42 protein-coding genes and 2 tRNA genes are annotated in these 57,671 nt (G+C 46.9%); 19 read left to right on the top strand and 25 right to left on the bottom strand.

The annotated features are described in order from the left end of the window. Positions 1 to 81: 81 nt before the first annotated feature. The 17 genes from M2133_RS13420 to M2133_RS13500 form a co-directional block, all read right to left on the bottom strand. Positions 82 to 152: transfer RNA gene (locus M2133_RS13420), tRNA-Cys, on the bottom strand. A 230-nt stretch (positions 153 to 382) separates the two neighbouring features. Then, positions 383 to 1,624 (bottom strand): hypothetical protein, encoded by a 1,242-nt coding sequence (locus M2133_RS13425; RefSeq protein WP_277466693.1) that lies wholly within the window; start codon positions 1,622 to 1,624, stop codon positions 383 to 385. 907 nt (positions 1,625 to 2,531) lie between these two features. Further along, a complete protein-coding gene (locus M2133_RS13430; RefSeq protein ID WP_277466694.1) occupies positions 2,532 to 3,233 on the bottom strand; it encodes a helix-turn-helix domain-containing protein in 702 nt (233 codons plus the stop codon). Positions 3,234 to 3,560: 327 nt separating this feature from the next. Continuing rightward, on the bottom strand, positions 3,561 to 6,764 hold the full coding sequence (locus tag M2133_RS13435; protein ID WP_277466695.1) for a GLUG motif-containing protein: 3,204 nt from the start codon (positions 6,762 to 6,764) through the stop codon (positions 3,561 to 3,563). 926 nt (positions 6,765 to 7,690) lie between these two features. Continuing rightward, positions 7,691 to 8,881, bottom strand: a complete 1,191-nt coding sequence (locus M2133_RS13440; protein ID WP_277466696.1) for an AraC family transcriptional regulator — start codon at positions 8,879 to 8,881, stop codon at positions 7,691 to 7,693. After that, positions 8,875 to 9,918 carry a helix-turn-helix transcriptional regulator gene (locus tag M2133_RS13445; RefSeq protein ID WP_277466697.1) on the bottom strand — a complete coding sequence of 348 codons (1,044 nt, stop codon included), beginning with the start codon at positions 9,916 to 9,918 and terminating at the stop codon, positions 8,875 to 8,877. The genes M2133_RS13440 and M2133_RS13445 overlap by 7 nt, the downstream gene beginning before the upstream one ends. Continuing rightward, complete coding sequence (locus tag M2133_RS13450) at positions 9,915 to 10,691, bottom strand: hypothetical protein (protein ID WP_277466698.1); 777 nt, start codon at positions 10,689 to 10,691, stop codon at positions 9,915 to 9,917. The genes M2133_RS13445 and M2133_RS13450 overlap by 4 nt, the downstream gene beginning before the upstream one ends. A 193-nt stretch (positions 10,692 to 10,884) precedes the next feature. Next, positions 10,885 to 12,561 carry a sodium:solute symporter gene (locus M2133_RS13455; protein ID WP_277466699.1) on the bottom strand — a complete coding sequence of 559 codons (1,677 nt, stop codon included), beginning with the start codon at positions 12,559 to 12,561 and terminating at the stop codon, positions 10,885 to 10,887. 35 nt (positions 12,562 to 12,596) lie between these two features. Beyond that, entirely contained in the window at positions 12,597 to 13,031 is a 435-nt protein-coding gene (gene rpiB / locus M2133_RS13460; RefSeq protein WP_277466700.1) for a ribose 5-phosphate isomerase B, read from the bottom strand. After that, positions 13,028 to 15,058, bottom strand: coding sequence for a transketolase (locus M2133_RS13465; protein ID WP_277466701.1), 2,031 nt, complete (start codon positions 15,056 to 15,058; stop codon positions 13,028 to 13,030). Before M2133_RS13465 ends, rpiB begins: the two co-directional genes overlap by 4 nt. A 51-nt stretch (positions 15,059 to 15,109) precedes the next feature. Further along, a complete protein-coding gene (locus M2133_RS13470) occupies positions 15,110 to 16,786 on the bottom strand; it encodes a ribulokinase (protein WP_277466702.1) in 1,677 nt (558 codons plus the stop codon). A 2-nt stretch (positions 16,787 to 16,788) separates the two neighbouring features. Continuing rightward, positions 16,789 to 18,297: an L-arabinose isomerase gene (gene araA, locus M2133_RS13475; protein WP_277466703.1), complete on the bottom strand. Its 1,509-nt coding sequence runs from the start codon at positions 18,295 to 18,297 to the stop codon at positions 16,789 to 16,791. Positions 18,298 to 18,536: 239 nt separating this feature from the next. Continuing rightward, positions 18,537 to 19,220 (bottom strand): L-ribulose-5-phosphate 4-epimerase, encoded by a 684-nt coding sequence (araD, locus tag M2133_RS13480; protein WP_277466704.1) that lies wholly within the window; start codon positions 19,218 to 19,220, stop codon positions 18,537 to 18,539. Between the two features lie 514 nt (positions 19,221 to 19,734). Then, positions 19,735 to 20,427, bottom strand: a complete 693-nt coding sequence (locus M2133_RS13485) for an NUDIX domain-containing protein (RefSeq protein WP_277466705.1) — start codon at positions 20,425 to 20,427, stop codon at positions 19,735 to 19,737. 276 nt (positions 20,428 to 20,703) lie between these two features. Continuing rightward, the gene (galK, locus tag M2133_RS13490) at positions 20,704 to 21,834 is read right to left on the bottom strand and encodes a galactokinase (protein WP_277466706.1); all 1,131 of its coding nucleotides are present in this window, start codon (positions 21,832 to 21,834) and stop codon (positions 20,704 to 20,706) included. 176 nt (positions 21,835 to 22,010) lie between these two features. After that, the gene (locus M2133_RS13495) at positions 22,011 to 23,324 is read right to left on the bottom strand and encodes an MFS transporter (RefSeq protein ID WP_277466707.1); all 1,314 of its coding nucleotides are present in this window, start codon (positions 23,322 to 23,324) and stop codon (positions 22,011 to 22,013) included. Between the two features lie 46 nt (positions 23,325 to 23,370). Further along, positions 23,371 to 24,459 (bottom strand): aldose epimerase family protein, encoded by a 1,089-nt coding sequence (locus M2133_RS13500; RefSeq protein WP_277466708.1) that lies wholly within the window; start codon positions 24,457 to 24,459, stop codon positions 23,371 to 23,373. A 195-nt stretch (positions 24,460 to 24,654) separates the two neighbouring features. Between M2133_RS13500 and M2133_RS13505 the strand changes: the two genes are divergently transcribed. From M2133_RS13505 to M2133_RS13530, 6 genes are all read left to right on the top strand, one after another. Then, complete coding sequence (locus tag M2133_RS13505; RefSeq protein WP_277466709.1) at positions 24,655 to 26,634, top strand: alpha-L-arabinofuranosidase C-terminal domain-containing protein; 1,980 nt, start codon at positions 24,655 to 24,657, stop codon at positions 26,632 to 26,634. Positions 26,635 to 26,786: 152 nt separating this feature from the next. Next, complete coding sequence (locus M2133_RS13510; RefSeq protein WP_277466710.1) at positions 26,787 to 28,568, top strand: helix-turn-helix domain-containing protein; 1,782 nt, start codon at positions 26,787 to 26,789, stop codon at positions 28,566 to 28,568. A gap of 136 nt (positions 28,569 to 28,704) precedes the next feature. Next, positions 28,705 to 29,001, top strand: a complete 297-nt coding sequence (locus M2133_RS13515; RefSeq protein ID WP_277466711.1) for a hypothetical protein — start codon at positions 28,705 to 28,707, stop codon at positions 28,999 to 29,001. Positions 29,002 to 29,150: 149 nt separating this feature from the next. Beyond that, the gene (recR, locus tag M2133_RS13520) at positions 29,151 to 29,774 is read left to right on the top strand and encodes a recombination mediator RecR (RefSeq protein ID WP_277466712.1); all 624 of its coding nucleotides are present in this window, start codon (positions 29,151 to 29,153) and stop codon (positions 29,772 to 29,774) included. A gap of 12 nt (positions 29,775 to 29,786) precedes the next feature. Next, complete coding sequence (locus M2133_RS13525; protein WP_277466713.1) at positions 29,787 to 30,971, top strand: glycosyltransferase family 2 protein; 1,185 nt, start codon at positions 29,787 to 29,789, stop codon at positions 30,969 to 30,971. A 3-nt stretch (positions 30,972 to 30,974) separates the two neighbouring features. Next, complete coding sequence (locus tag M2133_RS13530; protein ID WP_277466714.1) at positions 30,975 to 31,523, top strand: GNAT family protein; 549 nt, start codon at positions 30,975 to 30,977, stop codon at positions 31,521 to 31,523. Here M2133_RS13530 and M2133_RS13535 read toward each other — a convergent pair. Together M2133_RS13535 and M2133_RS13540 are read right to left on the bottom strand one after the other, a co-directional pair. Further along, the gene (locus tag M2133_RS13535) at positions 31,492 to 32,088 is read right to left on the bottom strand and encodes a YqgE/AlgH family protein (protein ID WP_277466715.1); all 597 of its coding nucleotides are present in this window, start codon (positions 32,086 to 32,088) and stop codon (positions 31,492 to 31,494) included. The two genes, M2133_RS13530 and M2133_RS13535, sit on opposite strands and share 32 nt — an antisense overlap. A 208-nt stretch (positions 32,089 to 32,296) precedes the next feature. Beyond that, positions 32,297 to 33,610 (bottom strand): pyridoxal phosphate-dependent aminotransferase, encoded by a 1,314-nt coding sequence (locus M2133_RS13540; protein ID WP_277466716.1) that lies wholly within the window; start codon positions 33,608 to 33,610, stop codon positions 32,297 to 32,299. 136 nt (positions 33,611 to 33,746) lie between these two features. On the opposite strand from M2133_RS13540, the gene M2133_RS13545 reads away from it, so the two are divergent. The 10 genes from M2133_RS13545 to M2133_RS13590 all read left to right on the top strand — a co-directional run bounded on the left by M2133_RS13545 (position 33,747) and on the right by M2133_RS13590 (position 48,832). Further along, positions 33,747 to 33,820 (top strand) — tRNA-Asp (locus tag M2133_RS13545). Positions 33,821 to 34,018: 198 nt separating this feature from the next. After that, positions 34,019 to 34,510 (top strand): HigA family addiction module antitoxin, encoded by a 492-nt coding sequence (locus M2133_RS13550; protein ID WP_277466717.1) that lies wholly within the window; start codon positions 34,019 to 34,021, stop codon positions 34,508 to 34,510. 2 nt (positions 34,511 to 34,512) lie between these two features. Then, positions 34,513 to 35,172, top strand: coding sequence for a nucleotidyl transferase AbiEii/AbiGii toxin family protein (locus tag M2133_RS13555; RefSeq protein ID WP_277466718.1), 660 nt, complete (start codon positions 34,513 to 34,515; stop codon positions 35,170 to 35,172). A gap of 1,059 nt (positions 35,173 to 36,231) precedes the next feature. Then, complete coding sequence (locus tag M2133_RS13560) at positions 36,232 to 36,792, top strand: sigma-70 family RNA polymerase sigma factor (RefSeq protein ID WP_277466719.1); 561 nt, start codon at positions 36,232 to 36,234, stop codon at positions 36,790 to 36,792. An 87-nt stretch (positions 36,793 to 36,879) separates the two neighbouring features. After that, positions 36,880 to 37,857 carry a FecR domain-containing protein gene (locus tag M2133_RS13565; RefSeq protein WP_277466720.1) on the top strand — a complete coding sequence of 326 codons (978 nt, stop codon included), beginning with the start codon at positions 36,880 to 36,882 and terminating at the stop codon, positions 37,855 to 37,857. 227 nt (positions 37,858 to 38,084) lie between these two features. Next, on the top strand, positions 38,085 to 41,336 hold the full coding sequence (locus M2133_RS13570; RefSeq protein WP_277466721.1) for a TonB-dependent receptor: 3,252 nt from the start codon (positions 38,085 to 38,087) through the stop codon (positions 41,334 to 41,336). Positions 41,337 to 41,357: 21 nt separating this feature from the next. Then, positions 41,358 to 43,160: a RagB/SusD family nutrient uptake outer membrane protein gene (locus tag M2133_RS13575; protein WP_277466722.1), complete on the top strand. Its 1,803-nt coding sequence runs from the start codon at positions 41,358 to 41,360 to the stop codon at positions 43,158 to 43,160. A 104-nt stretch (positions 43,161 to 43,264) separates the two neighbouring features. Continuing rightward, the gene (gene dcuC, locus M2133_RS13580) at positions 43,265 to 44,644 is read left to right on the top strand and encodes a C4-dicarboxylate transporter DcuC (protein ID WP_277466723.1); all 1,380 of its coding nucleotides are present in this window, start codon (positions 43,265 to 43,267) and stop codon (positions 44,642 to 44,644) included. 13 nt (positions 44,645 to 44,657) lie between these two features. Beyond that, complete coding sequence (gene iadA, locus M2133_RS13585) at positions 44,658 to 45,806, top strand: beta-aspartyl-peptidase (RefSeq protein WP_277466724.1); 1,149 nt, start codon at positions 44,658 to 44,660, stop codon at positions 45,804 to 45,806. Beyond that, a complete protein-coding gene (locus M2133_RS13590; protein WP_277466725.1) occupies positions 45,803 to 48,832 on the top strand; it encodes a M14 family zinc carboxypeptidase in 3,030 nt (1,009 codons plus the stop codon). The genes iadA and M2133_RS13590 overlap by 4 nt, the downstream gene beginning before the upstream one ends. Here M2133_RS13590 and panB read toward each other — a convergent pair. From panB to M2133_RS13615, 5 genes are all read right to left on the bottom strand, one after another. Further along, a complete protein-coding gene (gene panB, locus M2133_RS13595; RefSeq protein WP_277466726.1) occupies positions 48,829 to 49,647 on the bottom strand; it encodes a 3-methyl-2-oxobutanoate hydroxymethyltransferase in 819 nt (272 codons plus the stop codon). The genes M2133_RS13590 and panB overlap by 4 nt on opposite strands. A 147-nt stretch (positions 49,648 to 49,794) precedes the next feature. Continuing rightward, a complete protein-coding gene (locus M2133_RS13600) occupies positions 49,795 to 50,538 on the bottom strand; it encodes a NigD-like protein (RefSeq protein ID WP_277466727.1) in 744 nt (247 codons plus the stop codon). A gap of 79 nt (positions 50,539 to 50,617) precedes the next feature. Beyond that, on the bottom strand, positions 50,618 to 50,932 hold the full coding sequence (gene rhaM / locus M2133_RS13605; protein WP_277466728.1) for an L-rhamnose mutarotase: 315 nt from the start codon (positions 50,930 to 50,932) through the stop codon (positions 50,618 to 50,620). Positions 50,933 to 50,953: 21 nt separating this feature from the next. Further along, complete coding sequence (locus M2133_RS13610; RefSeq protein WP_277466729.1) at positions 50,954 to 51,712, bottom strand: LytTR family DNA-binding domain-containing protein; 759 nt, start codon at positions 51,710 to 51,712, stop codon at positions 50,954 to 50,956. Between the two features lie 18 nt (positions 51,713 to 51,730). Further along, positions 51,731 to 52,750, bottom strand: a complete 1,020-nt coding sequence (locus tag M2133_RS13615; protein ID WP_277466730.1) for a histidine kinase — start codon at positions 52,748 to 52,750, stop codon at positions 51,731 to 51,733. Positions 52,751 to 52,947: 197 nt separating this feature from the next. Here M2133_RS13615 and M2133_RS13620 point away from each other — a divergent pair, with 197 nt between their 5' ends. Beyond that, on the top strand, positions 52,948 to 53,904 hold the full coding sequence (locus M2133_RS13620; RefSeq protein ID WP_277466731.1) for a helix-turn-helix domain-containing protein: 957 nt from the start codon (positions 52,948 to 52,950) through the stop codon (positions 53,902 to 53,904). A 43-nt stretch (positions 53,905 to 53,947) separates the two neighbouring features. Here the strand turns inward: M2133_RS13620 and M2133_RS13625 are convergent, their stop codons facing one another. After that, complete coding sequence (locus M2133_RS13625; protein WP_277466732.1) at positions 53,948 to 54,415, bottom strand: methylated-DNA--[protein]-cysteine S-methyltransferase; 468 nt, start codon at positions 54,413 to 54,415, stop codon at positions 53,948 to 53,950. Positions 54,416 to 54,594: 179 nt separating this feature from the next. On the opposite strand from M2133_RS13625, the gene M2133_RS13630 reads away from it, so the two are divergent. Both M2133_RS13630 and M2133_RS13635 read left to right on the top strand, forming a co-directional pair. Continuing rightward, a complete protein-coding gene (locus tag M2133_RS13630) occupies positions 54,595 to 55,389 on the top strand; it encodes a hypothetical protein (protein WP_277466733.1) in 795 nt (264 codons plus the stop codon). A gap of 2 nt (positions 55,390 to 55,391) precedes the next feature. After that, a complete protein-coding gene (locus M2133_RS13635) occupies positions 55,392 to 56,498 on the top strand; it encodes a helix-turn-helix transcriptional regulator (protein WP_277466734.1) in 1,107 nt (368 codons plus the stop codon). The last annotated feature ends 1,173 nt before the right edge of the window (positions 56,499 to 57,671 follow it).

The raw sequence follows: 57,671 nt of genomic DNA on the forward strand, positions 1-57,671 counted from the left end.
TTTTTATCCCTTTTTTTATCCCTAAAACGAAAAATCCCCCGAAGAAGCCTTATAAATAGAGGCTTTCGAGAGATTTTTTTGAGGTTCCTGGCGGATTCGAACCGCCGTAGACGGTTTTGCAGACCGGTGCCTAGCCACTCGGCCAAGGAACCATTTGCGTTTTGCGAGTGCAAAGTAAGGGAATTTATTTCGATTGCGCAAGTCTTTGCGGGTTTTTTATATTTATAAAGAAAAAAGGGAATAAGCGAAAAAGAGGAGTAAACATAGGGTTTACTCCTCTTCTTCGTTAGCTAAGAAATCTTCTGACTTCTATCTTCTGACTTCTGATTTCTATCTTCTGTCTTCTGATTTCTATCTTCTGTCTTCGGCTTTTGCCAAAGGCTTAGCGCACGACGATCTTCTGTACTTCGCGGCCTACCCGGACGATATAAACGCCAGGAGTCAGGGCGATGGATTCAGTGCCGTTTACGGTGCGGGCGAAAGCTTGCTTACCGGTCAGGTTGTAGACCTGCACGGCCTGCATTTGGGTTGTTTCAACAACCAAGGTGCCGCTCAGGCTGTAAACGCGGCAGGTTGTGATCGGTTGGATACCGACAGTTCCCGTTTCTACACGTACCACGATCGGGCCGGTTACCTCATCGATCGTCACGGTATAAGTAGTCGAACGCAGCGGATCCGGTTCAACCAACTGATCATTCACATAAACATTGATCGTTTCCGAATCGATCGTATCGTCCAGTATCATTTTGAAGGTATACGGTTGGCCGTATTCAGCCGTTCCTTCGCCTTCGAACATAATGCCATCAACGGTCGGGAAGCTTACGCTATAGGCTTTGAGATACAATTCTACACTATAATCTTTCTCAATCGGGTTGAGGATATAAGTAGAATAGCCGGTTTCATTCTTTGTATATTCCGTCTCTACGCCATCAATCAACAGTAGTACTTCGCCCTCTTCAGTTTCCGGAAGGAATTGCAGGAAGAGGTGACCATCTTCTTCGATTTGCAGGTTACCGCTGGTATAGTCAAGCAGTTCAATGCCTGCACCAACTTTCAATGCTACTGTATAGGTCGTAGTAACGGTATATACTTTATCCTTTAGATCGGCCAGTTTATCACCATCCAGATTCGTACCTTCGCTACTAAAATCGGTGATCTGACCGTCTGCGACACCTTCGGTGGAGATATTTGCTAAGCTTCCAGTACCACTAATATCCAAGCTGGTAAGGGAAGAACAACCGTCCAGATAAAGATCTTCAAGGGATGTATTACCTGAAACATTCACCTTCTCAAGGGAGGTGAGGCCGGCAACATTCAATCCGGTCAACGCTGTATTATCCGAATAGTCGAGTTCTTTTAAGGTTGTGTTGCCACTAAGATCGGCCTGTGACGTAAAGTTATTATTCGACAAGTTTAAGACTTCTAATGCTTCTAATACTTTAGTTTCACCTTCACCTACTGTTCCATTCAACTGCGGAATATGAGCATCATCTAATCCATTATTAGACAGATTAAGTACTTTCAGTTTTGCATTTTCACTCAAATCCAATACTCTACTCGACTGTCCCAAAAGGTTATTCGAATAATCCAGATACAACAACTCCGTATTCGTTTTTAGATCCATAGGTTCGTTAATCTCATTATCAGACAAATCTAATTTTGTCACATTGGGCATACCGGCTAAATAGATTGAAGTTATACCCTGTCCGGAGCAATCCAGTTCCAATATGCTATATTCACCAGAAACACGAATAACAATCGTAGCGGTAGCTTCCACTGCATTCTCATAAGTATGTTGTAATTTAATTATACTGCCCTTATAAGTTCCACCCTCACTTTCGTCAGCCCAATTCACCGTAATTTCAGCATCGGCTGAACTAGTCACCAAAGAGATTTCTTTCACATCACCAGCATTAACATTCCAATTAAGAGCAATCAGATCCGCCGCCAAAACCTTCATCCCACTTCCTGCCACAAGCATAAGCAGGATCAATCCTAAACTTTGTAAATTTTTCTTCATAAACAATACACTTTAATAAATTAATAATAAAAAGTTAATATAGAATAAGTAATTCCATCCATAAACGTAAAATTTCTACACACCTTATAATTCAACACGCGAAAGTAAACGATTGTTTTGAAGACAGGGTGTTTTTTTGTAAAAAACTTTGAATAACTTTTCAATCCGGGAAAGAACCAACAATCCTAAGCACTTGATAAAAACAATATAAAGTCAATTAGAACAATAAGATAGATGATTTTTTAAAAAAAATATGACTTAGCTTCATTGTCCTATAAGTCGTTAATTTGCAATAGATAAAAAAATATTCAATTCGTTCACGATTAGGTCGTTTTTCAAAGAAAGGCAGTACTTCATAACCTATCATTTAGTGAGGTAGCATCAAAGTTCAGAAATCAGGAGATTTGTAGATGAGCGGAAACCCCCCAAAATAGCCTCCGAACAGGGTTTTTCAAAGGGCTGCCGGGCTTGAGTAGTCAAGGTAGCAAAGTAGTCAAGGTAGCCAAGGTAGTCAAAGGATACTTTTCTGATACTGTCGGAAGGTGGTGCCGGTGTATTGCTTGAAGGTGCGGCTGAAGGCGGAGGGGTGGGTGAAGCCGGTTTGGGCGGCGAGTTCTTCCTGGTTTAGTTCCGGGTGTTGATGCATCAGCTCTTGGGCGTGTTCGATGCGTAGGCGATTGATAAATTCCGAGAAGCCGCATTGGTATTCTTCGCGTACCAATGCGCTGATATAGGTTCGGTTCGTTTGCAAGCGTTTGGCTATTTCTTCCCGGTTGAGGTTTTTTTTGAGATAGATCTTTTCTTGGTATATCAGTCGGTCGAATTCCATCGGCAGGGTGGTTTCCGTCGGTTTGTTTTCTTCTTTCCGTCGGATCATTTGTTCGTAGGGGAGGAGGTGCGCCGCTTCGTATGCTTGCCGGGCATCGGCCAGTGGCCATTCCAGGGTGCAGCTCAGGTAGCCTGATAGGTAAAAGATAATGGTCAACGGCAGTGAAAACCATAGGATTTGCCCCATTTTCCATTCTTTTATCGGGTTCGTTTCGCCGCTTTCGGTGATCAGGCAAAGCCCGGTAAGAAGCAGTATGCCCAGTAGCGCCAGCAGAACGGCCGAGATATGCTGCATCCACAGATTTCTTTTCCACCGGCACGCCAGGGTGACCGACCAGAGCAGGGCGGTGCAAGAAGGGAGGAATAGGGCGATTTCTTTAATCACGGGACTGATTGTTAATTATGAATTGCTTTACGCTTTATTAAGCGATCTTCGATTGTTAATTGTGGACTATCTTGGCTCCCCTTCTTAGCTCCCACCACCCCGTCACGCCTTTGGCGTGCCACCCCTCCTCGGGCAGGAGGGGAATTGAGGGGGACCGCTGCTTGCAGCGGTGGGGCAGTTTGAATGCTTAACTAATGATAAATACCTATTTCATTTTAATTTAGGATCAAACTACCCCACCATCGCCTCCGGCTCTGGTCCACCCCCTTCTTTTCTAAGAAGGGGAGCCAGGAATGTTCACTGTGTATTCTAATTAATCATTAATAATTAACCCTTAATCATTACTTTCCACGTCTGCGTTCCGGCTTTTACCAGATAGATACCCGGTTTCAACGTAATGGTCTTTGATCCACAAACTCCACGAAGTGACACCACGTTCTGGCCAGTGATTGAGTAAACCGCCACATCCACGGCAGAGCCGGAATTGATAATTGATAATTGATCATTGATAATGGAAAGCGTGATGTCGCCTTCAGCGATATGCGCATTGCCCGTTGTTCCGCCGGTTCCTTCGATCACCACCACAATCGAGGTAATCACCTTATCGATCGTATAGGAAAGTACCGTTGCACGCAGGGCTTCCGGTTCCACTTCAATCCCATTAGCAAAGACATGCACATCCGCCGGGTCGATCGCATCGTCGAGCGTCAGGGTGAACGTAAACTTCTCGCCATAGGGAACGGTATGTACACCGGCGCCCACATTGATTTCAACGCCTTCCACTTCGGGCAGGGTCACGGTATATGCCTTCATGGCGATCAGGATCGTATGGTCTCCACTGACCGGATTGAGGATATACGAGAAGTATTTGTCTGTGCCAAAGTCCGTAAATTCCGTTTCCACGCCATCCACCAAAAAGAGGATATCAGCGGCTGTTGCCGTTGTGGCTTCGGGCAGGAACTGCAGGTGCAGGTGTCCGCCCTCTTCAATCTGATGCGTTCCGGCGGTGATGCCGTACAGGTCGATACCCGCGGCTACTTCCAGGGTGATGGTGTGGTAAGTGGCATCGGATGCTTTTAATGGGTTGGGAACATTCGGTTGAACGATACCTTCCAACAGGTCCTCAAGCTTCGGCATGAAAGCGTCGGTGGCGTCGATATTCCAGACTTCGGCAGACCAATCATACTCACTATTATCGCCACTGCTGACTAATGGTTTGCTGTCCATTAAACCATCCCATAATAAACCATTTTTTTGATTCGGATCGTTATCTGAACCGCTATCATACAGATCAGCATTCATGCCTTTAACCCAGGAATAAACCTCAGTTATTCTACTCTCTTCAAATAGAGTTCCACATACAAAACCGATTTCCCCTTCACCTCCTGTCAGCTTTTCGGATAAAGACAAAGAAAATCCAATACCTGCATTGTCTAAAAATCCTACAATACCTCCGGTAGAGCTGTTCGCTGACGTTCCTCCGGTGATATCCGCGTAAGAATAACAAAATGCAATCATCATATTTGTAGTATATCCTGCTATTCCGCCTGTATATACTTTTGTATCAGCCTCTACTACAATATTTCCCACATTATAACTATTGATGATATTGCTGTTTGAGCCAGCAGCCCCAACCAATCCTCCAACATTTTGAATCTCAGTTGCTCCTTTTGTAGTGATTTCCCCCTGATTGAAGCAACGGTCTACTGCTCCTTTTGCTGAGACCCCAATCAAACCGCCAACATAAGAAGATTTACTCATTTCATCAGATATAACCTTTGCGTTATTGCTGCATAAGCTTATATTATTCTCTACATTATTATTGAGATAGCCTATAAGTCCTCCTGTATTGACTTCTGAATCATCAACTGTTAGAACAGATGCATATATAGTTCCACTAATTACATGACAATTTTCTATCGTTGAGTTATACATAAAAGCAACTAATGCTCCGGTTGCTATTCTCTTATTATCATCAGGAACTACCACAGGGTCGTTATTCTTTTCGATTAAAACATCTTTCAATATCAAGTCTTTTATGGTTGCTCCATCTAGTTCTCCGAATAATCCTCTAAAATAGTACGGATTATCTTCCGAGATCTTTAAGTTTGAAATCGTATGCCCATTCCCGTTAAAAGTCCCGTTGAAAGCGACATTATTGATACCTATCGGTGTCCAATCCGTCACGTCTTTAAGGTCGATATCAGCCACTAATTCGACTGTCTTTCCGTCATAATTGTCATTATTATTAACTGCTTCCCTGAATGCTTCCAGTTGGGCAGGGGTAGAAATCAAAAGGTTTTTTAATATCCCTTGTTCTTCCCCAAATCCTATGAGTGCGGGCATTGAGGCGTCTTTCGAATCAAAGTGCCAGACTTCAGTATCCCAGTTGCCATCAGAGAAAGGCTGGTCGAAAGTCGAACCTGACCATAATTCCCCATTGAGATCGTTACCGTAATTATCTGTTATTTCACCTTTGATCCAGGCGTAGTTATTTCTTAAGGTACTACCTGTCTTTAGTTTACCAGCAATAAAATGAGTGTTATTCTCGTTTCCGGTCAGGTTGTTAGAAAAGCAGAGACTGTTTGAAATAGAACCTCCATTAACATCCCCAACCAAGCCTCCGGTAGAATAACTATCTTCTGATATACCTCCAATGATATCCGCGTAGGAATAGCAGTTTGTAATTGTACTACTACCCGAAATGGTTCCGGCTATGCCACCTGTATTCATTTTCTTTGAAGTTTCACTAACAGTGACCTGGCCGATATTATAGCTATTGGTGATCTCAGCGGAATTACTGGCTTCCCCAACCAACCCTCCAATATTTTGAGTACGCTTTGCTCCTTCTCCGGTTACTATCCCCTGGTTAAAACAACGGTCTACCGTTCCTCCGGTTAGGTATCCAATCAAACCGCCAATAAGAGATTTTTCTGGAGCTATCCCCTCTTTTATGACCTTTGCATTATTGCTGCATAAAAGTATTTTTCCCCCCGAGAAATACCCCATGAGGCCTCCTGTACAGGCTTGGCGGTCTGTTGGATCAGACTCATATATAGTGCCACTTAGTACATGACAATTCTCTATCGTTGAGTTTTTCTCCGACGAACCAACTAATGCTCCGGTCCATGGAGTACCTTGTGCGGAGGCCTTTTTGGCAATAGAAACATCTTCCAATATTACTCCATTTATGGTTGCCCCCTCTATCCATCCGAATAACCCTCTGTAAAAGCTCGTATTAGCTGCAAGGATCGTTAAGTTTGAGATCGTTTTATTATTTCCGTTAAAAGTACCTTTGAAAGGATGGCTTAAATTACCTATTGGTGTCCAATCATCCACGGTTTCCAGGCTGATATTGCCTTTTAATTCAACGACAATGTCTTGTCCATCATAAGTACCGCTATTCAATGCATCCCTAAACTCTGTCAATCCATCGGGGGTTGAGATATTGATAGTCGTTTTCTCCGCCGATAGGCTTGTCCCTAATGCCATATACACTATGGCCATAAGATAAAGTAATGTTCTTCTCATGTTTTTTTGTTGTTTTTAATGTGTTTATGAAATCTATATATTAATGTATCGTAAAAACGGCTCTCAACGGTTGGTGCAAAGGTAGGGTGTGTCGTGCGCGCCTTGATTAACAGTCGGGGAATAATTACTTAACAAATCCGCAGAAACACTTAACAAATCGGCAAAATCACTTAACAAATCGGCAAAATAGTCCTTTTTTCGCCCCAAAGAAGGTTATTTTAACTCTTTCAATCTGTCCACCGGCGAGCTTTTGATTTTCGGGAGGTTTTCTTCGGTAGTTGGTAGTTAGTAGTTAGTAGTTGGTAGGCGCGGAGCGGTAAATGGAAGAGAATTTGAAGATCAATTGTCTGAATCAGGATTATCAGGATTGAATAAATGGGCAGGATTAAAGCCTGTGACACTCGCTTCGCTCGCCTCTAATCTTGTAAATATATTCAATCCTGATAATCCTGATTCAGACAATGGAATCTTCACATTTCACAAGATTTGAAACCTCCCACACCCCCCCTTTTTCAAACTACCGGTACTTTGCGCGCAAACTACTAATATTTTGTCGTCAAACTACCGGTAGTTTGCGCATCAACTACCGGTAGTTTTTTTGGGGAAGCCTACACATAAAAGTTTTACACCCCCCTTTCACCTTTCACCCGGTTGTCAGATCCCTGTATTGATCAGCGTTTTGGGTGAAGGATGGAGGCTTCCCGAAAAAGGCCGCCGGAGTTTTATAAAAGGCCGGCAGGGTTTTATAAAAGGCCGCCGGCCTTTTATAAAACTCCGGCGGCTTTTTTGGGGAAGGTCTGTCGTTTTTTTAAGTATGCCTTTACCCTTCACCCAAAACGCTGATCAATACAGGGATCTCGATGAAGGGTGAAAGGTGAAGACCTGACTAAAAACTTTTATGTGGTAAACTACCGGTAGTTATTTTGCTAAACCCTGTTTTTTTGTTTTTGCATCCATTCTTTAAAGGGCATGCCTTCGTATTGGCGGAAGGTGCGGCAGAAGGCGGAGGTCTGGGAGAAGCCGCATTGGTCGGACAATTCGTCGACGGTGAGTGTCGGGTTGTTTAAGGCTTGCTTTTTGGCGTAGGCGATGCGGTGGCGGTTGATAAACTCCCAGAAGCTGCAGTGGTATTCTTCTTTGAGGATGCGGGAGATATATTTGCGGTTGGTGCCCACGCGCCCGGCCAATTCGTCGAGGTGGAGCTGCTTTTGCAGGAAGAGCCGGTCTTCCTCTATCACTTTTTGCAGGAGGGGGATAAACTTCCGGTAGCTGTTCGTTTTGTTTTCCGGCTCACCGTCGAAGTCGTACGCCGGCTGCGCATTGCGTGTCAGTTCGCGGTCGAAGCTCTCGGCGGTGTAGTGCGAGAGGGAGATATGGTAACAGATATAAAAAAGAATGATACCGATGGAGGCGGTAATGACAGCGATCCGGTTGTCGTAGGTCACATATTGCAGGTAGCCCGTTATCGCGGTGATGAAAGTCAGTAACAACAAGGCCAGGAGCCCCCATACGGCCGCCTGATGGTGTTCGATATCTTTGTCGTCGGTATCGGAGAAGAAATCGTTCAACCGGTGGCGGAAACCCAAGACCCCGCGGAAAGCGTAAACCAATACCCATACCCCTTGTATCCCGATAAAGAGCGAGTACAGGTATTCGTTGGCGACAAAGAGGATCCGGTCGTAGACTGAGCCATTCAGCCAGAGACTGTCCGGGTTTTCCGCTACCCGGCGGGCATAGGCGGTTGCCTGTTCTTCGCCCATAATGAGGTAAACGACCAGTGACAGACCGCCCAGGAGGATAGGGGGGAGAAACAGGAGTATGTTTTTCAGGTTGGTCCATCGCCTGCGATCGCCGGTCACTTCCCTGAAATAGCGGAAGATAAAAGGCATAAAAGAGAGGGTAGCCAGGTTGTCCAATATATCCAGTTTGTAGTAGAGGCTGTAGTTCCCGTTGTGGTTCCAGAAGAACGCCATCACGCCCATCGACACGGCGATGCATACCAATGCGAGGGTCCAGATATTCTGGGTATGGGAATTGCGTTTCCGGTTCAACAGAAACAACGCCAGCCAGAAAACCGACACCAGGCTGGGGAGCAGTATGGTAATGTGTTTCAGCATTTCACCTCCTTAACCCATTCTTTAAAAGTCATACCGATATATTGCTTAAACGCGCGGCTGAAGGCGGAGGCGTGGCTGAAGCCGCATTGGGTGGCGAGCTGTTCCTGGGTGAGGTCGGGATGGGTGCGCATCAGTTCCCGGGCGTGTTCGATGCGCCGGCGGTTGATGTATTCGGAAAGGCCGCAGCCGTATTCTTCTTTCAGTAGGCGGTAGATATAGTTGCGGTTGCTGCCCGTCAGGCGCACGAGCTCTTCCATATGCAGGTTGGGCTGTAGGAAGAGCTGTTCTTCGTCCATCAGCCGTTGGAATTCGGGCAGGATCCTGGCCGAGGGGCTGAGGGGATCCGGCGTATCGGCCGGCAGTCCGATCAGTGAGAACCGGTAGCTCAGGAAGAAAAGGGCGCAAGCCCAACCGATCCAGGCAACCATCGCTACCCCGTAGATATACTGCACTAACACTTCCCAGGCCAGGATCAATAGGGCAAAGAGTAGGGCACAGGCGAGGAAGGGGCGCAATAGGCTATTCCAGGCGTAGATCAAGGTGATATTTGCCATCCCGATCAACACCATACGATAGATATAGATATATACGATATAATAGGTGAGGTAGAGGGGACCGGCACTGATCTTGTCCCACATCAACGGTTGCAACCATTCCCGTGGATAAATGCCCATCGCCTCTTGGCCGATCAGGAGATAGAGGGCGGACAAACCGCAAGCGATCACCCCACCGGGCAGAAACACCCACAACGCTTTCCTTTTCGGCAGGGGTTTACCCACCAGGGTATCGGCCAACGGAAACAGACAGGCATAGAACGTCAGGAAACAGAAGACTTCCAGGATCTCTGCGGCATAGTACGTGTTTCCGGCAGCGAACGTGGTCAATAGGAATGCCCGGATCAGTGAACCCCCTCCCGCGAAGAACAAGACCACCGTCGCTACCTTAGCCGGCAAGGTCAACCGTCGCCAGCGACACAGGAAAATGACGATCCAGAAGAAGCAACAGAGTGCGGGAAAGAATATGAAGAGTTGTGTCATATCGGTCGGGCGTTAGGGGTTGGCTTCTCTAAGAAATACACATGATAGCCCAGAAAGAAAAACAAGATACCTTGCAAGGCGAACAATACCGGGAAAGGAATATAGTTCTCTATACTGTAAAGGAAATCTCCCATCAGAAAGCATAACATGCCAACCAATAAGATGGATAGGCCAAATAGTATCGCCCAGCTCTGTCGCCGGGATGAGTTGGGTGCCGGGGGGAAGAAGTCTTTGCGTTTATCCCGGTAAGCGACCACCCGCACAAGGATAAGGATCAATAAGAGATTGATGAGTAACAGACCGGTCAGGATACCGATCAGGCTGCCCAGGTAATAATGAACCGTCAATAGGAAAGACATATCCTCGGGGGGCATCCAGTTGTTTGCGGTCAATGCATTCATAAAAGCCTCCAGCTCTTCCTTGCCGATGATAAAGATCAGGGCATTGTTGACGGTCCCGTGCGCTACAGCCGGGGCAAGTATCAGGTAGTGTTTCCAGTTGAACGGCCGGTGGTCGATCAGTGAAAAATAGAAGAGATACAATACGCAATAGAAGCCCAGGTTGGTAAACGAGATCACCATGCCCGTATAGGAATGCACTTCAAGCCCAGGTGTATATAATCTCATCCAGTAAAAAGCATTGATTGCCGCCAGGAATGAGGCCACAGCCCAGATGTTCTGTGTCCGCAGGTTTTTCTTCCAGCGGATAGAGAGAGTGATTGCCCAAAAGAAACAAACGAGGCAGGGGAACGATAGAGCCAATTTTTGCAACATGAAATGTTTACCTTAATACTTCTGTGAACGGAATAACAAAGGTACGTAAAACATCAGGAATGTGCAAAGCGAAAAAGAGGTGAAGGTTTCTGAACTCTGATTCTACTGATTAAATGATTTACTATGAAGCTGAATATATCTCACTTACAAACTCATAGACTATCATTTAATCAGTATAATCCAAGTTCAGACTTTACCAGAAATAATAATAGAACGCGCCGGTAATGCCCAGGATGATGCAGGTATGGACGATATCCCATTTGTTCCAGCTGGCACGGGTCTCCGCTTTCTGCTCTGCCGTGGCGGTGCCGAATACCAATCCCTGGATCTTATCTGCCGTGGGGGCAGGGGTGAAGAGGCTGACAGCCACTACCACTACAAGGCAGAACAGGAACATCCATCCGCAGAAGAACAGCCAGTTGGTATCGTAGAAGATATTCTTGAATAAGGAGTCGCCACCGCCGAAATTGCTGTAGTACACATTGGCGCCCAAGCGGGTCAGACCGATCACCAAGCCGGAGATCAAACCCCACATACCCCCCTGGGCGGATGTCCGTTTCCAGGTGATACCCAAAAGGAAGGCGGCGGCAATACCCGGAGCCAGGACGGATTGAACGTCTTGCAGGTAAGCATACAACACATCACCCACCGTACGCATAATCGGGATCCACAGGATACCCAGGATCACGATCACCACCGTAGCTGCCTGGCCGATAGCCACCAGTTTCTTCTCCGGTGTTTCCGGTTTGAAACGTTTATAGAAGTCGATCGTGAACAACATCGCCGAAGAGTTGAACAGCGAAGCCAATGAACTCATCAACGCGGCCAGGATACCACAGACCACCAGCCCCTTTACACCCGCCGGAAGCAATTTGGCTACCAGGGTCGGGAAGGCGGCATCGGCGTTATGCATGCCATTCTCCATCAACGGCAGGAAAGCGCCGGTCTTCTGGTGGATCGCAAAAGCAATCATACCCGGGATCAGGAACAGGAATACGGGAAGCAGCTTCAGGTAAGCACCGAAGATCGTACCCCGGCGTGCTTCTTTCTGGTTCTTTCCCGACAATACACGTTGCACGATAAACTGGTCGGTACACCAATACCAGAACCCGATAATCGACGAACCGATCAGCGCTCCCAGCCAGGGGAAGTTCGGGTCGCGGTTGTCGCGGATCAGGTTGATCATCGAGTCGCCATAGTCATTCACGGAGGTAGCCCCGGCAATGCGCACGACTTCTTCCCAGCCACCCACTTCTTTCAAACCGAGCACCAGGATAATCAATGAACCCAGCAACAGGATCGGGGTTTGCAGTACCGAGGTGTAAAGCACGGATTTCATACCTCCGAAGATGGTGTAGGCTGCTGTGATCAATACCAGACCAATGGCGGCGATCCAGAAGAAATCAATGCCCCAGAGTTCTTTGATACCGAATACCTGTTGGAACACCAAACCGCCGGCATAGACCGTAACGGCGACCTTGGTCAGTACATAACTGATCAGCGAGATCACCGAAAGGATCGTACGGGATTGCGGATTATAACGGCGTTCGAGGAACTCCGGCATGGTATAGGCCATACTGCGCGAATAGAAAGGAACGAATACCCAGCCGAGGATCAGGATCATCCAGCCCTGGATCTCCCAGTGGGCCATAGCCATACCGCTTGAAGCGCCGGCGCCGGCCAGCCCAATCAGGTGTTCCGAACCGATATTGGAAGCAAAGATAGACGCTCCGATCGCAATCCATCCCGCGTCGCGACCACCCAGGAAGTAGTCACCCGAGTTTTCTTGTTTTTGTTTGAGAACATATACAATGATCCCGATGAGAGCTATAGCGAATAGCCCTATGACGATAAAATCTAATGTTGCCATATTCGTGTTTTTTCATGAACTCTGCCGCCTTGTGTTTACGGCAGAGGGATTTTTTCAATTCTTTTCTGATGTCGACCTCCTTCAAAGGATGTTTGAAGGAAAACGTCGACTGCCTTTGTAGTTTCTTCTTCACTGATGAAGCGACCGGGGAGGACCAAGACGTTTGCGTCGTTGTGTTGACGCGATAACTTGGCTATATCCGCATTCCAACAGAGTGCGGCACGAACTCCCTGGTGCTTGTTTAAGGTCATGCTGATGCCGACGCCCGATCCGCAGACGGCAATTCCCGGATAGACTTCGCCCCGTTCGACGGCATACGCCAAAGGGTGGGCTACATCGGGGTAATCGCATGGCTCGGGTGAGTAGGTGCCGAAATCTTTATACGGCAATCCTCTCTCTTCCAATAAATGTCTGACGAATTCTTTGATCTCGAATCCGGCGTGGTCGCTGCATAAACCTATAGTGTTCATTTCCCTAAGTATTGTTTCACCTGTGTGTACACATTCTCTCCTGTAAAGCCCAGTTTCTCGTCGAGCACCTTGTAGGGCGCGGAGAAACCGAAAGACTCCAATCCCCAGACTTTGCCATGGTCGCCAGCCAATCCCTGCAAGGTAACAGGCAAACCGGCTGTCAAGCCAAAGATCTTACTGCCGGAAGGGATAACCGCTTCCTGGTAAGCTTTGGACTGTGAACGGAACAGCCCTTCGGAAGGAACGGAGACGATCCGTACGCGGATACCGTCTTTGCGAAGCAATGCGGCACCTTCGACCAATGTAGCCACTTCAGAACCTGAAGCAAGCAAGGTGATATCGGCGTTCGCGTCTTCTTCGACAATGTAGGCGCCTTTCTCTGCCTGTAACGCTTCCTGGTAACGGCTTTCTTGGGCCGGCAGGTCGGTGATATTCTGGCGGGAAAGGATCAGTCCGGTAGGCGTAGTGGTGTTCTCCATCGCCATCTTCCAGGCAACAGAGGTTTCCATCACGTCGGCAGGACGAAGCACCAACATGGAGTTGTGTCCTTTATGGTTTTTCAGTTTTTCCATCAGGCGAATCTGTACTTCCTGCTCCACGGGCTCGTGGGTCGGTCCGTCTTCTCCGACACGGAAGGCATCGTGCGACCAGATGAACTTCAATGGTTGCTCCATCAACGCGGCCATTCGTACGACCGGTTTCATATAATCGGAGAACACAAAGAACGTTCCGCAGGCGGCAATCACCCCTCCGTGCAGACACATACCCAGACAGATCGAAGCCATCGTCAGCTCGGATACACCGGCCTGGAAGAAGGCACCGCTGAAATCACCTTTGGTGAGGGCGTGTGTCTTTTTCAGGAAACCGTCGGTCTTGTCCGAATTGGACAGGTCGGCAGAGGCACAGATCATATTTTCTACTTGAGAGGCTAATACGCCCAATACGGTGGCAGAGGCGGCACGGGTAGCCTGGTTCGGCTTTTGTTCGATAGCGGCCCAGTCGATAGCGGGTGCCTCGCCTGAGAACCATTTCGTCATCTTCGCCGCCATCTCCGGATGAGCTTTCGCCCATTCGGCTTTCGCCGCGTAACGTTCGGCTACGATCGCTTCGAGCTCTTTCGCCCGGTTGGCATACATCTCGGCTACATCGGGGAAGATCGTGAATGGATTCTCCGGATCACCGCCCAGGTTGGCGATCGTGGCTTTCATGCAGGCGCCGGCAGCCGTCAGGGGTTGTCCGTGAGTGGATACCTTATTCTCGTACGAGCTTTGATCTTCCGCCATCGCACCTTTACCCATGATCGTGTTTCCGATGATCAGGGTCGGGCGTGCCGTTTCCGCTTTCGCTTCGTTGAGCGCCCGGCGTATTTCGTTTGCATCGTTTCCGTTGATGGTAATCACTTTCCAGCCCCAGGCTTCATATTTCATGGCTACATCTTCGCACGTCACCTCTTCTACGGTGGTAGAAAGCTGGACGTTGTTTGCATCATAAAACATGATCAGGTTGTCTAATCCCAACGTACCGGCAATGCGTCCGGCCCCTTGTGAGATCTCTTCCTGGATTCCTCCGTCGGAGATATAAGCGTAGATGGTTTGATTCATCTGCTCTCCCAGGCGGGCTTTGAGGAACTTGGCAGCGATGGCAGCTCCGACAGCCATGGTGTGGCCTTGACCTAACGGGCCGGAGGTGTTTTCAATACCTCGCATCACGTCCAGTTCGGGATGGCCCGGAGTAGGGCTTCCCCATTGGCGGAATTGTGCCAGTTCATCCATCGTGAACTTACCACAGAACGACAGTACGGCATAGAGCATCGTAGACATATGCCCCGGATCCAGAAAGAAACGGTCGCGTCCTTCCCATTTGGGGTTCTTCGGATCGAAGATAAGGAACTCTGAGTACAGCACATTCACAAAGTCAGCACCGCCCATTGCGCCTCCCGGGTGTCCGGATTTAGCTTTTTCTACCATTGATGCAGCCAGGATACGGATGTTATCCGCGGCTCTGTTCATAAGTCTAATGTCGTTCATAGCCATGATGTATTGAAATTTTGCGCAAAGATAGCGCTTTTATTCCATTCTTCATATTCTTAATTTCTCTTCGGTAAACTTACCCAGGATCTGGTATTGCTTGTAAAGCTCTTTATACACCAGATGGTTTGTCTCGTTAGGGAAATACTCATGGGCAAAGCCTTGTCCCATAGCTTTCTGCGCGTCTTCTACTTTTTCGTATACACCGGCAGCCACCGCCGCGAACATCGAGGCACCGAAGGCACAGGCTTGTTCGGCTTTGGCTATTTTGATCGGCATATTCAAAACGTCGGAGAGGGTTTGCATCACGAAAGGTGATTTCAGCGCGATACCACCAATACCGATTACACTGTCGATCTCGATACCGTTCTCCAGGAAGCGGTCGATGATGGCTTTCGAACCGAAGGCGGTCGCTTCGACCAACGCGCGGAAGATCAGCGGGGCGGAACTGGCTAAGTTCAATCCGGTGATCGAACCTTTCACCACCTGGTTTGCGTCAGGGGTGCGCCGGCCGTTCATCCAGTCGATGGCAAGGATCGTACTCTCACCGACCGGCACTTTGGCCGCTTCTTCCGAGAGGACGGGGATGATTTGATCGGCGGTTTCTTTGATGAGTTTTACTTTTGTTTCCTCGTCGATCAAAGAAGTCTTCGCTAAGATCGATTCCAATGGCCATTCCAGTACGCGCTTGAACCAGGCGTAGACATCGCCAAAAGCGGATTGTCCGGCTTCCAAACCAATCATGCCGGGGATCACCGATCCGTCGACCTGTCCGCAGATACCGGGTATCAGCTTGTCGGCCATCTCTTCATACGAAGACACCTTGATGTCGCAGGTAGAGGTGCCGATCACTCGAACGAGTGTTTTCGGCGTGATCTCGGCGCCAACCGCTCCCATATGGCAGTCGAACGCACCAACGGCTACGGCAACTGTTTCAGGCAATCCCAACAGATGCGCCCATTCTTTGGTCAGGGTACCTACTTTGACATCGCTGGTGTACGTCTTTGTGAAGAGGCGCTCACGGAATCCGGCTAACAGAGGATCGAGTGTCGAGAGAAATTCTTCGCTCGGCAGTCCGTCCCATTTCTCCATCCACATGGCTTTATGGCCGGCAGCACAACGACTACGGTAGACCTCTTCCGGTTTGACTATGCCGGTCAGGATCGCCGGCAGCCAATCGCAATGCTCGATCCAGGCGTACGCTTTCTCGCGGATGCTCTCGTCTACGCGCAATACATGCAACATCTTTGCCCACACCCATTCGGAAGAATAGATGCCGCCTTCGTAAGCTGTATAATCGGTTTCCCACCGGCGGGCGAGCGCGTTGATCTCGTCGGCCTCTTGGATAGCCGTATGGTCTTTCCAAAGCACGAACATCGCGTTGGGGTTTTCGGCAAACTCAGGCAAGAGCGCCAGGGGCGTTCCGTTTTTATCCGTAAGCACAGGCGTGCTTCCGGTGGTGTCGAAAGCGATACCGACCACGTTTTCTGCCGTTCCGGCCGGGCATTTGGCTAACGATTCCTTGATGGTTGTTTCCAGGCTCTCAATATAATCCAATGGATGCTGACGATATTGGTTTTTCAGCGGATCACAGTATTTGCCTTCCATCCAACGGGGGTAGTATTTAACGGCTGATGCCAGTTCTTCCCCGGTTGAAGCATTGACAACTACGGCGCGACATGAGTCGCTACCGTAGTCCAATCCAATTACAAATCTATCTATACTCATAATTAAGCTTGCAATGCGCGGTTCAACATATAATAGATCTCGTTGATGCGGAGATCTCTCTTGAAGCTGTCGATGGTGGTGTTTTCGTCGATCACCAGGATCTCGATACCGGCAATCTCCGCGTAGTCCTGCCAGTATTCAGCGGTCAGGTCGTAAGAGAAAGCGGAGTGATGCGTGCCTCCTGCCATGATCCAGGCACCGGCGCCAATCTCGAAATTCGGACGCGGGATCCACAGGGCGGAAGCGACCGGCAGTTTGGGCAGCGGTTTGCTTTGGATACAATCCACTTTGTTGACGATCAGGCGGAAGCGGTTGCCCATATCCACAATGGTCGAAGCCGTTCCTTCGCCTTCTTTGGAGGTGAATACCAGACGGGCCGGATCGTTCTTGCCACCGATACCCAGTGGGTGTACTTCCAAGCGGGGTTTTTGCTTCGCGATCATCGGCGATATCTCCAGCATGTGCGCCTGAAGGATGGCGCTGTTTTCTCCGTCGAAGTTCAAGGTGTAGTCTTCCAGGAAAGAGCAACCTTTCGGCAGGCCTTGTCCCATCACATACATGGTGCGGCAAAGGGCTGCGGTTTTCCAGTCGCCTTCGGCGCCGAAGCCGTATCCTTCCGCCATCAGGCGTTGGCAAGCCAGGCCGGGAAGCTGGTCGATCCCGTCGAGGTTATCGAAGTGGGTCGTGAACGCTTTCGCGCCGGTTTCTTTCAACAGGCGGCGAAGGGCGATCTCGGCAATCGCCGCGTGGCGCACTTGTCCGGCGAAGTGGGCGTTATCCCATGCGCCGGGTGCGATCTCATATTCTTTTTTGTAGGTGTCGATCAGGGCGTTGATCTCGGCATCGGTCACATCGTTCTGGTAATCGCGCAACTGGGCGATATTACAGAAATCAACGTGGTAGCCTAAACGCATCTCGGCTTCAACCTTGTCGCCATCGGTCACGGCTACGTTATTCATCTGATCACCCAGGCGGATCAAACGCATATCCTGTGCGTCAGCCCAGGCAGCGGCTACCCGTTGCCAGACGGCGATTTTCTGTTGTGCTTTCTCGTCTTGCCAGTGGCCTACCACGACCTTGCACGGCTTGCGCATGCGGGAGATGATATGTCCGAATTCCCGGTCGCCATGTGCCGACTGGTTCAGGTTCATAAAGTCCATATCCATGGTATTCCAGGGAATCTCTTTATTGAACTGGGTGTGGAAGTGGAGTAGGGGTTTTTTGTAATCTTTCAAACCGTGAATCCACATCTTTGCCGGCGAGAAGGTATGCATCCAAGTGATCACACCCACGCATTTCTCGTCGTTATTCGCTGCGCGGAAGATCGCAGATACTTCCGCGTTCGAGTTGGCGGTCCCTTTATACACGACCTTGATCGGTAAGTTACCGGAGTTGTTCAATCCCTTAACCATTTCATTCGAGTGCCCGTCCACCTGAACGACGGCATCCCCTCCGTACAAGAGCTGTGCCCCTGTGACGAACCATACTTCTAAATCTTTGAAATAATCCATTCTTTCTTAATTGTTAATTATTAATTGTTAATTGTTAATTGTTAATTGCTTTACGCCTTCGGCTAAGCGATTTCCGCTTCGCTCCAATTCTTAATTCTTAATTGCTTTACGCCTTCGGCTAAGCGATTTCCGCTTCGCTCCAATTCTTAATTCTTAATTGTTAATTGTTAATTGCTTTACGCCTTCGGCTAAGCGATTTTCGCTTCGCTCCAATTCTTAATTGTTAATTCTTAATTGCTTTACTGCCCATAATAAGCCCCCGGCCCATGCTTCCGGTAAAAATGCTTAGTGATCAGCTCCTTATTCATCTGAAGCCCGGGATTGATCAACTGGGAGATAAACGCCATCTTGGCGACCTGCTCCATCACCACCGCGTTATGTACCGCATCATCCGCATCCTTTCCCCAACTGAACGGCCCATGATTATTCACCAATACCCCGGGAATAAAGACCGGATTAATCTCCTTGAAACGTTCAACGATCACATGGCCCGTTTCTTTTTCGTATTCACCTTCGATCTCCTGCCGGGTCATTTGGCGGGTACAAGGAATGGCCGCGTTGAAATAGTCGGCATGGGTGGTTCCGATATTCGGAATATCCCTGCCGGCCTGTGCCCATGAAGTGGCAAATGTGGAATGAGTATGCACAATCCCGCCGATTTCCGGGAAAGCATGATACAAAACCAGATGCGTGGCCGTATCCGAAGAGGGCTTGAACGTGCCTTCCACGATATTCCCCTCCAGATCCAATACGACCATATCCGACGCCTTCATCTCTTCGTATGAAACGCCGGAAGGCTTGATCACCACTAATCCTTTTTCGCGATCGATCGCACTGACATTGCCCCAGGTAAAGATTACCAGATCATGTTTGACCAAATCCAGATTCGCTTTGAATACCTTTTCTTTTAATTCCTCTACCATAACTTAACTCTATCTCTGTTAAAAATAACTGATTCACTGTGAAATAATCGCCAATAAGTGGAGTGTTTTCTACTTGATTCGCTTGTGGGTGTGAAATTAACACTTTATCCCGTTCTCTTGCTGTAACTATTATATGTTATAAAGCAGGATTACGAAACTTCTCTGTTTTTAACGTGAGTTAAGAAACGAAGAACAGTAAGGAATATTTCTTCTTTTTGCTGGGACTATTTGTTTGTTGATAACCGTCAACACATTTGTTGACAATTGTCAACAAGTGAATAGTCCCAACAGTAGGCTGAAATACAGCTGCGTATAAGCTTCTCGTTTTTTGCCTCAAATAGAAGAGGGGCGCACGTCTGAGGACACGTGCCGAAATTCATCATGTCGTGTGATTAACAAAAAATGCAGCATGGGTAGACCCGATGCTGCATTTTAAAATTGTATATTATATAATGAAAGAAATAGTATGGAAATAGTATGGGAATACTATGGGAATAGTATGGGAATACTATGGTCAGAGGCTAAAATAAAAGCCTTGCTCCAGGAGGTGGTCGTACTTTTCTTTATTAAACATATAATAGAAAGCGCCGCGTTTGGAGTTTTTCTTGTCTTTCTCGTCCAGTTTTTCCAGGATATCCATGGCGTTAAGTTTTTTACGGAAGTTACGCTTGTCGAGTGGTGTTTGATAGATAGCTTCATACAAGCATTGCAGTTGCGGCAGCGTGAATTTCTCGGGCAGGAGGTTGAATCCGATCGGGCGGGTTGCCGCTTTGCGTTTCAGGCGCGAAAGAGCGTCGTGTAACATTTTGTTATGGTCGAAGATCAGGGTCGGTACTTCGGTCACCTTGGTCCATTTGGCATTGTATTGTTCCAATAGTTCTTGGGAGAAATCATTCATATTGACCAAAGCGTAATAGGCAGCGGAGATCACACGTTCGCCATAATCGCGGGTGACTTCTCCGTAGGCGCCAATCTGTTCCATGAAGATATTATCGATGCCGGTGCAGTCGGTCAATACACGTGTTGCCGCTTCGTCCAAACCTTCTTCCGACCGGACAAAGCCCCCCATAAGCGACCATTCTCCTTTCATCGGTTCGAAATTACGTTTGTAGAGTAATACATTAAGCTCATTGTTGTTGAAACCTAAGATAATACAGTCTACAGCAACATAGAATTTGACTTGTTCTTGATAAAACGCAGCTGACATGATATGTTTATTTTTTAGTAGTTAGTAGATAGAAAATGAGGATGTCTCAAGCCGTATAAGTAAGCAAAGCCCGAAGGGCTTTAATGTTGATAACCCCGGGTGTAAACCCGGGGTGAATGACTTCCCACTCAAAGCAACCCCGAAGCGGGTTGAACCCACTTCGGGGTTCAAGGAGAGGGAGGTGATTCTTTACCCCGGGTTTGCACCCGGGGTTATCTACATTTTACCCCATTCGGGGTAATCGCTTACCAAAGGACGCAGAGGCTTTTGATACAATTAGGCTAATTGACGGGCTCCGTCGCTGATCACGACCGGATACATCTTCGGTTCGAATCCGAATTTTGCTTTATACTCGGCAAATGCTTTCTGGATGAAGGCATCATACAGTTCGTCTTTCACCAGGTTGATCGTACATCCACCGAAACCGCCACCCATAACACGTGAGCCGGTTACGCCGCAGGCTTTGGCCACGTCGTTGAGGAAGTCGAGCTCTTCGCAGCTTACTTCATACAACTTGCTCATGCCGTGATGTGTTTCATACATCTTTTGGCCTACTGTTTCGTAATCATCTTTTTCCAATGCGTCGCAAACATCGAGTACGCGTTGTTTTTCTTCGATTACATATTTAGCACGCATATAGTCTTCTTCCGTGATTTCCGCTTTTACGCCTTCGAGCATTTCGATCGTTGCATCGCGCAGGAATTCAACATTCAGTTTGGCAGCTACGCGTTCGCAGGATTCCCGGCGTTTGTTGTACGGAGAGTCCACCAATTCGTGTTTAGCCAGTGTGTCGAGCAATACGAGTTTGTAGCCTTTTGGGTTGAACGGGAAATACTTGTATTCCAACGAACGGCAATCCAAACGGATCAGGCTGCCTTTTTTACCGAAGATAGAGGCAAACTGGTCCATGATCCCACATTTCACACCCACGTAGTTGTGTTCGGTGGATTGGCCGATCTTTGCCAGTTCGAACTTATCGATACCCAATTTGAAGAGTTCGTTCAATGCGAAAGCATAGGTGCTTTCCAAAGCTGCAGACGAAGACATTCCGGCACCCAGGGGCACATCACCGGCAAATACGGTATCGAAACCGTGGATCTCTCCACCTCTTTTGATGATCTCGCGGCATACACCGAAGATATATTTCGCCCAACCGGCTGCGGGCAGATCGTTTTCATTCAATCCGAATTCAGCGTAATCGTCCAAATCGACTGAGTATGCGCGTACCTTATCTGTTCCGTTCAATTTGATTTCGGCGATCATACCTTTATCGATCGCGCCAGGGAATACGAAGCCGCCATTGTAGTCGGTGTGTTCGCCGATCAGGTTGATACGGCCCGGAGAGGCGAATACACTGCCTTCCGTGTTGAAGTGTTCTTGAAATTTAGTTCTTATTTTCTGTTGCATAACTGTTAATGTTTTACTGTTTGTACTCTAAAGTAGAGTGTCGAAAATACGTCTTTTCTTTGATTAAACATTGAGACACGAAGCACATAGATCTCTTTTATGATAGCTCTGCGTGGTCTTCGTGTCTCTTTTTTAACTAACTATATTTTCTTTTTGAATATATACCTTCTGTTGGATTAGTCAACTGAAATGTCTTTGTTTACATTTTTGCTACCGATAAGTGCGTAGTACAGCATATAAGCCAGACCGGCGATCGGAACAAGGTAAGAAACCATATAAGTAGAAATATCAGCTACCCAGTTCTGGATCAACGGCAGGATACCCCCACCGACAACCATCATCATAAAGATACCTGAACCGGCTGCAGTATATTTACCCAGTCCTTCAGTTGCCAGGTTGAAGATGCTACCCCACATGATGGAAGTACACAACCCGCAAAGAACGAGCAACAAGGCGCTCAGCGGAACCAATTGCATCGCGAAGCCTGAGCCTGTAAATACCGGCATAGAAACAGTTGTAGTGATCGGTGAAATCATTGCACCTACGATCAGGGCGATACCTAAACCGGAAGCAGACATCAACATCACCTTGCTGGACACTTTACCTCCGATCATACTTCCCAGGAAGCGTCCGCAAAGCATCAGGAACCAGTATGTTCCGGCAACGAAACCGGCAACGGTAGCACCCAAGCCTGCTGCGTTCGGGTCGGCAAGGAAGAAGTTCAATGTACCGGGGATACCTACTTCAACACCTACATAAACGAAGATGGCGATCGTTCCCAATACGAAGTGACGGAAAGCCCAAGGGCTTCTTTCGTACACGATATTGCCTTTCTTCTTGTCGGCATCCGGATCGACGATAGGAACCATAGCCAGGATCAGGAAGGCAACAGCAAATACAGCCATCGCGATATAGAGTACCAGGTTCACGTCGGACATCGCTGTGTCTTTCGTTACTTCACCGATCAATGCACCGACGAACATTGGAGTCAATGTACCGGTCAATGAGTTACATGTTCCACCAATCTGGATCAATTGGTTACCTTTGTTACCCCCGCCACCGAGCAGGTTCAACATCGGGTTAACTACTGTATTGAGCATACAGACAGAGAAACCGGCGATAAATGCACCCAGCAGATAAAGGAAGAAGTTAGCAGGCAGACCGAACAGTTGAGAGTCAACGCCCACTTTTCCGGATAAGAACTGCGTGAATACACCCAGTAAACCAACTGCGATGGCTAATAAAGCAGTTTTCTTGTAACCGATTTTCAATAAAAGTCTACCCGCCGGGATACCCATAAACAGATAAGCGGCAAAGTTCATCATGTTACCCATCATACCGAGGAAGTTCGATCCTTCAATACCCGGTTGGTTTTTCCATATTACTCCGATAGGAGCTGCGAGATTTGTAACAAATGAAATCATCGCAAAAAGGAACATCATCGTGATAATAGCAATGATGCTACCGTTTTGTTGTTTTTGTTGTGTCATAAAATAATGTTTTTAGTTATTAGTAGATAGATTTATTTCTTTGAATTTACTTCTCAATGTTGAAAGAAAATAGGGTGGTGCTTTTGAATATTTCTCCCGGACGCAATACGGTGGTCGGGTATTCCGGTTTGTTCGGACTGTCGGGGAAATGCTGTGTTTCCAGACATAATGCTGCCCGTTCGGGATAACGCTGTCCACTCTTGCCTTCGAAATTGCCGGTCATCCAGTTGCCGGTATACAGTTGTACGCCCGGTTCGGTGGTGAAAAGTTCGAGAACAATGCCTGTTTTGGGCGAAGAACAGCGGGCGCTACGTGTCGCTAAGCCGTCTACTCCTTCTTCCTTATTTAATATATAGGTATGATCGTAGCCTTTGCCGAAGATCAATTGCTCAAAGCTGTCATTGATGCGGGCGCCCACTTCATGCGGCGTGCGGAAATCCATCGGCGTGCCTTCAACCTTTTCTTTCGGGCCGTAAGGAATAGCCGTATTGTCGGTCGGCAGATAATAGTCGGCATTGATTTCCAACAGATGATCGCCGATATACGGATCGCCGGCTCCGGAGAGATTGAAGTAGGAGTGGTTGGTCAGATTGAGTACGGTCGGTTTGTCGGTGGTTGCTTCGTATTGGAGGCACACTTCGTTATCGTCCGAAAGGAAATAACGCAGGGTGGTCTTCAGCGTACCGGGGAAACCTTCTTCGCCGTCGGCGGAGGTGTAGGTCAGGACTACGGTCTGTTCGTCTATTTGCTCCATATCCCAGACTACGGCATTGAAGCCTTTGATCCCGCCATGCAGGTTGTTCGGGCCGTTATTGATGGCCAGTTTATCGTAAACTACCCCGTCTAAGGTGAATTTGCCGTTGGCAATCCGGTTGCCATATCTTCCACAGATCGCACCGAAATAAGGTTCTTCCGATTTCAGATAATCGTCCATGTTTTGATGGCCCGTAACCACGTCCACCATTTTCCCGTTCCGGTCAGGGACCATAAGGGAAACTATTTTAGCACCGTAATTGGTAATTGTGACTTCACAACCTTGTTCATTTGTTAATACACAGAGAGTTGTCTTTTTTCCATCGACGAGCTTCTCGAAATCCTTTATTTGCAAGCCCGACAGGGTATTGTCTTTTTTCATTTACACTATAACTTTATGATCCAAATTGCGTGTAAAAGTACAGACTTCTCGGTATTAAAATTTCAATCAAAATATGTTCTATAGCATGGTTTAACTTTTGTACACGATTAAAATGCTTTTTATCCACCCGAATAGAAAGTTATTAGTGTATATTTGCGACTAAATAGTTATTTATTCACTGAAAAGCACTTTTATATGAGAAAAAGTATTCGAAAAGCCACATCTCTCTTTCTTTTAGTCATGGGAGCTGCCGGCTTACTGGCGCAAAAAACTGTATTACCTGTTCCGGGTACAGAAGTGTATCAATTTGCATTAGATGTAAATAAGGTAGGGGCTGAGATTTCGCCCGACATGTATGGCGTTTTCTTTGAAGACATCAATTTCGGAGCCGATGGCGGTTTGTATGGCGAATTAATCAAGAACCGTTCGTTTGAGTTCGAACATCCTTTCACGGGTTGGACGCCTTATGGTAACGTAACGATTCAGACCAAGAATCCGATCTTCGACCGTAATCCGCATTATGCCCGTCTTTCTTATCAGAAGGAGTTGACTTTTACCGGCTTGGATAATGAAGGCTTCCGCGGAATAGGGGTAGAAGAAGGGGAGAAGTACGACCTGACTTTCTATGCCCGTACGGTGACAAACGATCCGATCACGCTGCGTTTCCATCTGGTAAACGAGGCGAATGACCTTTTCGAAGAGAAAAAAGTAGAGGTGAAAGGGAAGAACTGGACGAAATACAGTGTGACGCTGACTCCGAACCGCTCAGCGTTGAAAGCTACTTTCCGCCTGGTGATGGAGACGAAAGGCACCGTGGATCTGGAGCATATCTCTCTTTTCCCGCAAAAGACCTATAATAACCGTAAGAATGGCCTGCGTGCCGATCTGGTGCAGGCATTGAAAGACCTGAAACCGGGTGTTTTCCGCTTTCCGGGCGGCTGTATCGTAGAAGGTAATGACCTGGGTACCCGTTACCAATGGAAACATTCGATTGGAGCGGTAGAGAACCGGCCGATCAATATCAATCGCTGGAACTATACCTTCCACTATAAGAAGTTCAACGATTACTATCAGTCGTATGGCCTGGGCTTCTATGAGTATTTCCTGTTGTGTGAAGACCTGGATGCTGAGCCGCTTCCGGTATTGAGTTGCGGACTGGCTTGTCAGTATGAGAATCATGATCCGAACGAAAACTGTCCGGTCGACAAACTGCAACCGTTTATCGACGATGCCTTGGATCTGATTGAGTTTGCCAATGGCCCGGCTACCTCGAAATGGGGGAAGATCCGTGCGGAGATGGGACATCCTGAGCCTTTTAATATGAAGTATCTGGCGATCGGTAACGAGCAATGGGGCGAACTCTATATCGAGCGCCTGGAGCCTTTCGTGAAACAACTGCGTGAGAAACATCCGGAAATTCTGATTGTTGGTGGATCGGGTCCGGGTTCCGAAGGGGAAGCTTTTGATCACTTGTGGCCGGAGATGAAACGGCTCGAGGTGGATCTGGTGGATGAACATTTCTACCGTACGCCCGAATGGTTCCTCGGCAGTGCTGCCCGTTATGACTCTTACGACCGCAATGGTCCGAAAGTCTTTGCCGGCGAATATGCCTGTCACCCCAATAACCGGGAGAATAGTTTCCTGACCGCGCTTTGCGAAGCGGCCTTTATGACCGGTATGGAGCGCAATGCTGATGTGGTTACCTTGGCCACCTACGCGCCGCTCTTTGCTCATGTCGATGCCTGGCAATGGCGTCCCGACCTGATCTGGTTTGATAACCATTCGGTCGTACGCACCCCGAATTACTATGTGCAACAGATGTATGCCACCAACCCGGGAACGCATGTGCTTTCCTTGACTATGGACAATCAGCCGTTGACAGGCCAAAAAGACCTCTATGCCACGGCTGCTTTGGATAAGAAAACCAACGAACTGATCGTCAAAGTCGCGAATACAGGTATGGCACATCGTCGGGTTAAGATGAATATCAACGGGCTGACCGGTAAACATCGGGGAACCCTTTCCTTATTGCACTCCACGGAGATGGAAGCGAAAAACACGATAGCCGATCCGGATCAGATCGTTCCGGTAAAGAGCGATGTCGAGATCGACGCCGCGGACTGGCAATTGCGTTTGAAGCCTTTCAGTTTCTCTGTTTATCGGATCAAACTTTAAGCGATAAATACCCTGAAAATAAACTACCAGTAGTTTGCGCACAAACTACTAATATTTTGTCGACAAACTACTGGTATTTTATTCGCAAACTACTGGAAGTTTATTTTCAAACTTGTATATTTACACCCGGAAAACAAATTACCCTGTCTGAAATGAGCGTTATTACATTCTCTACTAAGCGATTACTTGCCCTGATCGTCTTTCTTTCGTTACTGCCTGTTTTCATTTATGCCCAATCACCGGTGGCCGGGAAGGTCGATTCCCTTTACCGGATGTTGCCTGCCTTGGAAGGCGAGAAGAAACTGGCGGTTTATACCGAATTGAGCCATCTGTTACATAATTACCCCGATACGACATTCTGCCTTCAGGTCTTTGACGCTTTTGCGCGTGAGGCCAAACGGCAAAAGAATGCTGCCGCAGAGAGTTTGGCCATCAAGAAGCGCATGGTGATTTACGCGTATAGCCTGAACGAAGAGGCTTTTATGGCGCTCTATCCGTCGTTTATGAAGTTTGCCTACGACCATAAACTCTGGGATGATTATTTTTATATGTTTGCCTTTTATTCCGGTTATTTCCTCAAGCAGGAACAAGCTTTGGAGCAGGCCCAGGAGATGTATGCCTTCAGCAGTGAGATAAACAGCCATTACGGAATAGCCACCACCGCCAATATCATCGGCAACCGGTATATCCAGCAACGGCGTCCCGACGAGGCAGAGCCTTTCTTGCGTCAGGCCATCGCGGAATTCAAATTGGCCGACAACCTGAACGATCAGATCGAGAGTTATTCCAACCTCTGTATCTCTTTGCGTAGCCAGGAAAAGTATGACGAATTCTTTGAAACCATGCCCGAGTGGGAAGCCCTCCATGCCGAAAAGGAAAAACGACTCGGAGCGCCCGATCTGACCAGCCGCTTCTATATCGATATTATTTATGCCGAAACCTACTCCCGGATGGAGCAGTTCGATAATGCCCGGCGGTATTTCGATCGGATCGCGGCCTATATCGATTCGTTGCCCGACACGGTGAAAGCCGAATATCTCTATAGCCTGCTCCGGTTGCATATCAATCAGGACAATTATCAGGAGGGGCTGGCGTTGATCGATACCTGTCAGCGTATCATGGAGAAGGTGGAGAACGAACGCATGCTGATCAGTGTGATCCGCAACAATGCCTATCTGTTGACACAGGTGGGGCGCGATGCCGAAGCGGTTGTCGTGCTTGAAGATTATATCCGCCGCAAAGATGCGATGAACCAGGTGGCGATCAATGACCGCTTGGATGAGTTGCGTTCCGTATATGAAGTGGACCGTCTTACCCTGGAAAAGGAAAAACTATCGATGGAGAAACAACGTAACCGGAGTTATCTTATCGGTGTTGCTATCGGCTGTATCCTGTTGTTCTGCCTGCTCTCGGCCTGGATCTTCTATTCACATCGATTGAAATTGAAGAATGTCGGATTGGTCAGCCGTATCCAGGAGCAAGACCGTATGGCGGAAGAATTGGAAAAGCAAACCCGCGAGTTGCGGAAATACCATGTGCTTCTGAACGATCCGTCGACTGTGCCCGATGAAGACGGTTCGCCCGCGGAAGATGAACTATTGGAACGCCTCAAATGCCTGGTCGAAGATAAAGAGGTGTTCACCAACCCTTCGCTCAACCGTAAAACGTTAGCGGAACAACTCAATACCAATGAAGAATACCTGCGTGAAACCATCCATAAAAACTACGGCAAAACCTTTGCCGAATTTATCACCGGCTTACGCCTGAATTACTCCCGTGAACTATTGGCACACGATACCGAAAATTACACGATCGAAGGCATTGCGATCGACTCGGGTTTCGGGTCGCGCAACACGTTTCATCGCCTGTTCCGCAAACAATACGGCCTGTCGCCCGACGAATATCGCCGTTTGATAAAGATTAATACCGCTTAATTCTCTTTCCGAAACCCTGCTGAATGCCAGATTGTTGCAGATTTGGTGCAAGGTTTTGCAGATTTGGAACAGCCAATTGTTTCAGATCCTATACTTTCGCTTCAGGATTTAGAGACTGTAAGTGATTTTAACTGTTATGAGATTAAACGATCCTTTGTCACCTGCCGGTTATTGTTGGGTATATATTGCCCGGGAGTGCGAACCTCCCTCGCAATTCCATATCGGGGCGGCGATAGACCTGCCTCAATTGCTCAACGACAATAAGCAAAAGAGATTGCTCTATTATCGGCAGTTTACGAATGTCCTCGACGGCCTGGCGCATAAGTTGCTGTTGGCCGAACTGAACCGACAAAGCCTCACCCTATTGATTCGCGGGATGAATCCGGAGATGAGGGATTTGAATACGGATTTTAGGATAACGAACATACAGTAAAACAAATCGACACTAACACCCGTTTTAAATACGTTCCTAACGGTATGCTGATGGTTGAGCCCCCCTCAACCATTCAGCTATCCGTTTTTTTTATTCATTTGCCATTTAATTTCTCTATCTTTGATTCCATAAATGAAATCGAAAATAGAATGAACCAAAGATATCCATCCACCTTATTGGAAAATGCAGTGAATGAGCTGTCTTCGTTGCCCGGTATCGGACGGAAGACAGCGCTTCGTCTGGCGCTTTATATGTTGAAAAGAGACGCTTCGTATGTCGAGAACTTTACCGCTGCGCTGACGGCGCTTCGTACGGACGTGAAGTATTGCCGCGTCTGCCATAATATCTCCGACCATGATCTTTGTCTGATCTGTGCCAATCCGCAGCGTAACCGTTCGGTGGTTTGCGTGGTCGAGAGCATCAAAGAGGTGATGGCGATCGAGAATACGGGGCAGTTCAATGGGCTTTATCATGTGCTGGGCGGACGGATCTCGCCTATCGAAGGGATCGGTCCGGGCGATCTGCAGATCGAAAGCCTGGTCGACCGCGTAAAAGCCGGCGAAGTAGACGAAGTGATCCTTGCCCTGAGTACGACCATGGATGGCGATATGACTAACTTTTTTATCCATCGCAAACTGACGGGCCTGGATGTGCAGGTGACGGTGATTGCCCGGGGCGTTTCGATCGGCGACGAACTGGAATATGCCGATGAGGTGACTTTGGGCCGTTCGATCCTGAACCGTACGCGTTTCTCCGATTCAGTCAAAATGTAATCTCTACGACTTATGTACACATACAAATTATCGGTTGTCATTGTCAATTATAATGTGAAGTATTTCCTGGAGCAGTGCCTGCGTTCGGTCGAGGCGGCTGTTGCCGGATTGGATGTCGAGGTCTTTGTGGTCGATAACCATTCGACCGACGGATCCTTGAACTATCTCCGGCCCCTGTTCCCGCAGGTGAACTTTATTGCCAATACGGATAATCCGGGTTTTGCCCGTGCCAACAACCAGGCGATCCGGCAGGCGAAGGGCGAATACATCCTGCTACTGAATCCCGATACGGTAGTGGGCGAGGAGAGTATCCGTACCTTATGCTATTTTATGGACGAACATCCGGATGCCGGTGGGGTGGGCGTGAAGATGATCAATGGCAACGGTGTTTTTCTGCCGGAAAGTAAACGGGCATTTCCGACGCCCTGGGTTTCGTTCTGCAAACTGTTTGGTTTGTCGAAACTCTTCCCGGGCTCGCGCACCTTTTCGCGCTATAGCTTGCCTTATCTGCATCCCGACAAGCAGCATACGGTCGATGTGCTCTCGGGCGCTTTTCTGTTGATGCGCCAGGAGGCGTTACAGAAAGTCGGGTTGTTGGACGAAGATTTCTTTATGTACGGCGAAGATATCGACCTTTCCTACCGGATCAAGCAGGGCGGTTTCACCAATTATTACGTTCCGGAGCGTTTATTGCATTATAAAGGTGAGTCGACCCGGCATAACGATACCAAATATATCAAGGCTTTTTACAACGCAATGCTGATCTTCTACCGGAAGTATTACCCCCGTTCGGGCTTTCTGATGCGGGGACTGATCCGGATCGGCATCGCTGTAAAGGTGCTTTTCGCTTCGCTTTTCGGCTCTTCGAAAGACAAAAGCCGGCGGAAGCAGAAGGTGAAACACCGCCGTTTATTGGTTCTCTGCCGGGAAGAACAGTTTGAAATGGTGAAAAAAGCCTGTGTAAAACAGATGCCCGACCTTGAATATGTCAATCATTGGGATCTGTCGGAAGAACGGGTGATGGATGCGATCTGCCGGAAGAATCAGATGAAAGGCTTTACCGACTATGCTTTTTGTTATCCGGATGTACGCTTTGAGCAGATGTTGCTCTTTATGGATAAGCTGGTGAATAAGAAAGCGATTTATCATATTTACCAAAAAGAAAATGGAGTGTTGATCTCTCCGGGAGATAAATAACGTATGATTTTACTACAGAATGAACATATCCGTTTGCGCGCGCTCGAACCGGAAGACCTCGAGCTATTGTACCGCTTGGAGAACGATACGTCCGTGTGGAACGTAGGGCATACCTTAGCGCCCTATTCGCGTTATGTATTGAAACAATACATCGCAGAGTCGCACCGCGACATTTATGACCTGAAGCAATTGCGCCTGATCATCGAACTGAATGCGACCGGACAGGCAGTCGGCTTGATCGATCTCTTCGACTTCGATCCGCACCATCGCCGGGCCGGAACAGGTATCCTGTTGGAACGGGCGTATTGGGGCAATGGCATAGCGACCGACGCTTTGTTGCTCTTAAGTGAATATGCTTTTTCTTTCCTGAAACTGCATCAGTTGTATGCGCATGTGCCGGTGGAGAACAAAGCCAGCCATGCGCTGTATGCCCGTTGTGGATATACGGTCACAGGCAAGCTCACCGACTGGTTGGTCGATGGCGAAAGCTTTCAGGATGTATTAGTGATGCAGTTGTTTTTCAATTCATCAAAGGATCTTTCGGGAAATTGATCCATGTCCGGTAGCGCTGGCCCAGGCGGGCTAACGAGGTCTTCCAATACGAATCACCTTCGGCACAGAGGATGCTCTCGCTATTATTCGTGCTGACCACCCACGATTCTCCATCGATCTCATGACTGAGCTGGCCTCCGTCCCAACCGGAATAGCCCAGGAAGAATTTAACTTTCCCTTCAATCGAATGCCCACTCAGGATGTATTTCTTCAAAGCGTCAAAGCTACCGTCGAAGAAGAGCGAATGCTCCACAGGCTTAGCATTCGGAATAATCGTATCTCCTAAGGAATGAATGAAAAACAAGCGGTTAGGGCTTACCGGTCCTCCCAAATAGATCGGCATCAGAGGGCTTTTTTCCAGTTCAGGGAAAAAATCATTCACGAAAAGGTCGGTTTTTTTGTTTAAAACAAACCCCATGGACCCTTTTGCATTGTGGTCCACCAATAAAACAACAGATCGTTGGAAGTACAGATCCTGAAGCGAAGGTTCTGAAATCAAGATACTCCCTTGGGATGGAAACAGGTTGTTGTGCGTAATTTTAAATATATTTCTTTCGGATCCCATTGTCCCTGATTAATATAACGGGTTATTAAACAGGGACAATATAAAGGATTTTACCGAAAAAACAACCGGGTACAGCAGTAATTATTGTTAATAAACGTTACGGAGAATTGCTCCCCTTGTTTATCTTTCCGTTCATTAAAATTAGTCGTTTGGCTTGACTCGGCATAATCCATGCAAGCACGGCTTCTGCACTCGCTACTTCAAACGTTCATTTCATTCTGTTTTCCGCAAAAAGCGCCAGGCGTTCTTCCAATAAAGCGTATTGATGATCCTTGATAAAAGAAGTACACGCCCGTAAGCCTTCCTGGTTACTGCCGGTCGTACTCAAAGAGATGGCGCTGATCCCATAGTAAATCAACTCTTCCATTAATTCTCCCCCTTTCATTCCCGGGTAAGCGATTGTAAAATAGAAGCCGTCGGCAATGGGTTCGTCCAAGTCCTGGTCGTACACGATTGTGAAGCCGTATTTGGTGAAGATCTTCTTTAATTTCTCCGCCCGTCTGCCATATTCTTTAACGATCGAAAGGAAGTGGAAAGACCCATCGGCTGCCGCTTTGAACATCGCTGCCAGGGCATACTGTGCCGAATGGCTGGTTCCCGAAGACAAGGCATACAAAACGCGATGAATATAAACCGTTCCGAAGGTTCCGCCGCCATAACGCTGGGTCAAACCTTCGTAGGCCCGGTGATACAATTTATTGGAAATCGCCGTAACCCCGATGCGTTGACCAGCATAACTGAATGCTTTGGAGCCGGAGATCTGCAGGATATAATGATCTGTATAGTTGGCTACGCTCGGCTGATAAGGCGGTTGGAACGGCGTACCCAGTTCTTTGCGGAAGTCCATGGCGAAATACGCCAGGTCTTCAATCACTATCGTATCGTATTGGTTGGCCAGTTCGCCAATGATCTTCAGTTCCTCATCCGTCAGGCAAAACCAGGCCGGGTTGTTCGGGTTGGAATAAACCAAAGCCGCGATATTGCCTTTGGCCAATAGCCCTTCCAGTTTTCCCCGGAGCTTCTCGCCGCGGTATTCATAGACATCGAACGACTCATATTTGCTGCCGATCACCGCGATCTGTTGTTTCTGCACAGGAAATCCCGGATCGATAAACAGAATCGTATCCTTGCCGGCCGTACACTGGGTCGAGGTCAGGAAAGAAGCATACGTCCCTTGCATGGATCCGGTGACCGGAACGCAACCTTCGGGCGCCACATCGATATTTATAAATGCCTTGATAAAGCGGGAGGCTTCCTGTTTTACTTCCGGAATACCATTGATATTGGGATAGATCGAAGCAATACCTTTTTGCAGCGCTTGGATCTCGGCATCTACGCCCACTTGTGCGGCAGGCAGTCCGGGAACCCCCATTTCCATGTGGATAAATTCCGTCCCCGTTTCTTCTTCCAACTGAGAAGAAATGGCCACGACTTCACGGATCGTTGCTTTTCCGAAATCGGGCAGTCCGTACCCTTCAATCACCCTTTTGGCGCTCTGAAAATCTATTGGTGTCTGTTTCATGATTGATTTATTTAGTGCGGTGCAAATATCGGAAATTTATCTTTCTCTTTTCATTTTTTCTCCCAAACTATTGTGCAATCCAATAAACCACGTATCTTTGCAGAGCATTTCAGCGGAAAAGCGAAACAACAAAACTGGAGCGGTAGTTCAGCTGGTTAGAATACCTGCCTGTCACGCAGGGGGTCGCGGGTTCGAGTCCCGTCCGTTCCGCAAAAGCCTACGACAAGAGGCGACGAAAAGAAGTAAAGAGGGCGTATCGAAAGGTACGCCCTCTTTTTCTATATATATTGTCCTAATCGAAAGGTAAACCTCAATAGATTATTCGGTGAAATAATACTTCCTGAAAATATTACTAGAAAATGCAAACAAATTCGTTTGCATTTCGTATCTTTGTGAAAAAGATAGGAGATGAAGCATAATCTAAATACATATAAGGGTATTCATCCGGGGAAAATTATTGATCGAAGGTTGAAGAAACTCAATCTTAGCCAACGTGCGTTTGCCCGAAATATAGGAGAACATAACCAATCTATAAATGCTGTTATTACTGGACGCAGACCTCTCACTACAGAACTTTCCATAAAGATTGAACGGGCATTGGATTTTGAAGAAGGATTTCTTCTTGCGTTACAAGCCTATTATAACGTTGCAGAATATAAACGTAAAGAGGCAAGTGCTTCTGTAACGGGAGTTCCCAATATTCGGAAGATGTTATTCTGGGACACCGATTTTGAAAAGATAGATTGGGGACGTTACCGTAAAGCTGTTATTCAAAGAGTTTTTGAAAGGGGAAATGAGGCAGAGAAAGAAGAGATTATTCGTTTCTATGGAATTCAGCCTTCGGAGATTGACAATTATAAGCCAACAAATTCATACCGTATCCGGGCATATACCAAATGAATATGGAAGAAACAGGATTACAATACAAAACCGTTACTCTGCTTTTGAAAAAGGTTCTTCAACAGTTAATGAATGAACCTCTTTTTATTCCGTTCCGACTTGTTGGCGGTACAAATCTAAGCCTTCGGTATGGGCACCGTCTTTCTGTTGACATTGATCTTTTTACTGATTCAGCATATAGAAGTCTCGATTTTGCTTCTTTTGAAAATTATCTGCGCTCTCAATTTCCCTATTATGATTGCAAGGATAAAGGCTCTATTGTGGGTATGGGACGCAGCTATTACATAGGAAACTCCAAAGATGATTATGTCAAAGTTGATTTGATGTACACTGATCCCTTTATTGGAGAAGTAGAGATACTTGATGGAATACGGATGGCATCTGTTGATGATATTGTAGCAATGAAAATGAATGTCGTTTCTCGTGGAGGACGAAAAAAAGACTTTTGGGATTTGCATTACCTTCTCGGAATTTATTCGCTTTCCGAAATGATTGATCTGCATGAAAAGAGACACGAATGGGAACACAATGCAACTGAACTTCTCCGTAATTTCATAGATTTCTCTGTTGCGGATGAGATGCCTGACCCTATATGCCTTTTAGAAAAGGATTGGGATGATATAAAACTTGATTTAATAGAGATAGTTGAAAATATGAAATAAAATTCACATCCTTTGCAGTGTAAATTATGTGCGGCCAAGAGAGGCCAAAGCGGTGACAAACAGGAATATATTTGTACTCCTAAAGTGTTCACCTTGCAGCAAAAATAAAGATTAAAACGTTGATATTGAGGTGTGGGTTGCAGTACTTAATGAGTCCCGTCCGTTCCGCTATTATTCCGATAGTATAAATTGAAGCGTTGAAAGTTAGTGCTTTCAACGCTTTTTTTAGTTCCCACGACCTGTGAAGTGACGAATAAAGGGATCACCCCGAACCGAAGGTCGCTTAGCGAAGCGTAAAGCAAAAGTTGTGGATTCGAAATTCGAGTGGGTATTATGGCACGCAGATGACGCAGACTAAAGCGCAGATCTACGCAGATAATTTATTATGAATTAAATATTTATCTGTGACCATCTGCGCTTTAGTCTGCGTCATCTGCGTATTCTATTATCATCAAGTAGGAACTTCTCCACAATAATACGGGGTGATCCCGAATAATGATGGATTTCTAAACTGTTGAAAATGAGATGTTAATATTCTCTTCAGAAACTACCGGTAGTTTGCGCACCAACTACCGGTAGTTTGGCGACAAAATATTAGTAGTTTGCGCGCAAAGTACCGGTAGTTTACCACATAAAAATTTTCACCCCCGTCTTCACCTTTCACCCCTTCACCGAGATCCCTGTATTGATCAGCGTTTTGGGTGAAGGAATCCCTTAAAAAACGACACAGCTGGAGGCTTCCCCAAAAACTCCGCCGGCCTTTTAGAAAACCCTGCCGGCCTTTTGCAAAACTCCGGCGGCCTTTTGGAAAATCCTGCCGGCCTTTTTCGGTAAGCCTCCATCCTTTCCCAAGCCTTCACCCGAAACGCTGATCAATACAGGGATCTGGCGGCCGGGTGAAAGGTGGAAGGGGGGTGTGAAACTTTTATGTGTAGCCTGTCCAAATAAAACATCGCACTTTCGTCGGCCAAAGCGCAATGTTTTTTCGACCAAAGTGTAATGTTTTTTCGGCCAAAGTGCAATGTTTTATTTATATTTGGATTCTCTTAGTGGTGTGCCATGATAATAAATAGAGACGAATTCTATATCACCGAACTTAAAAATGATTCGCATCGGGCTTTCAGCTGCCTATATGATATTTATGCTGATAGCTTGTATGGGTTTGTCTTGTTGCACACTAAATCTACGTTTTTATCCGAAGAAATCGTGCAGGATACCTTTATCAAGATCTGGACAAACAGGCATAAACTGAACACGGAAGGTTCGTTTAAGTCCTTGTTGTTCACTATGGCTAAGCATCAACTGATTGATTCGTTCAGGAGTCAGATCAATAAAATTGAGTTTGTTGATTTTATTGAATATTGTGAAGAACAACATACACATAATCCGGTCGAAGAGGATATTTATTATGAAGATTTCTATGAGAAACTGACACAGGCAAAACAAATTCTGTCCGAACGCCAACGCCTTGTTTTTGAGCTTAGCCGTGAAAAAGGACTAGAACTAAAAGCCATTGCCGATACCTTGGGAGTGTCGGAACAGACGGTGAAGAACCAACTTTCTTCTGCCCTGAAAACGCTTCGTGAGAAGCTGAAAGAGTACAGTTATTACTTCTGGTAATCCAAAAAATGTTTTACAACACATAAAGGCGCATGGTACTAAATCCTGTGCCAATCGTGTAATCGATAGAACGTATAACTGTATCGTATGAAATCTCGTCTTGTTACATTATATATAAACTATCTGCTGGGAAGCTATTCAAAAGAAGAGTTCCTGGAGATGAAGGCCCTTATCCGCAACGTGGACAACAGGGAACTGGAAGAGATGATGCATAACGCATGGAGTGATGAAATGCCATTCCCTTCGATGGCAGAGCCTACCAAGACCCGCTTAAAATCAAATATATTGACGGCTGTTTCTTTTGCTGATGGCAAGAGGCGGAAAAAGACAAACTGGTGGGCCGTTGCTGCAGTCGCCCTTATTCTTTTGTTCAGTGGGCAATCCCTGTTCTATTGGGTGAGGAGTCCGGAAAAAGAGGAGAGCCCGGTGATTGTAAACATCGATAAAGGACAAAAGGCAGTAATCAAGCTGCCGGATAATTCGGATGTGCATCTCAATGCGGAAACCCGTTTGGCGTACGACCTGAATAATCGCAAGCAGCGTCATGTGACATTAAGCGGAGAGGCCTACTTTGAAGTAGAGAAAAACGAAGAGCGGCCTTTTATCGTTGATATGGGTGAAGTGCAGATCTGGGTCGTGGGAACCTCTTTTAATGCGAAGACATACAACGATGAAGAGTATATCTATGCCTCTTTGGTCGACGGGAGTATTAAGCTGACCAGCAAATATTTTGAAGGATTTCAATACCTAAGTCCGAAAGAACAGTTTGTTTTTTCGAAGAAAGATGGTTCTTTCCGGATTATTCCCTTTGACAACTTGCAGGAGTTGGGCTGGATGGAAGATCGTTTGACTTTCAGTTCGGAGCCGTTGCATAAGATTATCACCCGCATTGAACGTTGGTATGGCGTGAATATCGACCTGCAATGTCCGGAGATAAAAGATGACCTGATGTCCGGCGCATTCCTGGGTGAAGAATTGATTGATGTGCTTGAAGCAGTAAAAATCCAATACAATGTAGACTATACAGTCAAAGGAAAGAATGTAGTAATCAGTATTAACAAATAAAACAGAACACATGAGAGACACTTAGCACAACAAGAAAAGCCAAAGGATGTGCAGATCCTCTGGCTTTTAGAATGTTAATTCTTGAAAAAGAAGTAATCAATTAACAAGTATCAACCTTTTATCTTTTTAAAATCATGAGTGCAAATTTAAGTAATCGAATTTGTTTAACCGCGGATTATGTCAAAAATCCGTTCAAACGATTCTTAATAATTGTTATTACGTTGTTTATGACAATGGGCGTGCAGGCACAGTCGATAGAACAGCCTATAACAATTCAAGTCAACAAAGTCAATCTGAGAGAGTTTTTTAAAGAAGTAGAAAAGCAATCGACTTTTACTTTTGTTTATCGCGATATCATTCTCGATGAGAAGCAGGATATCACGCTCGATGTTTCGCAGAAATCATTGGAGAGTGTATTGACGCAGGTATTGAACCCGAAAGGACTGGCTTTTCGGGTGAGTAACAAAACCATTGTGATCATACAACAAGAGAATCGAGGGAGTCGGGACGCCAATCGGCAGACGGCACCGGCATCAACCATTTCAGGCACAATCAATGATGCCGTAGGGGAACCGATGATCGGGGCAACGGTGCAGTTAAAAGGAACAACAACCGGTACGATAGCCGATTATGACGGACATTTTTCGCTTGCCGGGATTCGAATCGGAGATATCCTTGAAGTTTCCTATATCGGTTACAATGCCCAGGAGATTGTTGTAAAAGACGATAAGCCATTAGCTATCGTGTTGAAAGAGGATGTTCAGTTTCTGGATGAGGTGGTTGTTGTCGGTTATGGTGTTCAAAAGAAATCGGATATTACCGGAGCCGTTGCTTCGCTGTCGTCCGAGATGTTGGAAGAGAGGCCACAGACCAATATCATTCAATCCTTACAAGGGGCTATTGCCGGGTTGAATATCTCTATCACCGGTTCGAATGCCGAAGGTTCTTCTTCCACGACGACAATCCGCGGTACGAACTCTATTACCGCATCTAACAATCCGTTGATTATTATGGATGGTATTCCCTTTGAAGGGCCTTGGTCTGAAATCAATTCCAATGATGTTCAGTCTATTGAAGTGCTCAAAGATGCCTCTTCAGCGGCAATTTATGGTGCCCGCGGATCAAACGGGGTAATCCTTATAACAACCAAAAAGGGGGATGCAGGAAAGCTCAGTGTTTCTTATAATGCTTTTTTTACCTCTACCAAGCCAACCAATCTGCCCCGGATGATGAATGGGGAAGAGTATTGGAAGTATAAGCTTGAGGCATTGGAAGAGGCGAATACAACCACACCAACGGAAAGCAATCCGCAACCGTGGCTGGCCAATATGACCGATACGGAGGTTCGTATGCACAATGCCGGGATCTATACGGATTGGATCGATGTGATTACCCGCGATGCTTTCTCGCAACAACACAACCTCTCTTTTCGTGGCGGAGCGAATAAAACAAAGTATTATATCTCTTTGAACTATATTAACGCGGAAGGTATTTCGCTGAACGATCAGTATGAACGTTATAATTTCCGCATCAACCTGGAGCAAGAGTTTTTTTCCTGGCTGAAGTACTCAAGCAACACGCAATTGGGGCGATATGACCGTAGTGGAAAAAGTCCTGACTTTGGACGTGCTTTTCTGATGATTCCGTTGGCTGAACCTTACAATGAAGATGGCTCAGTAAAACTAAAAGCGTGGGAGCACTCAAGCGAAGCGTTCAATCGTAATCCATTGAGTAATATCAAAGAGAAGAACAGCGATGTGCGTTATAAGGTGATAACAAATAATGCGTTGGATGTTTCTATTCCCTGGGTAAAAGGACTGACGTATCGACTGAATACCGGTTTTACTCTGGAGACCAGTTCCTATAAGAATTATAGAGGGAGAGACACCTACCAGGGAGAAGGCTCGAATGGTGAACTTAATTTGGATGAATGGACTTCGACGGATTGGATCATTGAGAACATCGTCAACTATGCCAACCAGTTCGGCAAACACAGTATCTTCTTTACCGGTCTTTATTCCACGCAAAGCAAAGTGTACGAGCAAACCACAGTGAGCGGAAAGGACTTCCCGAACGATGTAATGTCTTACTATCAGGTAGCAAAAGCAGGGACACTGTCCGGGACCGGAAGTTATTGGAAACAAAACCATATCTCGCAGATGGCTCGTCTGAATTATTCTTATGATAGCAAATACCTGATTACGCTTACTGCCCGTCGGGATGGCTATTCCGCATTTGGGGAAGATAGTAAATTCGGTGTATTCCCCTCTTTGGCTTTAGGATGGAATCTATCCAATGAAGGGTTCTTTATGAATTCAAAGGTGAGTGATGTTGTCAGCAGTCTGAAATTGAGGACCTCCTATGGTATGAATGGTAATGAAGCGGTAAGCGGAGCTTACGTAACTCTGCCCAGCTTGAATACCTTTAATTATCTGACAGAAGACCACAAACCGATGTATGGCTTTTATCCGGTACAGTTAGCTTCTCCAAACCTGGGTTGGGAAACAACTACTTCTTTCAATGTAGGTGTTGATTTCGGTATTCTGGAAGGACGTATTCAGGGAACATACGATATGTATTGGTCGAATACCAAAGATTTGTTACTGCAAAGAACGATTCCGACTATTAATGGAACGAACGTACTGTTGGATAACGTAGGTGAAACTTCAAACAGAGGCTGGGAACTACAATTGTCTTCAACCAATATCCTGAAGAAGAACTTCAAGTGGAATACGACATTGAATCTGGTACATTATAACTCAAAGATTAAGAACGTCGGGCTGTTTGATGAGGATGGCAAGCCTATCGATGATGTGGCTTCCGGTTGGTTTATCGGTGAGTCGGTTGGGGCGAACTATGATTATGTGTTTGATGGCATTTGGCAAATCACCGATCCGGCAAATCCTAAATCAGCACAAGATCCGAACTACCCTTCTTCCATCCCGGGCTATATGAAATATAAAGACCTGGACGGAGAGGTAGGAATCACCACAGCCGATAAGGCGATCATTGGCAAGAGCATTCCGGATATCACGATCGGTATGATGAATATGTTTACCTACAGAGACTTTACATTGAGCTTCTTTCTCAACTCACAGTTTGGCCGGACGGCCAGAAATTACCTGAGAGATGTGAATGGCAACTCCTATGCGCAGAACAAGATGATGATTGAGTTTTGGACGCCGGATAATCCAATCAATACCTATCCTAAGAATCAACTTAACAACGGGGTAAACCCCGAAGGTGCAGGTTTCTATGAAAAAACAGATTTCATCCGTTTACAGGATGTCACCCTCTCTTACAAATTGCCAAAGACGTTGATGACCAAGGCTGGCATAGAGCGCCTGGAAGTTTATACCAATTTGAAGAATCTCTATACCTGGACAACTTGGACTGGCTTGGATCCTGAATATATAAGCAGCCAGCGGGCAGCTCCTCAAACGCGTTCGGTTGTTGTGGGGGTAAAGTTTGATTTCTAACATGTTTAAAAGAATGAAGATATGAAAAAGTCAATTTCTATTCTAATTATATTATCTCTTGTCTTGATGATGTCGGGGTGTGACGAGACTGATTTTCTCAAAGAAGAACCTCGCGATGCGATATACGCAGAAAATCTTTTAGTTGATCAGGCAGGTTTTCAATCCATGATAACGGCTTTACACGGACTTATGCGGAATGAATACCGTCGGGGCGACTCCAATGGCGTAGGAAGTATTCCGGTCGTTCTGCATGCTGCTTTCTCGAGTGGCGCAGATAATGCTTGGGCGAATAATGCCAGTCAGGAACTGAAATTCCTTTATTATCCCAGTGAGATACGTAAGACCGACCTGGCTATTTTTGAAGGAACATTCCTTTGGTTATACAAGATCATTAACACGGCCAATATGGTTATCTCCCGTGCCGAACGTACATCGGTTGATTGGGGCGGCAACTCGGAAGCAGAGAATCTGGCCAATAAAAATGATATTGTTGCTCGTGCCAAGTTCTTCCGTGCTTGGGCTTATCGTCATCTGACCTATTCGTATGGTGCAGTGCCTCTTTCTACCGAAGAGATTGACGGATTGAACTACCGTACCGACTGGGAGCGTAACCCGGTAGCTGAAATACGGGAAGTGATGGAAGATGATCTTACGTTTGCCGTGAACACCCTTCCTTTGCGTACTTCGAATAACAATGCCATATCGGGTGCAATGGCCCGTCATTACCTGGGCGAACTTTACCTGGCTATGGGTAATCCCGATGAAGCGATCAATGTACTTCGCCCGTTAGTCGAGAGTGGGGATTATTCGCTGATGACGGCTCCTTTCGGACAAAGCCCGGCAACGCCTGATTGTCCGTTTATCGATGTCTTTACCACTCCGGCCTATAAAGATGGGAACAGAGAGGTGTTGTTCTACTTTGTGAATACCGAACCGACGATAAGTTCGGCCGGTGTTCCCGGTGATATGTATATCAAGAGTACATGGAAGAATTATTATGTGAATGACGCAGTGATCAAGAACAGCAATCGTAGCGCACCTGAATTTACCAGTGGTACACTTACTCATCCGCAAGTGTTTTGGCTGAATAATGGGGGGAAAGGTGCCGGACGCGTCTCTGTCTCCCTCGGAGCGATTCGGTTGTACAACTATAAGAATATGGGTGCACAGGATATGCGTATCAATGAACCGGCATTTGTCTGGAAGATCTATGAGAAAGATGCTTCAGGTAATATCGTCGAGTTCCTGGATAAGGGTGTATCGCCTATCGATACCACGCTGACCTCGACTATGCTTGACGATACCCGCACGACGATCCAGAACTACAAATGGCCCTCTACCCGTAAATGGGATTATGTACAGATGATTGCCACTTCGGGCGAGATCGATGCTACGTATGCCGATGTAGTCTATCTTCGTCTTTCCGATAGCTACCTACTCTATGCCGAAGCGCAATACAAAAAGAACAACTATGATGAGGCGATCAAGTGGATCAATCGGGTGCGTGAGCGTGCCAACGCTGTGGCGATTACGACAGCCGACTTGTCGAGCGGTGGTTTGGATCTGATATTGGATGAACGCAGCCGTGAATTGTTGTGTGAAGAAGAACGCCGTCATACGTTGATGCGTGTGAGCCAGGAAAACGGTGGGGATGAACGGGATGTGAATAATTACTTCAAACGGCGCTCGCGCGAACATAACGAGGTGGCAGGTCGTGATGCACGAGGGATGAATACGTATGAAGTTCCGGTTCTCTTCCCCTTACCGCAGATCTTTATCGACTCAAATACGGGACGCGCACTGCAGAATAACCCGGGTTATTAATTATCAACTCTATTACAATCTTATTTCGTTTCTCTCTCTCCGGCAGCACTTCTGTTAGCCGGAGGGGGATAGATGTCCTATGAGGTGTACTAATCTGAATAGATATGATTATTTCCATATTTGTTATTATCGTAACAGCCTATCTGCTTTATAAGAAATATAATCCGCAAGGCGTGTTGATCCTTGCCGGGATTCTGATGATTATGGTTGCTTTGTTGACCGGTGTGCATACGCTGGAATTGAATAAGCCAACGGGAAGCCCCGTCTTCGATCTGTTTAAGGTGGTTGAAGAGACATTTATCACCAATATCGGCCGTGCCGGATTGATGATAATGACGATTGGCGGATATGTTGCTTTTATGAATAAAATAGAGGCGACCAATGCATTGGTGTATGTCTCGATGAAGCCGCTTTCCTTTTTTAGTAAACATCCCTATCTGGCGGCAACAATCACAATCCCTATCGGACAGATGCTATTTCTTACGACTCCCTCTGCAGCCGGGCTCGGGTTGCTTCTTGTAGCCTCGATCTATCCGGTATTGGTGCATTTGGGTGTGAGTAAGCTTACGGCCTTGTCCGTGATTTCTGCGGCAACGATCTTTGATCAGGGACCGGGCTCGGCCAATACCGCTTTGGCGGCAGAATTGATTGGTGAGACGAATGTCTTCTATTTCATTAAACATCAGCTACCTCTAGTGTTGCCAACAACTGCAGTCGTTATGTTACTTTACTATTTTAATAACCGCTATTTCGACAGGAAAGATAAAGAAAGAATAGAAAGAGCGAATGTAGAACAAACGACGACTACCGAACCGAATACTCCGTTCACCGTAAATGCTCCTCTTTATTTTGCCTTATTGCCGGTCTTCCCTTTGATCCTGCTGATGGTATTCTCTCCTTATGTCGGTCTGTTTGATCCGCCAATCCAGTTGAATACGACTACGGCTATGCTCTTTTCTTTGTTTGTCTCATTGTTGTTTGTCTTAATCCACAACCGCAGCATGAAGCAAACCTTTGAGGCTTTTGGCAGTTTCTGGAAAGGTATGGGTAATGTGTTTGTCAGCGTGGTCACTTTGATTGTTGCAGCTGATATGTTCTCTAAAGGACTGATCAGTCTGGGTTTTATAGATTCTCTGATCTCTACATCCACGCATTTGGGCTTCTCCGGCGCGTTGATCTCTATTCTGATGACGCTGATTGTGTTTGGTGCGGCAGTGTTGATGGGAAGCGGGAATGCTGCTTTCTTCTCTTTTGGCCCATTGTTGCCAAACATAGCCAAACAATTGGGTCTGCCGGTCTCAGCTATGGTGTTACCCATGCAGTTGTCGGCCAGTATGGGGCGAGCAATCTCACCCATTGCCGGTGTTATTGTTGCCATAGCAGGAATAGCCGGTGTTTCTCCGATGGAATTGGCTAAACGGAATGCATTGCCTCTTACCGGAAGTTTGATCTTTTTGTTAGCGTATCATTTTATAACCTTATAACCCGAGATGCCGTATGAAGTTTAAAGTAATTAAGAACGCGAATCTCTATTCGCCCGAGAAAAAAGGGGTGAATGATCTACTGATAGTAGGAGATAAAATCGCATTAGTAGATAAAAAAATCAGCCTGTCCGGAGTAGAGGTGGAGCTGTTTGATGCCGAAGGTAAAGTCGTTACTCCCGGGTTTATTGATCAGCACGTGCATATAACTGGTGCCGGAGGTCAGGTCGGATATGCCTCCTTAGTGCCGGAAGTTCAGTTAAGCGATTTGATCGCCCATGGTACGACTACGGTGGTAGGCCTTTTAGGTACTGATGGTTTTGTCAAAGAGTTAAGCTCTTTGTATGCCAAAGCCAAAGCGCTGGATGCCGAAGGCTTGTCGGCTTATATGCTGACCGGCTATTATGGTCTGCCGGAGAAAACAATGCTCAATAGTGTTGCCGAAGATCTGATCTTTATTGATAAGGTTATCGGCTGTAAGGTAGCGATGAGTGATGACCGCAGCTCTTTCCCGACGGAGATGGAGATCCTTCGACTGATTAATCAGGTACGTCTTGGTGGGTTTACTTCAGGAAAGGTCGGTGTATTGCATATTCATTTAGGGAATCTTCCCGAAGGAATCTCTATCCTATTGGATATTGCAAAGAGGTATCCTTCGTTGATCTCTTATCTTTCGCCTACTCACCTTATCCGTACCGAGGCTCTGTTTAATCAGGCGATTTCCTTTGCGAAGATGGGCGGGATGGTTGACTTTTCTACCGGTGGCACGAAGTTCGATGCCCCTCACCGTTGTGTGGTTAAGGCTTTGGAAGCCGGAGTTCCTCTTGACCGAATCACCTTTTCCAGTGACGGAAGGGGAGGCGTCCGTAAGTTTAATCCGGCGACAGGGGAAGATACATATACGCCAGCTCCGTTGGATCTGAACCTGAAAGAGATGGGTTTGTTGGTGAAGGAATGTGGACTGTCCCTGGAGCAGGCCTTGCAATTGATCACCACCAATCCGGCCTCCAATATGCATTTGCCAGCCAAGGGACGTATCGAAAAAGGATATGATGCCGATCTCTGTTTGTTGGATGAGCAGCTCCGCCTGACGGATGTCTTTGCTAAAGGAGAACAGATGATGAGGGATGGAAAGATTATCAAAAAGGGGAGATACGAAGTATGAAAAGTAAAGTAATCTTTGCCTTTGCGGCTCTTCTCCTTGCCTTGTCTCATTTGTCTGCCCAGCAATTACCAGCCGGGGAAGGGATGTTCACTTTTACAGCGTATATTCCTTTTGCCGACCGGCCGGTGGATGTACATTATTATATACCCCCCCTGGGCGATCGGAAGAACATGCCGGTTGTATTTGTTTTTGAAGGCGCCGACCGGGGATATGCCCATCTGGTGAGAACCTGGCAAAAGTTGGCGGAGGAACGGAACTTTATCTTTCTGCTGCCCCATTTTGATTTAGAATTGTACCCGCTCGAAGATTATCAGGAAACAGGTGTGTTGACTACCGATCGGACAGGCGTAAAGGAACAAGCATTGCAGACCTCGGCATTGATTGATGAGATCTTTCACTATTTCCGTGAACATTCGGGTGCCGGAGCTGCGAAATATAATATGTATGGCCACTCGGCCGGTGGACAGTTTGTACATCGATATATGCTTTTCTATGATAGTCCTTATGTGGCAAAGGCTATTGTGGGTAGTCCCGGATGGTACACCTTTCCGGATAAAGAGCAGCTTTTCCCTTACGGTGTAGGTGATATACCTTATGTCGACGATGATGTCCTGAAGCGCTATCTCGCCAAAGATATCGTTATTCAGTTGGGAATGAAAGATACGATCCGCGAATCCTTTTTGAGGAAGACACCCGAAGCCGAACTACAGGGGCGGGAACGTTTAGAACGGGGAAGAACATTCTATAACTTTGCACAACAGTTGGCAGCGGAGAATGGCTGGCCCTTTCATTGGCGGAAAGAGGAGGTCGAAGGGGTGGGCCATCAATCTTCTCCGATGGGGATAAAAGCGATACCAACGCTATTGAATGATTCGATCCGCGCCCTGTTTATCGGAAACAGTTATACCTTTTTTAATGAAATGCCCCGGATGGTACAAGCCATAGCCCATTCCACCGGCCGTCCTTTAGCTGTGAAGCAAGTGGCCCATGGCGGATGGTACTTACGGCAGCATGCCGAAAGCCGGGAGACACTGGATGCCATAAAAGAGGGAGGCTGGGATTTTGTTGTCTTTCAGGAACAAAGCCAGGCACCAGCAAAAGAAAAGGGGTGGGTGCAGGAGAATGTCTATCCCTATGCGCAAGCGTTGGATAGTGTGCGTAAGGCTTTTAACCCGAAAGGAAAGACTATTTTCTTTATGACCTGGGGGCATCATATCGATACGTATAACGAAATGCAGCAGCGATTGGCCGAAAGCTATCTGGAGATGGCCGGGCGGCTCGATGCCTGGTGTGCTCCCGTGGGTATTTCGTGGAAAAGAGTACGGAAAGAGCGGCCGGCTTTATCCCTTTATGAAGCGGATGGTAGCCATCCGACTTTGTCGGGTTCTTATCTGGCGGCGAATGTCTTTTACAGCACTTTCTTTCAAACACCTTATCAGTCCGTTTATACTGCGGGATTGGATGAAGAAGAGGCCGCTTATCTGCAACGCATAGCCCAAGAAGTTGTGTTGAGCAATCTGCCGCAATGGAATCTTCGTCCTATTCCCCAATCAGAGGAAATCTCCCGAAAATTTTATCCCGAACCGCAACTGCAATCTTATCATACCCCCACTTTGCGTAAACATTTCACCGAAGGTCTTGCTTCGACGGTCGAGATCGCAGAGTATCTGCAGGCATTAGCCGGCAAATATCCGGATGCGTCGTTCAGCAGTATCGGCCGGACGGAACAGGGGCGCGAGATCCCGATATTTTACCTTGGAAAAGGGAACGACAAGCGTAAGGTAAAGGTCTGGATACAGGCCGGACTGCATGGGAATGAGCCGGCCGGACCGGAAGCGGTTTGTATGCTGGCTGATTATCTGCTGAACAGCGAGGAAGGAAGGCTATTGCTGAATCATTTAGAGATCGCTCTACTTCCGATAGCCAATGTCGATGGCTATGCTATACAAAGCCGGGTGTCGGGTAGTGGACTGGATTTGAATCGCGACCAGACGAAATTGGCCGATCCGGTCTCTGTATTGCTAAAAGAGGCTTTTATGGCGTGGAATCCGGAGGTGGCGCTCGATATACATGAGTATCGCCCGTGGAAACCGGAATATCACCGGATCACCGGAAGAGAAGCCGGTGTATACGAAGACATCCTGTTTCTGCCGACAGGTCATCTGAATGTTGCGCCCGGCATCCGGAACTTCTCTCTGCATGTTTTGCAGGAGAGAGCCGGACAGGCATTGGCTGCAAAAGGGTATAGTTATGGCTATTATTACACGGTTAATCAGCGGGGCGAACAATTATCTCTCTCTAAAGGTGCCAGAAGTCCGCAATCCAGTTCCACCAATTATGCATTATCGAATGCCCTGTCGATGTTTTTAGAGATCCGGGGGATAGGCTTGGGACAAACGTCTTTTGCCCGTCGGGTGGATATTGGTTATACGGTTGCCTGCAATCTGCTGCAAACCTGTGTGGAAGAGAAAAAGAGCTTGAAAAAGGTGATCACACAGGCTATTAAAGAAACCAGACAGGGAAAAAGCAACGTCCATGTTTCCTTCCGTTCAAAAGAAACAACAGAGAGCGTTCGTTTTGTGGATGCAACTTTGGCAGACACCTTCTCCATCGCATTGCCCTTTGCTGATGCCACTGCCTGTGAGCCGTTATTTGTGCGCCAGCGTCCGAAAGCCTATCTCTTGTTGGATACCTGTTTTAATGCTGTGCGTATTTTACAGACCTTAGGTGTTCATGTGGAAAGGATTGACAAAGAGAAAGTGTGGGACGTCGAAGAATATGTGGTTACCGAACATGTAAAAAACCCGGTCGAGTGGGAAAAGATTCATGTGGTACGATGCACAGCCGAGACCCGATCGAACAAAAGACTTATCCCGGCCGGCAGTTACCTGGTACCTTTGAATCAGAAGAACGCGAACTATGCGGTTACACTACTGGAACCGGAATCGACCAATGGCTTTGTCTCTTTTGGGGTGATAGCTGTTGGTGCGGATAAAGCGATTCCGGTTTGTCGTATACTGAACTAATAACTTTCTTCTTTCGAGGGGAACTGTACGTCTTTTACGTCCTGGATGTAGTGCTGGGTGGCCTCGGTCATGATGGTGTAGAGGTCGGCGTAGCGGCGAAGGAATTTGGGGGAGAACTCTTTGTTCATGCCCATCATATCGTGGATGACCAATACCTGCCCGTTGGCGCCTGATCCGGCACCGATACCGATGGTGGGGATAGTTAGGCGGCCGGAGATCTCCGTGGCCAGACGGGCGGGTATCTTCTCCAGAACGATACCGAAGGCACCGAGCTCTTCCATCAACAGGCAGTCGGCCATCAGCTTTTCCGCTTCTTTTTCGTCTTTGCCGCGCACGGCATAGGTACCGTATTTATTGATCGACTGAGGCATCAGGCCCAGGTGCGACATGACCGGGATGCCGGCATCGATAATCTTCTTCACATCTTCTTGGATCTCTTTTCCGCCTTCGATCTTCAGGGCGTCGGCTCCTGATTCTTTCATGATCCGGATCGCTGCGTCGAGTGATTTCAAGGGATTGCCCGAGCAGGTGCCGAAAGGCATATCGACGATTACCAACGCTCTTCGGGTGGCATTGACCACCGAGCGGGCATGGTAGATCATCTGATCGAGTGTGATCGGCAATGTGGTCTGATTGCCGATCATGGTGTTCGAGGCGGAGTCGCCCACGATGATCGCGTCGATACCGGCCTCGTCGATCACTTTAGCCATCATGTAATCGTAGGCAGTCAATACACTGATCTTTTCGCCTTTTTGTTTCATCTCCCATAAACGGTGGGTTGTAACCTTTCTTTTATCTTCTGTATATGTAGACATATGCTTTTTATTTTTAGAATTAGCCGGCAAAACTACCGAACTAATTACGTATTTCAAAATAAATCCCTGTCTTTTGCACGAAACGACAAGAGGCTGTCTCTTCTTTTGAGACAGCCTCTTTCCCTTATTTCGAATCGTACGGGAGGTTTATTTCACCTTCACTACGCTTCTTTCCGTGGTTATCGCCGAATTTGCGGGCGTGGCTTTGCGGGTGCAGTAATCGAACTCCGCAGTTTTCTCGCCGGCAAATGAATGCCATTTCAGTTTCAGTTTAACTGTTTTCCCTTCCGTATCGGGCAGGCTGTCCAGGTTGAATGCCACCAGGCCATCTGCTTGGACACCGTAATGATCACCGAATGCGTTATGCCGGAACTCTACCTCATAGGGTTTTTCCGGATCCGGATTGATCAGGAGGTTGACCAGGTGCGGCTTGTTATCATTGCCCCATAGCGTGCGGAAACGAAGGGTCAGGTAACCGTCTTCGGCAATCGTCACCCAGTCGTTGATCATCTCTACCGGGTCATTTCCGTATACGGAGTCGTTCGCCAGAGCCAGATCGGGCACCATCGGTTTGGTCAGGATACTGTCGATCCAGTTCACATGTACCGCTTTGGTGTATCCGCCGCTGGAGGCATCTACTTCTTTGAAGTTCATCAACGCTCTGACTTCTTTCTCTCCAAAAGGAGAAGAGGTCAGGTTGACAGGTAATAGGGTGGTTGCATCATCCAGTTGCAGGTAGCACGAGTTCGCGTCTACCGGTTTTACCGTAACCAATGCATTGGGGTACTGAAGTTCCCAATAGTTGTCGTCGTCATCATCCAGGCAAGATTGGAAACTCATCGCAGTAGATAACACTGCTGTAATCATTAAAAGAAATCTCAACGTCTTCATAACTTTACTATTTATAAATTCCATATATAGAGATGACGAAGACGGGCAAAAAGCTGCAAAGGGTCAGCGCAACCGCGTTTTATTCCATGCGAAACACTTCCTGCAGGGGGATGGAAACGGGGGAGTTGTCCGGATTAGTCTCCATGATATCCGCCATATATTCCCACCAGCGTTGAACGATCGGGTTGTCGCCCATGTCTTGCGATCCGCCTTCGCCGTTTACTTTCTGGCAGGCAAAGAGCAGGTTCGTTTCTTTGTCCCAGAAGATGGAATAGTCGCACACCCCGTTGGCGGAGAGTAATTGTTGCAACTCTGGCCATATCTCGGCATGTCTTTTTTCGTACTCGGCTTCACACCCTGGTTTCAGGTACATTTTGAATGCTTCTCGTTTCATGAGGAATTATTTTATGGTTTATTAATCGATCGAATTTACTACCCAGGCCTTAAACTCGGAGGCTTTGTTTTTGCTGATGTAGATGCGTTCGGGTGTTTCGATATCGAGGGTGACCAGCAGGCGGTTGTCGAACCAGATCGTGATGTTCTTGACGCTGTCGCGCGCAAGGATGAATTGTTTGTTGGCACGAATGAAATTCGCCGGGTCGAGCGTGGCGAGGATCTGCTCCAGCGTTTTCGCATAACTGTATTGACTCCCGTCTTTCAGGTAGATACAGGTGTTCTTGTCGGTGGTGTAGAAACAGGAGACCTCTTTCAGGCTGATCGGTAATAATTTATCTTTTACGGGAATCAGTAGTTTGTCCTTGAAACGCTTCTGTGGCTTGAGCTGGGTCATCTGCGCGAGGTATTGCACCACTTCGGTTCGCGTCCATTTGCTGAGTTTCAGTAGGGCTCTTTCCAGTTCATGGGCTTTGATGGGCTTCAACAGGTAATCCACACTGTTTACCTTGAACGCTTCGATCGCATATTCATCGTAAGCGGTGGTGAAGATAATCGGTGTCTCCACCGTTATGTATTGGAAAATGGCAAAAGCCGAACCGTCCGACAAATGGATATCCATAAAGATCAGGTCGGGCGCCGGATGGTTTTGCAACCAGTCTATGGTCTGGTTGATGCTTTCCGTATTGCCCAATACCTCGATCGAGGCATCGATCCCGTGGATGATCTCCACCAGGTTTTCATACGCAACCGTTTCGTCTTCAACTATCAGGACTTTCATGTTTGTAGAAGTTGGAAGTTAGCAGTTAGAAGCCAGGGGCAGATAAACCGTAAATGTATTCCCGTTGTCTTCTATTCGTATCTCTTGATTCATCAACAGGATGAACCGGTTTTCCAGGTTTCGGATTCCTGTGCCGTTGGTTTCCGCCGGCGTCAGTTTGGGATGGATCGGATTGGATACGACCAGTTCGCATTGTTCGTTCAGCCGGATCGTCACGGTCATCTTGTATTGGCTGTCTATCGTATTGTGCACGACGATATTATCGATCAGGGGGAGGAGCGACAAGACCGGTATCTTCAGGTCCAGCTTTCCTTGATCCACTTCGATATCGAATTCCAGTTTATTGGCAAAGCGCACTTCCATCATATACCGGAAAGCTTCCACAAACTCGAGCTCTTCGTTCAGGCTGACCAACCCTTTTTTATCGCTTTGCAGGATATAGCGGAAGACATCGGAGAGTTTATTCACAAATGCCAGTGTGTTCTCGTCTTCTTTTTTCCGGATCAGGGCCGACAGGCTGTTCAGTGAGTTGAAGAAGAAATGCGGATTGATCTGGTTGGCCAATGCGTCGCAACGGCTTTGCAGGTTCTCGATCTTCAACTGCTCGATCTCCTGTTCTTTCCGGCGTTGTACGTTGTACATCATAAAGACATGGCCCACAAAGGTGCAGACAATGAAAACGACAAAGAACTGAAACAGGAGTATGCTTCCGAAGCCATGAATTTTATTGTACCACAGATACATGATGGCTACAAACAATACATAGGCCACGGCGGTGATCAGGAACGTACGTATGGCGCGGTTCTTAAAACAGAGATCGGTGATCTTCCGCAGGTTATAATATAGTAACCTCCAGATCAATAAGAGGAAAAAGGTATACCGGATAACGAAAAAGGTCAAATGAGCGCCATGTTTGGACTCATCCAGGAAACTGAGTTCCCAGGGCAGGCAGGCAATGTTGGGATATACAATAAATATTGCACTGACAAAACTGATCAGGAAGAGCTTGAAGGAACTATAATTATCTAAGAGTTTCATTCTGTGCTTTTTTACAAAAAAAAATAACTTATAACTTACAAATGTATCAGTTCCTTGCATAAAAACAACCTGTTTCGTCTTAAAACGAAAAAAAGAAGGCTAAAAGCGAAATCGGATGTTGAATTTATTATCTTTACGGCGAAGTAATCGAGAGTGTAGCCTTTTTTTTTAAAAAATGTTCTTTAATGATTGAATGAATGGAATCTGTTAGCAATAATCTGGTTAAGGTTATTAAAGAAAGAGTCACAGGAAAGAATGTCGCCACTATTCTGGCAGATATACTTAGTCTGAATGTAGAAGCTGCCTACCGCCGATTGAGAGGACAGGTTCCTTTTACCCTGGATGAGGCCGTAAAGATCTGTCAGGCATTGAATATCTCCCTGGACTCGTTTGCCGGACTGCAAGACGGGAATAATTATTCTTTCCATCTGGATACTTTTCTGACTCCCGATCCGCTGCAGGAATATTGCGACCTGCTGACGGGAATAGCCAAGGTGATGGAGCCCTTGAAAAACGATCCGACAACGAAACACTACAAAGCTCATAAATCGTTGCCTCAGGAGTTTTTGTACAATTACGAAATGGCATCCAAAGTCTCCGCCTATGTCCTTTATTATCAGCTCTATTCTTGTAAGCCCAATTTAAAGAAGATGTCGGAAGTAGTCTTCCCGGAGGATATGCATATCATCCAAAAGAAATCGGTACTGACGGTTCATGATTTTGAATCCATACAGGTATTGGATCGAAATGTCGTGATCGACTATATCCATATCGTGCGGTACTTCTTCGAGTTGGGGATGATCTCGGAATCGGAAGTCGCAACAATCAAAAAAGAATTGTATCAGGTCGTGGCGGATATTGAAAAATGTGCGACTACCGGTCTTTCCCGTAAAGGTAAACCGATGAATATTTATTTGGCGAATCTTGCTTTTGATTGCTCTTATACTTGCCTGGAGAGCCGTTCGCTTTGTGCCTCTTCACTGGGTATTTACCACGTTAATTTTCTATCCTGCGAGAATAAACGGGTAATGGAAATACAGAAATCCTGGATTATGTCGTTATTAAAGTTCTCGGTATTGATCTCGGTTGTCGATGAATTGACACGCAAAAGCTTTTTTGCTCAACAAAGACACTTTATTGATACCATGCTTTAAAAAACGCGTCTGATCGTAACGGGCGAATCGGCTGAAAGTCTGTCTATCTTTTCTTCTCCAGCATCAACAGTTGTTTCTTTATTTCTATCCCTCCGGCAAATCCGGTCAATGAGCCATTGGCGCCAATCACCCGGTGGCAGGGGATAAAGATGGCGATGGGGTTTTGTCCGTTGGCCCGACCGACGGCCCGGCTGGCTTTGGGGTTGCCTATCTGCGTGGCCTGTTCGCCGTAGGTCCGTGTCTGTCCGTAGGGAATGGTCAATAGAACATCCCAGCAACGGCGTTGAAAAGGAGTGCCTTCCGGTTGTAATGGCAATTCGAAGACGATCCGCGTGCCGGCCAGGTACTCGTTGAGTTGCTGTGCCGCTTCCTGCAATAACGGTGTTTCTTCCAGGCTGCATTCACCCGGCGTAACCGTTTGGCCAAAAAAGACATTGGTGATTGCCCCGTCTTTCTCCGCAATCCCAACCTTCCCTATCGGGCTGTCGTACAAAAAAGCTTTCTTTATCATATCCGAACTCCTTCCTATTTTGAAATTCAAAGATAATGGAATACGGGATTTCTTCTTCTTTTTTTCTTCTTTTTTCTTTTTACCGCTTGCCGGAGATTATAAGCACCACATTTTGCACATTCCTGATGTTTTACGTACCTTTGATTCAATAAATCAAAGAGTGGTAAGCTAAGAAATTCATGCTGCAAGAACTGGCGTTATTGTTCCCCTGCCTCGTTTGTCTCTTTTGGACAATCACTTTCGCTATCCGTTGGAAGAAAAACCTGCGGGCGCAGAACGTATGGGCCGTCGCTTCGCTATTGGCGGCGATCAATGCGTTCTATTGGACCATTCTGGTCATGCCCGACCTTCGGATCTATCACTACGTTGGGCGGATCGTTACCTTTACCCAAACGGGTTTTTTCTGCCTGCTCTTCCTTTTCTACCGCGCATTGATCGACGACCGTCCGTTCAGCCGCCGCCACTATATTGTGTTCATTCCCGCGCTACTAATCGGCATCGCCAATACGCTGCTGCTGTTATTGATCGAATACAAAGATCAGCTCGCCGCAATCGCTGCTTTTCTGGGCAGCAAAAATAAACTGCCTAAAGAAGGCGGTGTGGCACTGCTGCCGACCCTGCATTACCTGATCGGCGGGCCTATCGCCAGTATCGTGGATATCCTGATGATCAACTTTACCCTGATACCCATCATTGCCCGGTGGATCAACTGCAGGAAAGATCCGGAATCGTTTTTCGAACTCTCCGATCGACAATCCCGCAGGTATAGCCGCGCGGCACTCTGCGGCCTGACCCTGTTGTTATTCGTTATGCTGGCTTATCTGATCGGTGAATTCCTCTATTATATAGAAGATTATATTCCTTTTTCGATCCTGTTTCTCGCACAGGGAGTATTGTTCTTTTATATCGGGTTCCAGGTGTATTTTTTGGAGAAAGAGGAAGGTAGAAGTGCGAAGTTAGAAGCGGAGAGTTAGAAATGTTGGAAACGTTACGATATATACCTTACCTGGTCCCTTGTCTCAGTTGCTTTTTATGGGCGGCGATACTTTTATTCCGTTGGGGAAAGACGTCTCTGTCGGTAAAAACAGGGACTGCCGCGTTGTTGCTGATGGGCGTCAGTTCGGCAATCCGGTTTGTTATGTTGACGGAAGGTTACGACCAGACAAATGGGTGGCCGATCGTCGAAGTCGTTTGCCTGTTGAGTTTCTTTTCGTGTATGATCCTTTACATCCGAAGGCTTACGCCCGGCAAACCGTCGTCGCGCCGCAACGACCTGTTACTATTCCTGCCCGCCCTGTTTGTCGGTGGTCTGTTGGCCGGTCTTTATCTATGGATGAATGAAGAACAACGATTGACTTTCCTGCCCGAAGCGCTCCACCCCCATGCGAAGAATGAAGCGAAATACCCGGATCTACTCTACCGCGCCTATTATATAATGTATGTCTACATTTACAAAATGACGGTAGTAGCCCTGGCGAACGTCGCATTGATCTACGCATGGAGTAAACACAACCGGCAGAACCGCCCCATCCTGTTCTTTCTTGTTTTCGCCTTATTCTTTTCTCTTTTTATCCTCGAATGGGATTATCTATTGTGGTGGAACCACCGGCTATGGATCGGTATTTGCCTGTCGCTTTGGGGTATCGCCCTTTTCTACCTGGGCTATTACCTCTCCCGGCAAAAAAGACAGATCGAGCCAATCACTCCCGAACAATATACCGTCCCCGAATCGGACAACTGGCACCGGATCCGCGAGAAGCTCCTGCCCGTATTTCTCCAACTGATGGAAGAAGAACACCTCTTCCGGCAGCCCAACCTGCGGGTCGACGACCTGGTGCGCCTCACCCAGACCAACCGCAACTATATCTTCCGCCTCTTTAAAGAAGAATACGGCTGCGGCTTCACCGAATATATCAACCGCCGACGTATCGACTACGCCCAACGCCTCGCCCGGCTACAGCCCGGCCTCACCCAGGAACAACTCGCCCAACAATCGGGCTTCACCCACAGCGCCACCTTCAGCCGCACCTTCAAGCAATATACCGGCATGACCTTCCGTGAGTGGCAGAAAACTGCCCAATAAAACATCGCACTTTCGTCAACCAAAGCGCAATGTTTTTCTCACCAAAGTGCAATGTTTTTTCGACCAAAGTGCGATGTTTTAAAAAAGGGGGTTGGCGGGTTTCAAATCTACTCCGATAAATCGCTTCGCACCTTCTGACTTTCATCGGCTAAAAATTGCTGATTCGTCAAAACTTTTTCGCAATTCGTCAAGTATTTTGCTGATTCGTCAAAAACCCGGCACCTATTCCCGTTACTTTTGCCACCGAAAGCAGACCGTTTTACCACCGTTTCATTTTCAATAAGTATGCAAAATAGGTTTCAATCATATAAATATAAACAAGAATTTCTTACACATTAAAACAACAAAAGAACATGAGAAAAGCATTACTTTTTACCCTGGCGTGTCTGCTGGGGATTTGGTCGGTAAAGGCAGAAGATGTACCTGCTAACATCAAAGACGGGCTACAGGTTGGCGTAACAGAATATGTTATCGATTCGCCAGCAGGATTAGTCAGATTAGCTGATCTTGTAAATAATGAAGGAGAGACTATGGAGTTCTATACATTTGAGATGACAGGAAATATTGACCTTAATAAATTAGAGGAAAACGATTGGGATCCGATAGGAACCGGCACCCCCTTTAAAGGCACTTTTGACGGGAAAGATAAAACCATCAAGAATTTAACGATCACGGAAAATAATGTGAGCTATAACAGAGGACTGTTTGGTCATATTGATGGAGCAACAATCAAGAATCTAATATTGGAGGATGTGTCAATCGAGTCGTATAAGACTCCCGGTTCCGTTACTTATACAACAGGAGCTGTTGCTGGACTCATAACAGGTAGTGCTTCTGCCGTAAAAAACTGTCATGTGAGTGGAGTGGTAATTGGAACAGGTATATCCTATACCGGTGGGCTTATTGGTAATCTTATAGCAGGAGGAATAAGTTTATGTAGCAATAGTGCTACTGTTTCAGTTGGTACCGATTCAGAGATTCCAATACATTTCATAGGCGGTTTAGTGGGTGCTTCTAGTGGGACAATATCTAGTAGGATAATAGATCAATGCTTCAATCAAGGAGTAGTTACCGGAAAAAACATTGGAACATTAAATATCGGCGGATTGGTTGGGTATGTAGTCAGCACTAACTCCGAAATCTCCAACAGTTACAATGTCGGCAATATCGTAG

Origin of the sequence: Parabacteroides sp. PF5-6 (assembly GCF_029504695.1) — a bacterium.
In the GTDB taxonomy this organism is placed as follows: domain Bacteria; phylum Bacteroidota; class Bacteroidia; order Bacteroidales; family Tannerellaceae; genus QVMG01.

Excerpts from the sequence above, each read along its gene's own strand:
- M2133_RS13425 (WP_277466693.1), bottom strand. The coding sequence starts at position 1,624 with ATGGATCTAAAAACGAATACGGAGTTGTTGTATCTGGATTATTCGAAT.
- M2133_RS13435 (WP_277466695.1), bottom strand. The coding sequence starts at position 6,764 with ATGAGAAGAACATTACTTTATCTTATGGCCATAGTGTATATGGCATTA.
- M2133_RS13440 (WP_277466696.1), bottom strand. The coding sequence starts at position 8,881 with ATGCTGAAACACATTACCATACTGCTCCCCAGCCTGGTGTCGGTTTTC.
- M2133_RS13445 (WP_277466697.1), bottom strand. The coding sequence starts at position 9,918 with ATGACACAACTCTTCATATTCTTTCCCGCACTCTGTTGCTTCTTCTGG.
- M2133_RS13450 (WP_277466698.1), bottom strand. The coding sequence starts at position 10,691 with ATGTTGCAAAAATTGGCTCTATCGTTCCCCTGCCTCGTTTGTTTCTTT.
- M2133_RS13455 (WP_277466699.1), bottom strand. The coding sequence starts at position 12,561 with ATGGCAACATTAGATTTTATCGTCATAGGGCTATTCGCTATAGCTCTC.
- rpiB (WP_277466700.1), bottom strand. The coding sequence starts at position 13,031 with ATGAACACTATAGGTTTATGCAGCGACCACGCCGGATTCGAGATCAAA.
- M2133_RS13465 (WP_277466701.1), bottom strand. The coding sequence starts at position 15,058 with ATGAACGACATTAGACTTATGAACAGAGCCGCGGATAACATCCGTATC.
- M2133_RS13470 (WP_277466702.1), bottom strand. The coding sequence starts at position 16,786 with ATGAGTATAGATAGATTTGTAATTGGATTGGACTACGGTAGCGACTCA.
- araA (WP_277466703.1), bottom strand. The coding sequence starts at position 18,297 with ATGGATTATTTCAAAGATTTAGAAGTATGGTTCGTCACAGGGGCACAG.
- araD (WP_277466704.1), bottom strand. The coding sequence starts at position 19,220 with ATGGTAGAGGAATTAAAAGAAAAGGTATTCAAAGCGAATCTGGATTTG.
- M2133_RS13485 (WP_277466705.1), bottom strand. The coding sequence starts at position 20,427 with ATGTCAGCTGCGTTTTATCAAGAACAAGTCAAATTCTATGTTGCTGTA.
- galK (WP_277466706.1), bottom strand. The coding sequence starts at position 21,834 with ATGCAACAGAAAATAAGAACTAAATTTCAAGAACACTTCAACACGGAA.
- M2133_RS13495 (WP_277466707.1), bottom strand. The coding sequence starts at position 23,324 with ATGACACAACAAAAACAACAAAACGGTAGCATCATTGCTATTATCACG.
- M2133_RS13500 (WP_277466708.1), bottom strand. The coding sequence starts at position 24,459 with ATGAAAAAAGACAATACCCTGTCGGGCTTGCAAATAAAGGATTTCGAG.
- M2133_RS13505 (WP_277466709.1), top strand. The coding sequence starts at position 24,655 with ATGAGAAAAAGTATTCGAAAAGCCACATCTCTCTTTCTTTTAGTCATG.
- M2133_RS13510 (WP_277466710.1), top strand. The coding sequence starts at position 26,787 with ATGAGCGTTATTACATTCTCTACTAAGCGATTACTTGCCCTGATCGTC.
- M2133_RS13515 (WP_277466711.1), top strand. The coding sequence starts at position 28,705 with ATGAGATTAAACGATCCTTTGTCACCTGCCGGTTATTGTTGGGTATAT.
- recR (WP_277466712.1), top strand. The coding sequence starts at position 29,151 with ATGAACCAAAGATATCCATCCACCTTATTGGAAAATGCAGTGAATGAG.
- M2133_RS13525 (WP_277466713.1), top strand. The coding sequence starts at position 29,787 with ATGTACACATACAAATTATCGGTTGTCATTGTCAATTATAATGTGAAG.
- M2133_RS13530 (WP_277466714.1), top strand. The coding sequence starts at position 30,975 with ATGATTTTACTACAGAATGAACATATCCGTTTGCGCGCGCTCGAACCG.
- M2133_RS13535 (WP_277466715.1), bottom strand. The coding sequence starts at position 32,088 with ATGGGATCCGAAAGAAATATATTTAAAATTACGCACAACAACCTGTTT.
- M2133_RS13540 (WP_277466716.1), bottom strand. The coding sequence starts at position 33,610 with ATGAAACAGACACCAATAGATTTTCAGAGCGCCAAAAGGGTGATTGAA.
- M2133_RS13550 (WP_277466717.1), top strand. The coding sequence starts at position 34,019 with ATGAAGCATAATCTAAATACATATAAGGGTATTCATCCGGGGAAAATT.
- M2133_RS13555 (WP_277466718.1), top strand. The coding sequence starts at position 34,513 with ATGGAAGAAACAGGATTACAATACAAAACCGTTACTCTGCTTTTGAAA.
- M2133_RS13560 (WP_277466719.1), top strand. The coding sequence starts at position 36,232 with ATGATAATAAATAGAGACGAATTCTATATCACCGAACTTAAAAATGAT.
- M2133_RS13565 (WP_277466720.1), top strand. The coding sequence starts at position 36,880 with ATGAAATCTCGTCTTGTTACATTATATATAAACTATCTGCTGGGAAGC.
- M2133_RS13570 (WP_277466721.1), top strand. The coding sequence starts at position 38,085 with ATGACAATGGGCGTGCAGGCACAGTCGATAGAACAGCCTATAACAATT.
- M2133_RS13575 (WP_277466722.1), top strand. The coding sequence starts at position 41,358 with ATGAAAAAGTCAATTTCTATTCTAATTATATTATCTCTTGTCTTGATG.
- dcuC (WP_277466723.1), top strand. The coding sequence starts at position 43,265 with ATGATTATTTCCATATTTGTTATTATCGTAACAGCCTATCTGCTTTAT.
- iadA (WP_277466724.1), top strand. The coding sequence starts at position 44,658 with ATGAAGTTTAAAGTAATTAAGAACGCGAATCTCTATTCGCCCGAGAAA.
- M2133_RS13590 (WP_277466725.1), top strand. The coding sequence starts at position 45,803 with ATGAAAAGTAAAGTAATCTTTGCCTTTGCGGCTCTTCTCCTTGCCTTG.
- panB (WP_277466726.1), bottom strand. The coding sequence starts at position 49,647 with ATGTCTACATATACAGAAGATAAAAGAAAGGTTACAACCCACCGTTTA.
- M2133_RS13600 (WP_277466727.1), bottom strand. The coding sequence starts at position 50,538 with ATGAAGACGTTGAGATTTCTTTTAATGATTACAGCAGTGTTATCTACT.
- rhaM (WP_277466728.1), bottom strand. The coding sequence starts at position 50,932 with ATGAAACGAGAAGCATTCAAAATGTACCTGAAACCAGGGTGTGAAGCC.
- M2133_RS13610 (WP_277466729.1), bottom strand. The coding sequence starts at position 51,712 with ATGAAAGTCCTGATAGTTGAAGACGAAACGGTTGCGTATGAAAACCTG.
- M2133_RS13615 (WP_277466730.1), bottom strand. The coding sequence starts at position 52,750 with ATGAAACTCTTAGATAATTATAGTTCCTTCAAGCTCTTCCTGATCAGT.
- M2133_RS13620 (WP_277466731.1), top strand. The coding sequence starts at position 52,948 with ATGGAATCTGTTAGCAATAATCTGGTTAAGGTTATTAAAGAAAGAGTC.
- M2133_RS13625 (WP_277466732.1), bottom strand. The coding sequence starts at position 54,415 with ATGATAAAGAAAGCTTTTTTGTACGACAGCCCGATAGGGAAGGTTGGG.
- M2133_RS13630 (WP_277466733.1), top strand. The coding sequence starts at position 54,595 with ATGCTGCAAGAACTGGCGTTATTGTTCCCCTGCCTCGTTTGTCTCTTT.
- M2133_RS13635 (WP_277466734.1), top strand. The coding sequence starts at position 55,392 with ATGTTGGAAACGTTACGATATATACCTTACCTGGTCCCTTGTCTCAGT.